We start from the raw sequence: 54,711 nt of genomic DNA, 5'->3' as shown, positions 1-54,711 counted from the left end.
GCCAAGTCCTGCGACAAGGGCACGGTGACGCGCCAGGATGCGGCGGCCTGCTGCCTCTACTCCTCCGAGGTCGCGATGACCCAGGCGCATCAGGCGGTGCAGGCCTTTGGCGGTGCAGGCTATCTGTCCGACAATCCGGTCGGCCGTATCTTCCGCGATGCCAAGCTGATGGAAATCGGTGCCGGCACTTCGGAAATCCGCCGCATGCTGATCGGCCGCGAGCTGATGGGGACCATGTGATCCACGGGGCCGGCAGCAGCGCAGGGTCCCGGGGCAGACCTGCCCGCGTTCCGTGCAGGGAATGGAGCTATGATGGCTGAACCGCAAGATATTCCGGGCCTGCGCCCTGACGGCAGCTGGGATCTGCCGGCACAGCTGAACATGGCCCGCCAGTGCCTGTCCCGCCCGCCGGAACAGACCGCGCTGATCGACATGACGGGCGCGGAGCGGCGCGACATTTCCTATGGCGAATTGTCTGGGATGGTGGATGGCCTGACCCGCTGCCTGCTGACCCGTATCCAGCCGGGCGACCGGGTCGGGGTGCTGCTCAGCCAGTCGCCCTGGTGCGCGGCGGCGCATCTGGCTATCTGGAAGGCGGGCGGCATCTCGGTGCCGCTGTTCAAGCTGTTCAAACGCGATGCGCTGGCGTCCCGCGCAGGCGATGCCGGCGTGCGCTTTGTTTTTACGGACCCCGAAGGCGCGGAACTGCTGGGCGATCTGGCCGATGCGGTGATGGTCGATAGCGCCGGAATGGACGGCGCGCCGGTGCCCTTTGCCGAGACTGCGCCTGATACGCCTGCGGTGCTGATCTATACCTCCGGCACCACCGGCAGCCCCAAGGGCGCGCTGCACGGCCACCGGGTGCTGACCGGCCACTTGCCAGGTGTTGCCATCAGCCATGATTACCTCGGGCAGCAGGGCGACGTGCTGTGGACGCCCGCGGACTGGGCCTGGATTGGCGGATTGTTCGACGTGGCTATGCCGGGCCTTGCGCTGGGCGTGCCGGTGGTTGCGGCGCGGCTGGACAAATTTACGCCGGAAGCTTGCGCCGATCTGATCGCCAAGGCCGGGGTGCGCAACATCTTCTTCCCGCCAACTGCCTTGAGAATGCTGAAGGCAGCCGGGCAGGGGCTCGGCGGACTGCGTTCTGTTGCCAGCGGCGGAGAGCCCCTGGGCGCGGAGATGCTCGCCTGGGGCCGGCGCCGCTTGGGCGTGACCATCAACGAATTCTACGGCCAGACCGAATGCAACATGGTGGCCTCTTCCTGCGCTGCCGGTTTCGAACCGCGTCCGGGCTGCATCGGCAAAGCGGTTCCGGGGCATGAAGTGGCGGTGATCGGCGAAGACGGCAACCCGGCAGCGGGCGAGGGCGACGTTGCCATCCGCCGCGGCTCGGCCTCGATGCTGCTGGAATACTGGAACCGCCCCGAAGAAACCGCCGCCAAGTTCCGCGGCGACTGGCTGCTGACCGGCGACCGCGGCATCTGGGAGGGCGGCTACCTGCGCTTTGTGGGCCGCGAGGATGATGTGATCACCTCTGCCGGCTACCGCATCGGCCCGGCGGAGATCGAGGATTGCCTGCTGACCCACCCGGCGGTGGCCACCGTGGGCGTGGTCGGCAAGCCCGATCCGCTCCGTACTGAAATCGTCAAGGCCTATGTGGTGCTGAAAGACGGGGCCGCGGCCTCGGAGCAGGAGTTGCAGGACTACGTCAAGGACCGCCTCGCGCAGTATTCCTATCCGCGTGAAGTGGCCTTCCTTGAGGCGCTGCCGATGACCGTGACCGGCAAGGTGATCCGCAAGGCGCTGAAGGCGCGGGCGGCGGAGGAGGCTGAACAATGACCCGAGGTGTTGCATACCCGGCGTGCGCGGCGCCAACCGGACCTAAAGATCTCAACCCTATAACGGGAGAGTGGACATGAAACTCACATCCAAGGCGATGCCCTCCTCGGAAGGCTTCAAGCAGAACCGCGAGGCGCATCTGACGGCCCTTGCGCAGATCAGCGAGGCGGCCGAGGCCGCGCGCATGGGCGGCGGCGAGAAATCCCGCGCCCGGCATGAAAGCCGCGGCAAGATGCTGCCGCGCCGCCGGGTGGCAAACCTGCTGGATCCGGGCTCGCCCTTTCTGGAGATCGGCGCCACCGCAGCGCATGCCATGTATGACGGCGCCGCCCCCAGCGCCGGCGTGGTGGCGGGCATCGGCCGGGTCGAGGGCCAAGAAGTCATGGTGGTCTGCAACGACGCCACCGTGAAGGGCGGCACCTACTATCCGATGACGGTCAAGAAACACCTGCGCGCGCAGGAAATTGCCGAGGAGAACCGCCTCCCCTGCATCTACCTGGTGGACTCCGGCGGTGCCAACCTGCCGAACCAGGACGAGGTTTTCCCCGACCGCGACCACTTCGGGCGGATCTTCTACAATCAGGCGCGGATGTCGGCCAAGGGCATTCCCCAGATTGCCGTGGTCATGGGCTCCTGCACCGCGGGCGGCGCCTATGTGCCGGCGATGTCGGACGTCACCATCATCGTCAAGGAGCAGGGTACCATCTTCCTCGCGGGCCCGCCGCTGGTGAAGGCGGCAACGGGCGAGGTCGTCAGCGCCGAGGACCTGGGCGGCGGCGACGTGCACACGCGCCTCTCCGGGGTGGCCGACTACCTGGCCGAAGACGATGCCCACGCGCTGGCGCTGGCCCGGCGCGCGGTGCAATCGCTCAACATCACCAAGCCGCTGACGGTAAACTGGGCCAGCTCCGAGGAGCCCGCCTATGACCCCGAGGAAATCCTCGGTGTGGTGCCCGGCGACCTGCGCACGCCCTACGACATCCGCGAGGTGATCGCGCGGCTGGTCGACGGCTCCCGCTTTGACGAGTTCAAACCGCGCTTCGGCGAAACGCTGGTCACCGGTTTTGCCCACCTCAAGGGCTGCCCGATCGGCATCATTGCCAACAACGGCGTGCTGTTTTCGGAGGCGGCGCAGAAGGGCGCGCATTTTGTCGAGCTGTGCAGCCAGCGCAAGATCCCGCTGGTCTTCCTGCAGAACATCACCGGCTTCATGGTCGGCCGTAAATATGAAAACGAAGGCATCGCCCGCCACGGCGCCAAGATGGTGACGGCGGTTGCCACCACCAACGTGCCCAAGGTGACGATGCTGGTCGGCGGCTCTTTTGGTGCCGGTAATTACGGCATGTCGGGCCGCGCCTACCAGCCGCGGTTCCTGTGGACCTGGCCCAACTCCCGCATCTCGGTAATGGGCGGCGAGCAGGCAGCGGGCGTGCTGGCGACGGTGAAACGCGACGCCATCGAACGCCAGGGCGGCAGCTGGAGCGCTGAGGAGGAAGCTGCCTTCAAACAGCCCACCATCGACATGTTCGAGGAGCAGAGCCACCCGCTTTATGCTTCGGCACGGCTGTGGGATGACGGCATCATTGACCCGCGCAAATCCCGCGACGTGCTGGCGCTGTCGCTCAGCGCCGCCCTGAATGCCCCGGTGGAAGAGACCAAATTCGGCGTTTTCCGGATGTAAGCCGCCGGGCTTTCATCTTTCGCAAAATACTCCGGGGGTCCGGGGGCAGCGCCCCCGGTCCGGCGATCCAGACAAAGGACCAACCCCATGTTTGACAAGATCCTGATTGCCAACCGCGGCGAAATCGCCTGCCGCGTGATGGAAACCGCCCGCGCCATGGGCGTGCGGACAGTGGCGGTATATTCCGACGCCGATGCAGCCTCGAAACATGTGGCCCTGGCAGATGAGGCGGTGCATATCGGCGGCCCGGCCCCCGCGGACAGTTACCTTCGCGGCGACGAAATTATCCGCGTGGCGCAGGAAACCGGCGCCCAGGCGATCCACCCCGGTTACGGCTTCCTGTCCGAAAATCCGAAATTCGTTGATGCGGTCGAGGCTGCCGGCCTCACCTTTATCGGCCCGTCCGCAGATGCGATCCGCAAGATGGGCCTCAAGGATGCGGCCAAGGCGCTGATGGAAGAGGCCGGCGTGCCGGTGGTGCCCGGCTATCACGGCAGCAATCAGGACGCAGACTTCCTGCAGGAAGAAGCGGGCAAGATCGGGTATCCGGTGCTGATCAAGGCCGTGGCCGGCGGCGGCGGCAAGGGGATGCGGCTGGTCGAGAGCCCGGCGGAATTCGCAGATGCCCTGAAAAGCGCGCAAGGCGAGGCCACCACGGCCTTTGGCAACCCGGATGTGCTGATCGAGAAATACATCCAGCAGCCCCGCCATATCGAGGTGCAGGTTTTTGGCGATGGCACCCATGCGGTGCATCTGTTCGAGCGCGACTGTTCGCTTCAGCGCCGTCACCAGAAGGTGATTGAGGAAGCCCCTGCACCGGGCATGACGGCGGAGATGCGCAAAGCAATGGGCCGGGCCGGCGTGCGCGCGGCTGAGGCGATCGGGTACAAGGGCGCAGGCACCGTCGAATTCATCGTCGATGGCTCGGACGGCCTGCGCAGCGACGGCTTCTGGTTCATGGAAATGAACACCCGCCTGCAGGTGGAACATCCGGTGACCGAATTGATCACCGGTGTCGATCTGGTGGAGTGGCAGCTGCGGGTCGCCTCAGGTGAACGTCTGCCTGCCCGGCAGGAAGACCTGACAATCACCGGCCACGCGTTTGAGGCGCGGCTTTATGCGGAAGACGTGCCCAAGGGCTTTCTTCCGGCCACCGGTACGCTTACCCATTTGTCTTTCCCGGCCGAATGCCGCGCCGACAGCGGCGTGCGGGCAGGCGACGCCATCAGCCCCTGGTATGATCCGATGATTGCCAAGGTGATCGTGCATGGCTCCACCCGCAAGGTGGCGCTGTCGCGGCTGGCCCGGGCGCTGGAGGAAACCGAGGTCGGCGGCACCGTCACCAACCTGGCTTTCCTCGGCGCGCTGGCGGCGCATCAGGGCTTTGCAAACGGCGACGTGGACACTGGCCTGATCGCGCGCGATCTGGACGCGCTGACCGCGGCACCGGAGGTGGAGCTGCGCCACAAGGCGGCCGCCGGCATGGTGGCGCTGGACCTGGTGGAGCCTTCTCCGGACACCGGCTTCACCCTCTGGGCGCCGCTGCATCGGGCCGTTACCCTGTCCCGCGCCGGCGAAGAATTCACTGCGGATGTTCAAGTCGACGGGCCGGACAGGCAACTGTGGACCATCGGCGGAGAAACCGTTGCGGCTGAGCGCAGCCAAGGCCAGTGGCGCATTGATGAGCGCCGGATGCCTGCGGTGTCGCAGTCGGGGGGCCTGATCACCGTGCATGATGCCTATGGGCTGGAGTTCACCGCGATTGATCCTCTGGACCGCGATGCGGCGGCCGGCGGCGACAGCAATGTGATCGAGGCGCCGATGCCGGGGCTGGTCAAGGCGGTCTTTGCCAAAGCCGGCCAATCGGTGAAGGAGGGCGACCGGCTTGCTATTCTGGAGGCGATGAAGATGGAGCATTCACTGCTGGCCGCCCGCGACGGAGTGGTGGCAGAAGTGCTGGCCTCGAGCGGTGATCAGGTCGAAGCCGGGGCTGCGCTGGTGCGTCTGGAAGAGGAGGGGGACGGCTGACCGTGCGCGCGCGGCAGCTGTTGGAATTTGAGTACTTGGGACCAGAAAGAAGCAGGAGGCCCGGCAATGGCTGAGCGTGCCGAGATATTTGAGGTTGGTCCGCGGGACGGGCTGCAGAACGAGAAGCGCGAAATCCCGGTGGCGGAGAAGGTGGCGCTGGCCGATTGCCTGAGCCGGGCTGGGTTTTCGCGGATTGAGGTGGCCAGCTTTGTGTCGCCGAAATGGGTGCCGCAGATGGCGGGAAGCGCCGAGGTGCTGGCAGGCATCGCCCGCGCGCCCGGCGTGCGGTATGCAGCTTTGACGCCCAACATGCGCGGTTACCAGGATGCCGTTGCTGCCAAGGCGGACGAGATTGCAGTGTTCGCCTCGGCCTCTGAGGGGTTTTCCAAGGCCAACATCAACGCAACAATCAAGGAAAGCATCACGCGCTTTCTGCCCATTCTGGAGGCCGCAAAGGAAATCGGCCTGCCGGTGCGCGGCTATGTTTCCTGTGTGACCGATTGCCCCTTTGACGGGGTCACCGCACCGCAGAAAGTTGCCGAAGTGGCTGAGCGCCTGTTTGCCTTGGGCTGCTATGAGATCTCGCTGGGGGATACCATCGGGCAGGGCACGCCGGACGCGATTACGGCGATGCTGAAAGCTGTCTCAGCACGGGTGCCTGCAGAGAATTTGGCGGGCCATTATCACGACACCTCCGGCCGGGCGCTCGACAATATCGAGGCATCGCTGGATCAGGGCGTGCGGGTTTTCGATGCCGCTGTTGGCGGATTGGGCGGCTGCCCATATGCGCCGGGCGCCGCGGGCAATGTCGCCACTGAGGCAGTTCACAGGCGTTTGACAGACCTTGGCTATGACACCGGTCTGGACGCGGATGTGCTGGCAGAGGCCGCACTTATGGCCCGGTCAATGCGCAGCCGGCAGTGAAATTCCAGCGGAGAAGCAAGATGTTCGAAACGATCACCCTGAACACCGACGCCCGTGGCGTCTGCACCCTGAGCCTGAACCGTCCTGATAAGCACAATGCGATGTCCGGACAGATGCTGCAGGAGCTGATTCTGGCGGCCCGGCGGCTGAACGAGGACGCGACCGTCCGTGTGGTGGTGCTGACCGGTGCCGGCAAGAGTTTCTGCGCCGGCGGCGATCTGGGCTGGATGCGGGCGCAGATGGATGCGGATGCCGAAACCCGCGGCCGCGAGGCGCGGGTGCTGGCAGAGATGCTGATGGCGCTCAATACCCTGGCCAAACCGGTGATCGGCGCGGTGCAGGGCAATGCCTTTGGCGGCGGTGTCGGAATGGCCTCGGTTTGCGACGTTGCCATCGGCGCGGATCACTTGAAGATGGGGCTGACCGAGACCAGGCTGGGACTGATTCCCGCCACCATCGGCCCTTATGTCATTGCCCGCATGGGCGAAGCCAAAGCGCGGCGCGTGTTCATGTCGGCCCGTCTGTTCGGCGCTGCTGAGGCGGTGGAGCTGGGGCTGCTGGCGAAAGCCGTGCCCGCAGACCAGCTGGCGGAGGCGGTCGAAGCGGAGGTCGCACCCTATCTGAACTGTGCGCCCGGCGCCGTCGCCGCCGCCAAAAAGCTCGCCCGTGATCTGGGGCCGCAACTCGATGACGCTGTGATTGATCATACAATCAAGGCGCTCATTGCGCGCTGGGAAGGCGACGAGGCGCAGGAGGGCATCAGCGCATTTTTTGAAAAGCGCAAACCCGTCTGGCAGGGCTGAAAAACCGGCAAAAATGATGCATCTTTTGGCTGCGGCCGCGGTTTCCTCCGCGGCCGTTTTCCTTATGAAACAACTAAGGAATTACGCGCGTGCCGCGGCGGTGCCGTTTCCTGTCACAAACCCTTGTAGATTAACTTTGCTTTAGTTGACGCTGTGGGGGCGGAGGGGTATGCACAGGGCAAATCAACACGCCAATTGACGTCGCGCGGGAAACCGCCGGGAAAAGGAGCTGCTCTTGGAAGAGATGTTGAGGGAATACCTGCCGATCCTGGTTTTCCTGGCCGTTGCGGCAGGTTTGGGCATTGTCCTTATCCTTGCAGCCGTTGTGCTGGCAGTCCGCAACCCGGACCCGGAAAAGGTCAGCGCCTATGAGTGCGGTTTCAATGCCTTTGATGATGCCCGTATGAAATTCGATGTCCGGTTCTATCTGGTGTCGATTCTCTTCATCATTTTCGACCTGGAAATCGCCTTTTTGTTTCCCTGGGCCGTCGGTTTCAAGGACATCAGCGACACAGGGTTCTGGTCGATGATGGTGTTCCTGGGCGTGCTGACCATCGGCTTTGCCTATGAATGGAAGAAAGGGGCGCTGGAATGGCAGTGATGACCGGAGCCAACACCGCCGGTGTGGACAAGGAAGTTGCCACCCAGGCCCTCAATGCCGAGCTTCAGGACAAGGGGTTTCTGCTCACCTCGGCAGAAGACATCATCAACTGGGCCCGTACCGGTTCGCTGCATTGGATGACATTCGGCCTGGCCTGCTGCGCGGTCGAAATGATGCACACTTCGATGCCGCGCTACGATGCCGAGCGTTTCGGCATCGCGCCGCGCGCCTCGCCGCGCCAGTCGGATGTGATGATCGTGGCGGGCACCCTGACCAACAAAATGGCGCCGGCCCTGCGCAAGGTCTACGACCAGATGCCCGAGCCGCGCTATGTGATCTCGATGGGATCCTGCGCCAATGGCGGCGGCTATTACCACTACAGCTATTCCGTGGTGCGCGGCTGTGACCGGGTCGTGCCGGTGGACGTCTATGTGCCCGGCTGCCCGCCGACGGCCGAGGCGCTGCTGTACGGCTTGATGCAGTTGCAGCGCAAGATCCGCCGCACCGGCACCCTTGTACGCTAAGGCGGGAGAGAGCAGATGACTGAAGCACTGAAGGAACTCGGCGCGCAGATCGAAGCCAAACGCCCCGATTGCGTTGTCGCCTGGGATATTTCCTTTGGCGAACTGAACATCGATGTGACGCCTTCCAATATTGCCGGTCTGGTGGAGTTTCTGAAATCGGACCAGAATTGCAAGTTCTCGACCCTGGTGGACATCACTGCGGTTGACTACCCGGACCGGGCCAAGCGCTTTGATGTCGTCTATCATTTCCTGTCGATGTACCGGAACCAGCGCATCCGCCTGCGCACCGCGGTGCGCGAGGAGGAACTTGTGCCCTCGATCGTGAACGTGCACCCGTCGGCCAACTGGTTCGAGCGGGAAGTCTACGACATGTTCGGCATCCTGTTTTCGGGCCACCCGGACCTGCGCCGGATCCTGACCGACTACGGTTTCCGCGGCTACCCGCTGCGCAAGGATTTCCCGACCACCGGCTATACCGAGGTCCGCTATGACGAGGCGCAGAAGCGCGTGGTCTATGAGCCGGTAAATCTGGTGCAGGAATACCGGCAGTTTGATTTCATGTCGCCGTGGGAAGGTGCTGAATACATCCTGCCGGGCGACGAGAAGGAGGGGGCGCAATGATGGACGGCTCCAAATTTGACGACGGCAGCGTCGACGCGCTGAGCGGCGAGCAGAAGATCCGCAATTTCAACATCAACTTCGGCCCGCAGCACCCTGCGGCGCATGGGGTTTTGCGTTTGGTGCTGGAGCTCGACGGCGAGATCGTCGAGCGTTGCGACCCGCATATCGGCCTGCTGCACCGCGGCACCGAAAAGCTGATGGAAAGCCGCACCTACCTGCAGAATCTGCCGTATTTCGACCGCCTCGACTATGTGGCGCCGATGAACCAGGAACATGCATGGTGCCTGGCGATCGAAAAGCTGACCGGCGTCGAGGTTCCCCGCCGCGGCCAGCTGATCCGGGTCCTCTACTCGGAAATCGGCCGGGTCTTGAATCACCTTCTGAACGTCACCACCCAGGCAATGGACGTCGGTGCGCTGACCCCGCCGCTGTGGGGCTTTGAAGAGCGTGAAAAGCTGATGGTGTTCTATGAGCGGGCCTGCGGCGCCCGCCTGCATGCGGCCTATTTCCGTCCCGGCGGCGTGCATCAGGATCTGCCGGACGACCTGCTCGATGACATCGACCTTTGGGCGCTGGAATTCCCCAAGGTGCTGGACGACATCGACGGCCTCCTGACCGAAAACCGCATCTTCAAGCAGCGCAACTGCGACATCGGTGTGGTGACAGAGGAAGAAATCCAGCAATACGGTTTCTCCGGCGTCATGGTGCGCGGCTCCGGCCTTGCCTGGGATCTGCGCCGGGCGCAGCCCTATGAATGCTATGACGAGTTTGAGTTCCTGGTCCCGGTGGGCAAGAACGGCGACTGCTACGACCGCTATCTGTGCCGGATGGAAGAGATGCGCCAGTCGACCTCGATCATCCGCCAGGCGATTGCCAAGCTGCGCGAGGCCACCGGCGACGTGATCGCCCGCGGCAAGCTGAGCCCGCCCAAACGCGGTGACATGAAGACCTCGATGGAAAGCCTGATCCACCATTTCAAGCTGTACACCGAAGGCTTCCACGTCCCCGCAGGCGAAGTCTACGCCGCCGTCGAGGCGCCCAAGGGCGAGTTCGGCGTCTATCTGGTGGCGGATGGCACCAACAAGCCCTACCGCTCCAAGATCCGCGCGCCGGGCTTTCTGCACCTGCAGGCGATGGACCACGTCGCCAGGGGCCACCAGCTGGCTGACGTCGCCGCCATCATCGGCACTATGGACGTCGTGTTCGGGGAGATCGACCGGTGAGCCTGCCTGCCCTGTTTCATCTTTTCAAAAACACTCCCGCCGGAGGCATCCGCGCGGGCAACACCCACCAAAAGGTGATCTGATGCTGCGCCGTCTCCACCACGAACAACCCGACAGCTTTGCCTTCACCCCGGCCAATTTGGCCTGGGCGGAAGCGCAGATCACAAAATACCCTGAGGGCCGTCAGGCCTCGGCGGTCATTCCGCTGTTGTGGCGCGCGCAGGAGCAGGAAGGCTGGGTCACCAAACCTGCAATCGAAACCATCGCCGACATGCTTGGCATGGCCTATATCCGGGTGCTGGAAGTCACGTCTTTCTACTTTATGTTCCAGATGCAACCGACCGGTTCCGTTGCCAATATTCAGATCTGCGGCACCACCTCCTGCATGATCTGCGGGGCCGAAGACCTGGTTGCGGTCTGCAAGGAAAAAATCGCCGCAAAACCGCATACCCTGTCGGCGGATGGTAAGTTCACCTGGGAAGAGGTCGAATGCCTGGGCGCCTGCACCAACGCCCCGATGGCGCAGATCGGCAAGGACTACTACGAGGATCTGACAGTTGAAAGCTTCTCCAAGCTGCTCGACGATCTGGCCGCGGGCAGGGAGGTGACGCCGGGCCCGCAGAACGGGCGTTACGCCGCTGAGCCGGCATCGGGCCTCACCTCGCTGACTGATTTCGACAGCGGCAGGACCCGGTATAATGCAAGCGTCCAGCTGGCGACGGACATCAAGGACGGCGTCATGCGCATCCAGGGGGATGAGGTGCCGCTGCTGACCCCATGGGTTGGCAAGGACGGCGTTGTTGCAGGCCGTGCCGCGGCGGAGGCGCCGCCCAAGGCACCGGAAGCCCCCAAGCCTGCGGCGAAGCAGGCTGAAGAAGCAGCCAAGGCGGCCCCGAAAAAATCGGCCGTTGCTGAGCCCTCCTCTCCGGAAGGGGCGGCTGCCAAAGCCACGGCTGACAGCCAGGCCGATGAAGCCCAGCCGGAAGTCCTGAAAGAGGCCCGCGGCGGCCTGCCGGACGATCTGAAGCTGCTCAAGGGCGTTGGTCCCAAGCTGGAAGCGCAGCTAAACGAGCTTGGTTTCTTCCACTTCGATCAGATTGCGGACTGGGGTGAAGCTGAAGTGGCCTGGGTGGATTCGCGGCTCACGTTCAAGGGCCGGATCGAACGGGACGGCTGGATCGAACAGGCCAAGCGTCTGCAGGTGGGTGACGAGACAGAGTTCGCCAAACGTGCCAAAGAAGAGCACATCTACGACGGCAAAGACGACTGATCGGGACGCAGCCTGCAGGGCCGCACCCGGGTGATGGGGAACAGATGAGCAAGGAACAGGACCAGGCTATCGCCGCAAAGGGCCGGCATATCGCGCTTGTGATTGCCGGGACTATTTTGCTGTGGATGGCGGTGTCGCTGTTCATCGGCCCCATGCTGGGGCTGCCGGGGCGCTATGCGCTGCTGTTCGACTTCGCTGCGCTGGCGGGCATGATCTATGCCCTGGTCAACATATTTCAACTCTGGCGCATGCGTCGGGCCAATGAAGAAGAAAACCAAAGGTAGGCACACATGCTGAAGGATCAGGACCGGATCTTTACCAACCTTTACGGGATGCACGACCGCTCGCTGGCGGGCGCCAAGGCGCGCGGCCATTGGGACGGCACCGCGGGCATCCTGGAAAAGGGCCGTGACTGGATCGTTCAGACGATGAAAGACTCCGGCCTGCGCGGCCGCGGCGGTGCGGGTTTTCCGACCGGCCTGAAGTGGTCCTTCATGCCCAAGGAAAGCGACGGCCGCCCGGCCTATCTGGTGATCAACGCCGATGAATCCGAGCCCGGCACCTGCAAGGACCGGGAAATCATGCGCCACGATCCGCATACGCTGATCGAGGGTGCGCTGATTGCCAGTTTCGCGATGAATGCGCATACCTGCTATATCTACCTGCGCGGAGAATACATCCGTGAGCGGGAAACGCTGCAGGCGGCGATCGACGAAGCCTATGACCAGGGCCTGCTGGGCCGCAATGCAGCCGGCTCCGGCTGGGACTTCGATGTTTTCCTGCATCACGGGGCAGGGGCCTATATCTGCGGCGAGGAAACGGCCCTGATCGAGAGCCTTGAGGGCAAGAAGGGCATGCCCCGGATGAAGCCGCCGTTCCCGGCGGGCGCGGGGCTTTACGGCTGCCCGACCACGGTGAACAACGTCGAATCCATCGCCGTGGTGCCGACCATCCTGCGCCGCGGCGCCGACTGGTTCGCGGGTTTCGGGCGTCAGAACAACGCCGGCACCAAGCTGTTTGCAATCTCCGGCCACGTCAACAACCCCTGTGTGGTGGAAGAGGCAATGTCGATTGGTTTTGAGGAGCTGATCGAAAAGCATTGCGGCGGCATCCGCGGCGGCTGGGACAACCTTCTGGCAGTCATCCCCGGCGGCTCCTCGGTGCCCTGCGTGCGCGGCGAGAACATGCGCGACGCGATCATGGACTTCGACTACCTGCGCGGCGAGCTGGGGTCGGGCCTTGGCACTGCGGCGGTCATCGTAATGGACAAGCAGACCGATATCATCAAGGCGATCTGGCGGCTGGCGAAGTTCTACAAGCACGAGTCCTGCGGCCAGTGCACCCCCTGCCGCGAAGGCACCGGCTGGATGATGCGGGTGATGGAGCGTCTGGTGAAGGGCGAGGCCGGGCTGGAGGAAATCGACATGCTGTGGGATGTGACCAAGCAGGTCGAGGGCCACACTATCTGTGCCCTTGGCGACGCGGCGGCCTGGCCGATCCAGGGCCTGATCAAGAATTTCCGCGAGGAAATCGAAGACCGCATCAAGGCGCAGCAGACCGGCCGCATGGGCGCGATGGCAGCGGAGTAACCAATGGAAATCTTCGCCGCATATTCCCACGCCCTGGCCGCGCTGGTGATCTTTACCCTGATCATCCTGGCGCTGTCGCCGTTTTCGGCGCTGGCCAAGCAAAAGGCAGGCCTCGCACCCGGTGCGACACCGCGGGAGGATTATGCCGAAAAGGCTTACCGTCTGAACCGGGCCTATCTGAACGGCTGCGAAACCCTGCCGGCCTTCCTGACCGTGACCATCGCTGCGATCCTCGCGGGGGCGGCGCCGTTCTGGGTGAACCTGCTTGCGTCACTGGTGCTGGTCACGCGGGTGATCATGGTTCTCATCCACCTGAACGGCAGCGGCAAGCCGCACGGCGGCCTGCGCACAATTTTCTACGTGACCGGCTGGTCCTGTATGGGCGGCCTGGCAATCTTGACTTTGGCGGCAGTATTTTGAGCATTCTAAAGACATACCGGCTGACCCTGCCGGCGGCCTGTTTGGCCGTTGCGGCGCTGGTCTCGGCCTGCGGGTCCTCGACCACCAACAAGAACCGCGAACTGTATGACGGCGTCCCGTTCAAGGCCAAGGCCAAGCCGGTGGACAAGAAGGTGAACCGCGCAGATTTCTCCATCGAAATCAAGGGCGCGGACCGCTCGGTCACAGGGGCGCGTAAGGCTGCGGCCCACGCCGGGACCACCTATTGCGTTGTGAACTACGGCTCCTCCGAGATCGATTGGGTGGTGGACCCGTCCGACCTGGATGTGCAGCTGACACTGACCGGCGGTCAGGCCGCATTCCGGGGAACCTGCACCCCGTGAGCGGATTTCCGGCATATCAGGGCTGTCCGGCCCGGCTGCTATTGAATAGCAGTGCCGCGCGCCTGCGCAGTGGGGGCTTCAAACTGAAGGAGTTCTCCGCCATGCGCGCCCTGATTGCTGCTGCCCTGTCTGTCTTTGCTGCCCTGCCGGTCTCGGCACTGGCCAAACCGTCGCTGCGCGATGTTGCCGAAATCGAAAACCCGCTGTTTGCAGTGGCCGTGGCCAAGGAAGTCTCCGACCACTGCGACCGCCTTGCGCCGCGGTATTTCAAGGGAATGGGCGAGTTGCGCCGGCTCAAAGCGCGGGCGAATGAGCTGGGGTACTCGGACAGGGAAATCCGCGCCTACATCGGCTCGGACGCCGAAAAGGCCCGCATGCGCGCCAAGGGCGAGCAGTTGCTGGCGCAAAACGGCGTTTCTTACGAACAACCGGAAACCTTCTGCGCCTATGGCCGCGCGGAAATCGAAAAGAACAGCGCGATCGGCGTGTTACTGAGGGCGAAATAGACCATGTCTGACCTCCGCAAGATCAACATTGACGGAACCGAGATCGAGGTGGAAGGGGCGATGACCCTGATCCAGGCCTGTGAAGAGGCCGGTGTCGAGATCCCGCGCTTTTGCTATCACGAGCGCCTGTCGATTGCCGGCAACTGCCGTATGTGCCTTGTCGAGGTTGTCGGCGGCCCGCCCAAGCCCGCGGCCTCCTGCGCCATGCAGGTACGCGATCTGCGCCCCGGTCCCGAAGGCCAGGCGCCGCAAGTGAAAACCAACTCTCCGATGGTCAAGAAGGCCCGCGAAGGCGTGATGGAATTCATGCTGATCAACCACCCGCTGGATTGCCCGATCTGCGACCAGGGCGGCGAATGCGACCTGCAGGACCAGGCGATGGCCTATGGCCTGTCGGGCAGCCGCTTCAAGGAAGCCAAGCGCGCGGTGGACGATCTGGACCTCGGCCCGCTGGTGGACACCACCATGACCCGCTGCATCAGCTGCACCCGCTGCGTGCGCTTCACCACCGAAGTCGCCGGCATCCACCAGATGGGTCAAACGGGGCGCGGCGAGGATGCGGAGATCACCTCCTATCTGAACCAGACGCTGCAATCGAACCTGCAGGGCAATATCATCGACCTCTGCCCGGTCGGGGCTCTGACCTCCAAGCCTTACGCCTTCACCGCCCGTCCGTGGGAGCTGACCAAGACCGAAACCATCGACGTGATGGACGCGCTGGGGTCAAACATCCGGGTGGATACCAAGGGCCGCGAAGTGATGCGCATTTTGCCACGCAACCACGACGGCGTGAACGAGGAATGGATCAGCGACAAGACCCGCTTTGTCTGGGACGGGCTGCGCCGCCAGCGTCTGGACCGGCCCTATGTGCGCGTCGATGGCAAGCTGAAGCCCGCCACCTGGCCCGAGGCGCTGGCCGCCGCGGCCGCGGCGATGAAGGGCAAGAAGGTTGCGGGCCTGATCGGCGATCTGGCCCCGGTCGAGGCTGCCTTTGCGCTGAAGCAGCTGGTCGAAGGACTGGGCGGCAAGGTGGAATGCCGCACCGACAATGCCCGCCTGCCGATCAACGACCGCGCAGGCTATGCCGGCACCGCAACCATCGCGGATCTCGATGAGGCTGAGATGATCCTGCTGATCGGCACCAACCCGCGTGACGAAGCGCCGGTGCTGAACGCCCGCATCCGCAAGGCATGGGCGAATGGCGCCGAGGTGGCCCTGATCGGCCCCGCGGCCGATCTGACATACGAATATTACCACGCCGGCACCGGCCGCGATGCTCTCAGCGACATGATCGGCAAGGGTGTCCCGGAAGAAACCCGCGACAACAAGAAGACCGTCATCATTGTGGGGCAGGGCGCCCTGCGCGAGGCGGACGGCCTGGCAGTCATGGCCGCGGCCCAGAAGATGGCGGAACTTTCCGGTTCCAAGCTGTTGGTGCTGCACACTGCCGCCTCCCGTGTGGGCGCAATGGACGTCGGCGCTGTGACCGAAGGCGGCATCGAAGCGGCCATCGACGGGGCTGAGGTGATCTACAACCTCGGGGCTGATGAGGTGGAGATCGGCGCAGGCGCCTTTGTGATCTACCAGGGGTCCCACGGCGATCGCGGCGCGCACCGCGCCGACGTGATTCTGCCGGGCGCAGCCTATACCGAAGAAAACGGTTTGTTCGTGAACACCGAAGGCCGTCCGCAGTTGGCCATGCGTGCGAGCTTTGCGCCGGGCGAGGCCAAGGAAAACTGGGCAATCCTGCGCGCGCTGAGCGCCGAGGCGGACACCAAGCTGCCTTACGACTCGCTTGCCCAGCTGCGCCAGGCTTTGCTCGCAGAAGTCCCGCATCTGGCGCAAATCGACGAAGTGGCCGGGAAGGAAGGCGAGCCGCTGGAACAGGACAAGCTTGGCAGCGCCGATTTCCTGCCGGCAATCAAGGACTTCTATCTGACCAACCCGATTGCCCGCGCCTCGAAGCTGATGGCGGAATTGTCGGCCGGCGTCAAAGCCCGCGAAACCGGGGCAATGGCCGCCGAATGATCCGCCTTGCCCTCATAACACCGCTGCTGCTGGCCGCCTGCGCAATGGCGCCCGGCAGCGATGGTGCGCGGCCTGCCCCTGTGTATGAAGGGGTGGAAACCAGCCTGCTGGAGGGCAATCTGGTGCAATTTCACGTCTCCATACGCGGAACTGCCGTGCAGGAAGACCTGGATAACTATGCGGAATGTGCCGCCGCGCAATACGCGCTGATCCGGGGATACGGATTTGCGCGCCATGTGCGCACAACAATGAAACAGGCAGGGAGCAGCCGGACCGCCGATGCGGTCTATCTGATTTCGCCCTCTCTGCCGCGCGGGCTGCGCACCATCGACGCCGAAGTCGTGGTTGCCGATTGCGCGGCGAACGGAATACCCACGGTGTGAGGACCTATGGCTGATTTCTTTAACACTCCAGGCGGCATCGCTGTTCTGATCCTGGCGCAAGTGCTTGCAGTTGTTGCCTTTGTGATGATCTCGCTCCTGTTCCTCGTCTACGGGGACCGCAAGATCTGGGCCGCGGTCCAGATGCGCCGGGGGCCCAATGTGGTGGGTGTCTTCGGCCTGCTGCAATCGGTGGCTGACGCGCTGAAATACGTGGTCAAGGAAGTGGTGATCCCGGCCGGTTCCGACCGCGCCGTGTTCATCCTGGCACCGCTGACATCCTTTGTGCTGGCGATGATCGCCTGGGCGGTGATCCCCTTTAACGACGGCTGGGTGCTCAGCGACATCAACGTCGCCATCCTTTACGTCTTCGCGGTCTCCTCGCTTGAGGTCTACGGCGTCATCATGGGCGGCTGGGCGTCGAACTCGAAATACCCGTTCCTCGGCAGCTTGCGCTCGGCGGCGCAGATGATTTCCTACGAAGTGTCGCTGGGCCTGATCATCATCGGCATTATCATCTCTACCGGATCGATGAACTTTGGCGACATCGTACGGGCGCAGGATGGCGACCTGGGGCTGTTGAACTGGTACTGGATCCCGCATTTCCCGATGGTGTTCCTGTTCTTCATCTCGGCGCTGGCAGAAACCAACCGCCCGCCGTTCGATCTGCCGGAAGCGGAATCGGAGCTGGTCGCGGGCTACCAGGTGGAATATTCGGCAACCCCGTTCCTGTTGTTCATGGCCGGTGAATACATTGCCATCTTCCTGATGTGCGCGCTGACGTCGCTGTTGTTCTTCGGCGGCTGGCTGTCCCCGATCCCGGGCCTGCCCGATGGCGTGTTGTGGATGGTCGGCAAGATGGCGTTCTTCTTCTTCCTCTTCGCAATGGTCAAGGCAATCACCCCGCGCTACCGGTATGACCAGCTGATGCGCCTGGGCTGGAAAGTATTCCTGCCGTTCTCGCTGGCCTGGGTGGTCTTCGTGTCCTTTGCTGCAAAATTCGACTGGTTCTGGGGCATCTTCGCCCGCTGGACCGTGGGAGGCTAATGGTGAAGAAAACACTTTTCGCCATTCTGGCGGTCGTTTCGCAAATCGGGCCGGTTTGGGCCGGCGAACTTACATGTAACTCGATGTCCGACAAATTGACCGAGATGGATCCGAGTTTGGTCAAAGCTTGGGGCAAGAGTAAAGGCCTTGCCAGCGGTTCCGATCTGCGGCAGTTCGATGGGCGGCTCATGTTCACCGTGGCGCTGTTTTCCCAAGCGGGATGCCAGCTTTCGGGGACTGATCAGTGCAGAACCGGACTGCCCAAAGAGCGGGAGTATTGGCTTGAGACCTATTACCTCTCTGGTTTGCTTTTGAATTGTTTCGAAGGGGATGCGGCGGGCTTTACTGACGCCAGCCTTGACCTTTGGAAGGAGTTCGAAACGGCTGCACCCTTTGCCAAGCGGACGCAATTGGCAGCGAGGGCGGCTTCCGAGCTGGGCATACAAATCAATTTTGAGGTGCAGCAATGACTCAAATCGACTACACCCGCGCCGCCAAATACTTCCTGCTGCAGGATTTCTGGGTCGGCTTCAAACTGGGGCTGAAGTATTTCTTTGCCCCCAAGGCCACCTTGAACTACCCGCACGAAAAGGGCCCGCTGTCGCCCCGCTTCCGCGGTGAGCACGCGCTGCGCCGCTACCCGAACGGCGAGGAGCGCTGCATTGCTTGTAAACTCTGCGAGGCGGTCTGCCCGGCGCAGGCGATCACCATCGACGCGGAACCGCGCGAGGACGGCAGCCGCCGCACAACGCGTTATGACATCGACATGACCAAATGCATCTACTGCGGCTTCTGCCAGGAAGCCTGCCCGGTGGATGCAATTGTCGAGGGGCCGAACTTCGAGTTTGCCACCGAGACCCGGGAAGAGCTGTTCTATGACAAGGACAAGCTGCTGGCCAACGGCGACCGCTGGGAAGCCGAGATTGCCCGCAACCTGGAAATCGACGCACCGTACCGATGACGGACGCGTGCAAAAATTTTCAGATAACTTTTGCCAAGAATTTCACTGAAATTTCTTGGCCGGAGGAGACGACATGACCAAACAGCCGCCCAATCCGTTTGAAGCCATGATGGAACAGATGCAGACCCAGGCGCAGGAGATGGCCAAGGCGTTCAATCCGGCGCTGGAGAATTTCTCGCCCTCTGAGGCGTTCAAGGAGTTCGAGGCGCTGTGGCCCACCATGCCCAAAGAGGTCATGGAAATGATGTTCGGCAACACCGTCAACAAGGACGGGCTGGATGCCAAGACCCGGCTGCTGCTGACCCTGGCCGGGCTCACGATGCAAGGCGCGCAGGCGGATTCAGCCGTGCGCCAGACCGTGCGCCACGCTCTGGCAGCGGGGGCAAAGAAACAAGAGATCGTGGAAACGATCGGACAGATGTCGGTCTTTGCCGGCATTCCGGCCATGAACCGGGCGCTGGATCTGGCGCAGGGAGTCATGGACGACAACAAGGACGATGAGACATGAGCGTTTTTGCCTTCTACCTCTTCGCCGTCAGCGCCATCACCGGCGGGCTGTTCACCGTGATCAGCCGACAGCCGGTCCATTCGGTGCTGTGGCTGATCCTGGCCTTTATCTCCTCGGCCGGGCTGTTTGTGCTCTTGGGGGCGGAATTTGTCGCCATGCTGCTGATCATTGTCTACGTGGGGGCCGTTGCGGTGCTGTTCCTGTTCGTGGTGATGATGCTGGATGTGGACTTTGCCGCGCTCAAGGCCGAGATGGCGCGGTACCTGCCGCTGGCGCTGCTGATCGGCCTGGTGATCCTGATGCAGTTCGTGATGGCCTTCGGCGTCTGGGAAACCGCGCATAAGGCGCCTGAGCTGCTGGCCAACCCGGTGCCCGCCGACCGCCACAACACCGAGGCCCTGGGCCTCATCATCTATGACCAATATTTTCTTTTGTTCCAGCTGTCAGGCCTGATCCTGCTGGTGGCGATGATCGGTGCCATTGTGCTGACCCTGCGCCACCGCACCGACGTCAAGCGCCAGAACGTGGTCGCCCAGATGATGCGCGACCCGGCCGTTGCGATGGAGCTGAAGGACGTGAAACCGGGGCAGGGGCTTTGAGCATGATCGGACTTGAACATTATCTGACCGTCGCGGCGACGCTGTTCGTCATCGGCATCTTCGGGCTCTTCCTGAACCGCAAGAACGTGATCATCCTGTTGATGAGCATCGAACTGATGCTGCTGGCGGTGAACATCAACCTGGTCGCCTTCTCGTCCTTCCTGGGCGATCTGGTGGGGCAGGTCTTTACCCTGTTCGTGCTGACCGTGGCTGCCGCCGAGGCCGCCATCGGCCTGGCGATCCTGGTCTGCTTCTTCCGCAACCGCGGCAGTATCGCCGTCGAAGACGTCAACGTGATGAAGGGCTGAAGAATCATGGAAACCATCCTCCTCTTTGCCCCGCTGGCGGGGGCCATCATCTGCGGCTTCGGCTGGAAATTCATCGGTGAAAAAGCCGCCACGGTGACCGCCACGGCGCTGTTGTTCCTGGCGGCCCTGCTCAGCTGGATCATCTTCCTGTCGTTCGACGGGGTGACCCAGAACATCGAAATCTTCCGCTGGATCGAAAGCGGCTCGCTGTCGACCTCCTGGGCAATCCGGCTGGACCGGCTGACCGCGATCATGCTGATCGTGATCACCACCGTGTCCAGCCTCGTGCATCTCTATTCCTTCGGCTACATGGACCACGACCCGCAGTGGAAAGAAGGTGAAAGCTACAAGCCGCGCTTCTTTGCGTATCTGTCGTTCTTCACCTTCGCGATGCTGATGCTGGTGACCTCTGACAATCTGGTGCAGATGTTCTTCGGCTGGGAAGGCGTCGGCGTGGCGTCTTATCTGCTGATCGGCTTCTACTACCGCAAGCCAAGCGCAAATGCGGCGGCGATGAAGGCCTTTATCGTCAACCGGGTTGGTGACTTTGGCTTTGCGCTGGGGATTTTCGGCCTGTTCTTCTTGACCGACAGCATCAACCTCGCCGACATCTTTGCCGCGGCGCCCACGCTGGCGGAAACCCAGGTCTCCTTCCTGTGGAGCGAATGGAATGCGGCCAACCTGATTGCCTTCCTGCTGTTTGTCGGTGCGATGGGCAAATCGGCGCAGCTGCTGCTGCACACCTGGCTGCCGGACGCAATGGAAGGCCCGACCCCGGTGTCGGCGCTGATCCATGCCGCAACCATGGTGACCGCAGGTGTGTTCCTGGTCTGCCGGATGTCGCCGCTGATGGAGTTTGCGCCCGAGGCTGCGGCCTTCATCACCGTGATCGGCGCCGCGACGGCATTCTTTGCGGCAACCGTGGGCCTGGTGCAAAACGACATCAAGCGGGTGATCGCCTATTCGACCTGTTCGCAGCTGGGCTACATGTTCGTGGCTGCGGGCGTGGGCATGTATTCGGCAGCGATGTTCCACCTGTTCACCCACGCCTTCTTCAAGGCGATGCTGTTCCTGGGTGCCGGGTCGGTGATCCACGCGATGCACCACGAGCAGGACATGCGCAACTATGGCGCCCTGCGCAAGAAGATCCCCTATACCTTTGCCGCGATGATGATCGGCACCCTGGCCATCACCGGCGTCGGCATTCCGCTGAGCGGCTGGGTGGGCTTTGCCGGTTTCGTCTCCAAGGACGCCATCATCGAAAGCGCCTATGCCGGCGGCTCGATGTTCGGCTTTTGGGCGCTGGTGATCGCGGCCTTCATGACCTCGTTCTATTCCTGGCGCCTGATGTTCATGACGTTCTACGGCGAGGCCCGCGGCGACAAGCACACCCACAGCCATGCACATGAAAGCCCCTGGACCATGCTGGTGCCGCTGGGCGTGCTGGCGGTGGGTTCAGTTACCGCAGGCATGATCTGGTACAGCAGCTTTTTCGGCCACGCTGATCAGGTCGGCAAGTTCTACGGCATCCCGGTGGCGGAAGCCTCCGCCACGGCACATGGCGACGCCGCCGGTCACGGCGCGGAAGCTGCGCTGGCTGACGACGCTGCACACGGTGAAGCCGCTGCACACGGTGATGCGGCAGCCCACGGTGAAACCGGGGCCGAAGATGAGCACCACTACGTGTTTGCCGGCCAGCCGGGCGAGGGCGGGATCTACATCGGCAAGGACAACCATATCCTGGAGGAAGCCCACGCGGCGCCGAAATGGGTGAAACTGTCCCCCTTCATCGCGATGCTGGGCGGCCTGGTGCTGGCGCTGTGGTTCTACATCTGGACCCCGTCGCTGCCGGGCCGTCTGGCCGCGCAGCAGCGCCCGCTGTACCTGTTTCTCCTGAACAAGTGGTATTTTGACGAGATCTACAATGTGATCTTCGTCAAACCCGCCCTGGCCCTGGGCCGTTTCTTGTGGAGACGCGGCGACGGTGGCACCATCGACGGCTTCCTGAACGGTCTGGCGATGGGGGTTGTTCCCTTCTTCACCCGTCTCGCTGGACGCGCACAGTCCGGTTACATCTTCACTTATGCCTTCTGGATGGTGCTGGGCATCGCAGCTCTGGTCACCTGGATGTCGATCGGCGGAGGAACGCACTGATGGACAATCTCCTTTCTATTGTCACCTTCATCCCGGCGCTTGCGGCGGCCATCCTGGCCCTGTTCCTGCGCGGTGAGGATAAGGCGGCGCAGCGCAACGCCAAATATGTTGCGCTGTTTGCCACAACGATCACCTTTCTGGTGAGCCTTGGCATCTATTTCGAGTTCGACGCCGCCAACACCGGCTTTCAGTTTGTGGAAGAGGCCGAGTGGATCTTCGGCTTCAAGTACAAGATGGGGGTCGACGGCATCTCGGTGCTGTTTGTAATGCTGACCACCTTCATCATGCCGCTGACCATTCTGGCCAGCTGGAGCGTCACCGACCGGGTCAAGGAATACATGATCGCTTTCCTGCTCTTGGAGACCCTGATGCTGGGCGTCTTCATGGCGCTGGATCTGGTGCTGTTCTACCTGTTCTTCGAGGCGGGTCTTATCCCGATGTTCCTGATCATCGGGATCTGGGGCGGCAAGGAGCGGATCTACGCCTCCTTCAAGTTCTTCCTCTACACCTTCTTCGGCTCGGTGCTGATGCTGGTGGCGATGGTGTTCATGTATGTGGATGCCGGCACCACCGATATCGAATCCCTGCTGACCCACAGCTTCTCGGCGGCGTCCTTTGACGTGCTGGGCATCCACATTGTGGGCGGCGCCCAGACGCTGATGTTCCTGGCCTTCTTTGCCTCCTTCGCGGTGAAGATGCCGATGTGGCCGGTGCACACCTGGCTGCCGGATGCGCATGTGCAGGCGCCGACTGCCGGTTCTGTGGTGCTGGCGGCGATCCTGCTGAAAATGGGCGGCTATGGATTTCTGCGGTTTTCGCTGCCGATGTTCCCGGTCGGCGCGGATGTGATGACCGATGTGGTCTTGTGGATGTCGGCCATCGCGGTGGTCTACACCTCGCTGGTGGCAATGGTGCAGGAAGACATGAAAAAGCTGATCGCCTATTCCTCGGTTGCGCACATGGGGTTCGTTACCATGGGGATCTTTGCCGCCAACCAGCAGGGCATCGACGGCGCCATCTTCCAGATGCTGAGCCACGGCTTCATCTCCGCCGCGCTCTTTCTTTGCGTCGGGGTGATCTATGACCGTATGCACACCCGCGACATCGACGCCTATGGCGGTCTGGTGATCCGGATGCCGGCCTACGCTCTGGTGTTCATGTTCTTCACCATGGGCAACGTCGGCCTGCCGGGCACCTCTGGCTTTGTCGGTGAATTCCTGACCCTGATGGGCGCCTTCCAGAAAAACACCTGGGTGACCGCAGTGGCGGCAACCGGGGTGATCTTCTCGGCTGGCTATGCGCTGTGGCTCTACCGCCGGGTGGTGTTCGGCGATCTGATCAAGGGCAGCCTGGCCGGCATCCGCGACATGTCCGCCCGCGAACGCTTTGTCTTTGCGCCGCTGGTTGTCATGACCCTGCTGCTGGGGGTCTATCCGTCCCTGGTCACCGACGTCATCGCGCCCTCGACCGAGGCGCTGATTGCAAACTTCAACCAGTCTCTGGCAGCGGCCGACACCTCGGCAGCCACCCAGATTGCTTCGCATTAAGGGAGCATCAGGCAGATGATCCAAGCTGATCTTACTGTAATCCTGCCAGAGATCGTTCTGGCAGTCTACGCGATGGGCGCGCTTTTGGGTGCGGTCTACACCAGCAAGGACAAGCTGGCCTCCCCGATGGTCTGGACCACCGCGGCGCTGCTGGCGGCGGTGGCCTTCTGGATCGCGGCCAGCCCGGCCACCACCCAGACTGCTTTCAACGGCATGTTCGTTAACGACGGCTTTGCCCGCTTTGCCAAGGTGGCGCTGCTGCTGGGCGCGGCTGCCGTGCTGCTGATCGGCCGGGAATACATGGCGCGCCGCGGCATCCTGCGGTTCGAATACCCGGTCCTGGTGGCGCTGGCCGCTGTTGGCATGATGATGATGGTCTCCGCCGGCGACCTGATGTCGCTCTATATGGGGCTGGAGCTTCAGTCTCTGTCGCTCTACGTCGTGGCCGCCATGCGCCGCGACAGCGTCAAGTCGACCGAAGCGGGGCTCAAGTACTTTGTGCTGGGCGCCCTATCCTCGGGCCTGCTGCTGTACGGCGCCTCGCTGGTTTACGGCTTTGCCGGCACCACCCAGTTCGCGGGCATCATCCAAGTCGCCGAGCAGGGCCATATGTCCATTGGCATGCTGTTCGGCCTGGTGTTCATGATCTCGGGGCTCGCCTTCAAGGTCTCCGCGGTGCCTTTCCACATGTGGACCCCGGACGTCTATGAGGGCGCGCCGACCCCGGTCACCGCCTTCTTTGCCACCGCGCCCAAGGTTGCGGCGATGGGCCTGTTTGCCCGGGTGCTGCATGATGCCTTCGGCGGTGCCATCGCCGACTGGCAGCAGATCATCGTGGTGCTGTCGGTGCTGTCGATGTTCCTTGGCGCCATTGCCGCCATCGGCCAGCGCGACATCAAGCGCCTGATGGCCTTTTCGTCGATTGCCCATATGGGCTATGCGATGATCGGCCTGGCAGCGGGCACCGAACAGGGCGTCACTGCGATGCTGGTGTATCTGGCGATCTACGTCACCATGAACATCGGTACGTTCTCTTTCATCCTGATGCTGGAGAAAGACGGCAAGCCTGTGACTGATATCATGGCGCTGAACCAGTTCGCCGCACGCGAGCCGGGCAAGGCGCTGGCGGTGCTGATCCTGATGTTCTCGCTGGCCGGGGTGCCGCCGATGCTGGGCTTCTTTGCCAAGCTGGGCGTCTGGCAGGCGGGTGTCGACGCCGGCCTTATGGGGCTGGTCATTGCCTCTGCTGTGGCTTCGGTGATCGGTGCGTTCTACTACATCCGCATCGTCTTCTACATGTACTTCGGTACCGGCGAGGACGACGTCGAGGCGCAGGGATCACCGATCCTGGGCGTGGCGCTGATGGCCTCTGCTGCGCTGATGCTGGTGGGCGTGGTTTACCAGTTCGGCATCGATGGCGCAGCAGCTGCTGCCGCAGCAACCCTTGTAAATTGATCTGCTTTTCAGGCAGGCTGACAAGGCCCGGTCTTGTGACCGGGCCTTTCGGCATTTAAGGAGCGCGTATGAGCTGGCCAGCAGGATATGGAAAACGGGTGCTTGCCGAGGTCGACAGCACCCTGAACGAGGCCGCCCGCATTGCCGGGGAACTGGCAGGCCCCGAGTGGATCCTGGCGCTGCGGCAAACCCAAGGACGGGGACGCCGCGGCCGCGACTGGAAAGACCCCAAGGGGAATTTCGCCGCCACCCTGGTGATGCGCCCCCAAGGCGCCCCGGATCAGGCAGCGCTGCGCAGCTTCGTGGCGGCGCTGGCGGTCTATGACGCTTGTGTCGCGGTCACCGGACGCAGCGAGGGGCTGTCGCTGAAATGGCCCAATGACGTGCTTCTGAAGGGCGGCAAGCTGGCAGGCATTCTGCTGGAAAGTGCGGGAAACGGGCAGGGGGTCAACCACCTGTATGTCGGCATTGGCGTCAACCTGGTGGAAACCCCGATGAAGGAATGGCTGGAACCCGGTGCCGTCTGGCCGGTGTCGCTGCTGTCGGAAACCGGGGTGCAGGTCACCCCTGAGGAGTTCCTGGAGGCCGTTGCAGAAGCCTTTGCCCGCCATGAGCAGCAGTTCACCACCTATGGATTCGAGCCGATCCGCACCGCCTGGCTGGAGCGGGCGGCGAAACTGGGAGAGGTGATCACCGCCCGCACCGCCAGTTCCGAGACCGAAGGCACCTTTGAAACGGTGGACGGCAGCGGCAACCTTGTCCTAAACACTGCCAAGGGCCGCGTGAGCATTCCCGCGGCCGACATCTATTTTTAGGAAGGGGCAGAAATGCTTCTGGCAGTTGACTGCGGCAATACCAATACCGTCTTCTCGATCTATGACGGCGAGAAGTTCGTTGGCCTGTGGCGCACCGCCACCGACTGGCAGCGCACCGCCGACCAATACTATGTCTGGCTCAACACGCTGATGCGGCTGCAGGGGATCGAGGCGGATATCACCGACATGATCATCTCCTCCACCGTGCCGCGGGTGGTGTTCAATCTGCGTGTGCTCGCCGACCGCTATTTCAACACACGTCCCTTGGTGGTGGGAAAGCCCGGCTGCCTGCTGCCCGTCGCGGTGCGGGTGGACGAAGGCACCGCCGTCGGCCCTGACCGGCTGGTCAATACGGTGTCCGGCTTTGACCTTTATGGCGGCAATCTGATCGTGGTGGATTTCGGCACCGCAACAACATTTGATGTGGTGGCCGAGGATGGCGCCTATGTCGGGGGGGTGATTGCGCCCGGCGTGAACCTGAGCCTGGAGGCACTGCACCAGGCTGCCGCCGCCTTGCCGCATGTGGACATCACCAAACCTGAAAATGTCATCGGCACCAATACCGTCGCCTGCATGCAGTCCGGCGTTTTCTGGGGCTATGTCGGCCTCGTCCGCGAGATCTGCACCCAAATCAAGGCGGAACGCGGCGTGGCGATGAAAGTTATCTCGACAGGCGGGCTGGCGCCTTTGTTCCAGCAATCTGCTGATCTGTTCGACGCATTCGAGGACGACCTCACCATGCATGGCCTGCAGATCATTCATAAATACAACAAGGATAATGGTACTGACGCATGAGCAGTGAAAGATTGATCTACCTGCCCCTCGGCGGGGCGGGTGAAATTGGCATGAATGCCTATGTCTATGGCTACGGGCCAAAGGACAAGGAACGTTTGATCCTGGTCGACCTGGGCGTGACATTCCCCGATATGGACACCACCCCCGGCGTTGATCTGATCATGCCGGACATCACCTGGCTGAAGGAGCGTGTTGACCGGCTGGAGGGGATTTTCGTCACCCACGGGCATGAGGACCACATCGGCGCCATCGCGCATATGTATTCCAGCCTGAACGTGCCGGTCTACGCCCGCGCCTTTACCGCCAATCTGGCGCGGCGCAAGATGGAGGAAGCGGGCCACGATCCGGCGGCGGTGCACATCGTGCAGGCCTGGCCGGAAACCACCAAACTCGGACCGTTCACCATTGGCGTGGCACCGATGAGCCACTCGATCCCGGAAAGCGGCGCGCTGGTGATCGACAGCCCGGCAGGGCGGGTGGTGCATACCGGCGATTTCAAGCTGGACGCGAACCCGCTGGTCGGCGAACCCTTCGACCCGGAGATGTGGACGGAGATCGCAAAGGACGGCATCCAGGCGCTGGTCTGCGATTCCACCAATGTGTTCTCCCCCCATCCGGGCCGCTCGGAATCAGATCTTCCGGATGAGATCACCCGGTTGATCTCCGAGGCCAAGGGGCTGGTGGCCGCGACCACTTTTGCCTCCAACGTGGCGCGGGTGAAAACCCTGGCCGAGGCCGGCGTCCGGGCCGGGCGCTCCATTGTGCTGCTGGGCCGGGCGATGCGCCGGATGATTGAGGCTGCGGCGGAAACCGGCGTGCTGCGGGACTTCCCCAAGGTGATCAGCCCGGAGGACGCAAACAATGTGCCGCGCGACAACCTGATGCTGATCATAACCGGCAGCCAGGGGGAGCGCCGTGCCGCCTCGGCGCAGCTGGCGCGCGGCAAATACCGCGGCCTGGAGCTGAAGGAGGGCGACACCTTCCTGTTCTCCTCCAAGACCATCCCGGGCAACGAACGGGGCGTGATCCGCATTATCAACCAGTTTTCGGAAATGGGCGTGGATGTGGTTGACGACAGCTCCGGCCTTTACCATGTGTCGGGGCATGCCAATGGGCCGGATCTGGAAACCATGCATACCCTGCTGAAGCCCAGGATGCTGGTGCCGATGCACGGCGAGCACCGCCACCTGCGGCAGCACGCCCGTCTGGGCGAGGCAAAGGGCATTGCCAGCGCAGTTGTGGTCAACGGCATGATGATGGACCTGACCGGCGATGCGCCCGAACCGGCCGGCTATGTCGATACCGGCCGCACCTATCTGGACGGATCTGTCAAATACGGTGCCATGGACGGTGTTGTCCGCGACCGTATCCGCATGGCGCTGAACGGCCATGTGGTGGTGACGGTGCTGCTGGACGAGGAAGACGAGCCGCTGGGCGAGCCCTGGTGCGACGTCAAGGGCCTGCCTGAGACCGGCAGTTCCAACGCTGCCCTGGTCGAGGTGATGGAAGAGGATCTGAACCAGTTCCTGATGCGTGCCGGTGCCAAGACGCTGCGCGACGAGGACAAGCTGGAACAGGAACTGCGCCGCATTGCCCGTCAAAGCGCCCATAACGAGATCGGCAAAAAACCCGAAGTGACGGTGGTGGTCAGCCGCATGCGCTGAAGCGCAGCCCAAAGAGCGCGCCGCGGTTTGCCGCGCAGATTGCGCGCCTGGAAAATCCGCGCCGGGCGGGGCTCTCCCGCCTGGCCCGTGCCGCATCATGGATGCAGCAGGCCCCGTTGGGCCAGGCGCCGCGGACCCTGGCGGTTCCGCGGCGCTGCCGCAGAACAGCAGCGGAAGACTCAATAACGCCGCGGCCTTGCGAGGCACGCGGCGTTCTCAATCCGGATGCCGCTCCGGCGGCAGCGGCGGCTGGTTCAGCCGTGCAGCGGGCGGGCGCAGCTGGGGCAGGAAACAACCTTGCGCGGGGCGCTGAACACGGCGCGGAACAGGCGCCGCATCAGGCTGGCAAAAGCCTCGGCACGCAGCTCATGGGCGCGGGCTTCGATGGCTTGGAGTTGTGCAATGGTCAGGGTGTTGGTGTCGGTGGTGTTCATGGCGAAGCCCATCTTCAATCGCGTTACAGTGTTGCGGAAGCAATACGCCTGTCTGCGCGGATTGACGCCAGCCAAGATCGAAGACCCGTTATGCTGCAAGTGCAAAGGTCGCTATGCTGCAGCCGGAGGGCGGGGCGCCCTTCCGCAGCCGCAAAGAAAAAGGCCGCCCCGAAGAGGAGCGGCCTGCAAAGCGTCAAGCGGTGCCGGTCAGCTAGCCCGGCGTTCCGCGAAGCTGAGGGCGATGAAGCTGGGCAGGTGATCGCCCATTCCGACCACTGTCTTGTCGTCGCGTTTACCGTATTTGCCGCGGCCCGACGAGCGTTCGGGCTTCTGAGCGGGCTTTTCGTCCCTGCGGGGGCTGCGGGCCGCCTCCTTGCGGGGCTCGCGGGCTTCCGCTTCCGGCTTGGCAGCGCGGGGGCTGGCTTCCGGCTTGGCTGCGCGGGGGCTGGCTTCTTGCTTGGCTGCGCGGGCCGGCTTTTCGGCCTGGGGTTCCGGCTTCACCGGGTTGTCCAGACGCGGGATCTCTTTCTGGATCAGCTTCTCCACTGCATCCAGCGCCTTGTCATCGCGGGGAATGCAGATGGTGATCGCCTTGCCGGCGCGGCCGGCGCGTCCGGTGCGTCCGATCCTGTGAACGTAATCCTCGGCATGGCCGGGCACGTCGAAGTTGAACACATGGCTGACGCTGGGCACATCCAGGCCCCGCGCGGCCACATCCGAGGCGACCAGGATCCGCAGGGACCCTTCGCGGAAGCCGTCCAATGTCCTGGTCCGCTGGCTTTGATCCAGGTCGCCATGAATCGGCGCCGCGTCATAGCCGTATTTCTTCAGCGATTTGGCAACGATATCCACGTCCGACTTGCGGTTGCAGAAGATGATTGCATTGGTGAGCTTGTCGCCCTCATTGTCGATCAGCGCCCGCAGAACGGTACGCTTTTCGCTGCCCTCGCGGTCACGGCGCGATGCCTTGAACTGCACCACAGCCTGTTCGATCGTTTCCGATGCGGTGGCCTGCCGTGCGACTTCAATGCGCTCGGGGCCGGACAGGAAGGTGTTGGTGATCCGCTCGATTTCCGGCGCCATGGTGGCCGAGAAGAACAGCGTCTGGCGGGTGAACGGTGTCAGCGAGAAGATGCGCTCGATATCGGGGATGAACCCCATGTCCAGCATCCGGTCGGCTTCGTCCACCACCATCACCTGCACGCCAGTCAGCAGCAGTTTGCCGCGTTCGAAATGGTCCAGCAGACGGCCGGGGGTGGCGATCAGCACATCGACGCCCTTGTCGATCAGCGCGTCCTGTTCCTTGAACGAGACCCCGCCGATCAGCAGCGCCTTGGTGAGCTTTACATGCTTGGCATAGGTGTCGAAGTTTTCCGCCACCTGGGCCGCCAGCTCGCGGGTGGGGCACAGCACCAGGCTGCGCGGCATCCGGGCGCGGGCGCGGCCGCGCGCCAGCAGCGTGATCATCGGCAATGTGAAAGACGCCGTCTTGCCGGTGCCGGTCTGAGCGATTCCCAGAACATCGCGCCCTTCCAGCGCAGGCGGAATCGCTCCCGCCTGGATGGGAGTGGGGGTTTCATATCCAGCTTCCTCAACAGCTTTGAGGACCTTGGGATTAAGGTTGAGATCGGTGAATTTTGTCATATGCATCCGTCATTGCGGACACTGACCTGGCCCGCGCGTGTGTGTTGCAGCCGACTCCGCAAAGGTCATGCGGGATGGCAGCTGCCGGCTCGTGAGGCGGCATAGCAAAATCCTGCGCGATCGTCAATTAATGCCGGATTTTGCAGCGTTTTTGTCCGGGTCTTTTGCAACAGAGCGACAATTCAGCCGAATTCTGGAAAGTGTTTCCGCCGTTTCCTGGCTAAATCCAGTTTTCGAATCTTGAGCAGCCCCGCGGCGCGCAGGCGGTCCCTCAGGCCTGCGCTGTCGGCGCAAACTTCGTCGAAAAAGGTCCGCAGGCCGGCTTCGCCCTGATCCGACTCGATAGAACTGAGCAGCTCATGCGTCGTGATTCTCCCGGGCTCTTGCGGCCGGGCGGGGGCAAGTTCGGCCCGGTAGGAGCCTTTTTGCAGCCGGTAGCGGTAGTGGCTGATCCAGCTCTGCCAGTCGGCTGCGTGGAAATGGCACAGCTCCATGCCGTCCAGTTCTGCGGCGCCGGGGTTTTCCGTCTCGCCCAGAAAGGCGTTGTGAATGCGCAGGCTGAGCCCGTCAATGCCGGTCCGGACAAACAGTTTGCCCTGAACGTGGCTGAGAAAACCGCCGCGCAGCACCCGGCCGAACCGGGGGTAAAGCTGATCAGCGGGGCCGCCGCGCTGTGCGGCGGCAACATATCCCTTGAATGCCGTTCCATCACCGCCGGCCAGGGCCTCGATCGGCCTGACCCGGGCGCATTGGGTCGCTGGCGGCTGCGCTGCAAGCCGGCTGGCGGGCAGGCTGTCCGACCACAGGAACTCATCCACGTCGCAATGCAGCAGCCAGCTGACATCCTTGGCCTGACGCCGGTAAGCTCGATTGGCATTTATGGTCTGCCGCACCTGATGCCGCGCCGGGCGGCCCTTTTGCTGCCAATACCCGTCATCGCATTCAACCACGCGGATTTTCGGATGCGCTTTCAGCAGCGGATAGGCGTCCGGGCAGGGGGCATCCAGATAAAGGAACAGCCGGTGCGCTCCGGCGTCCAGATAATGCGCTGCAAAGGAGAGGATCTCCGCGGCCTCGGCCTTGATCGTGCTGACCACGCCCCATTTGACCGCACTATCGCTCATCTGAGGCCGATCTGTCTTTGTAGCGCTGAATGCGCCCGAAAATGCTGCGCGGGTCACTCATCACCATCCGCAGCATGCGCATGCCCAGCGGCTGCAAGACCGTGTCATTCTCCGAATACCGCCACAGCCGCGCCAGCATGTTCATGTCCAGATCGCCATGAGGCAGGGAATAAGGCTCCAGTCCAAAGCCCAGATCATCCGGTCGCGGACCGCCGCGGGAGCGCGGAAAACCGTCGCTGTTCCTGCGCCCGCTCTGGCGGCGCTCGCTGTCGTGCAGCTTGATCAGGTCGAACAGCATCATCAGCCCCTGACCGCCCAGACGCTGATCGATGGTTTCACCGTGGTCGCCAAAGGTGGTCGCAGCCGAAATCAGCCAGCGGACGGGCAGTTCAAGGGCCAGAGAACCGCCGTGCTCCCTCCAGATCCGCAGGAACAACTGCTGCGCCTCCGGCGGCGGCGACCGCCTGCGCAGGATAGCGATACACACAGCATGCAAAGCCCAAAGTTCCGGTTGGCCGAGAAACTCGGTCCGTATCAGCGCCCGCTTGCGCAGGGCATGCCTGCGGTCTTCGGGCATGTCGATCATTTCCGGCGCACCGTCCACGCGCTGCGCCTTCAGAGCGTTCAGATCGATGTCCAGGGGCGGAAGCACTGACAGGGGATCGTCAAACGGCGTCTCGCGCTTTTCGAGCCGCCGCATGAGCGTGTAAAACCCGCCAGGATAGTGTTCGTGTTCCAAATCCAAGGCGGGCTTCAATGCTCTGATTTCTCTAAAGGGCCGTCGGTTACACCATCATTTCCTTGGTCGCGGTCAGTTTCAAGTCCGGATAGTCGCGCACCACCCGGTCGATGTCCCATTGCAACCGCGTCAAATACACCACATCGCCGTCGTGATCACGTGCGATGTGCTGCTTGTTGGCGTCAGTGAACTTGTCCACGGCTGCCCGTTCGCCGCTGACCCAGCGGGCCGAGGTGAACTGGCTGGCCTCAAACCGCACCGGCAGGCCGTATTCCATCTCGATTCGCGAGGCCAGAACCTCGAACTGCAACTGGCCGACAACACCAACGATGAATCCGGAGCCGATCGAGGGCTTGAACACTTTGGCAGCCCCTTCCTCGGCAAACTGCATCAGCGCCTTTTCCAGGTGCTTGGCTTTCATCGGATCGCCCGCCCGCACGCCTTGCAGCAGTTCCGGCGCAAAAGACGGGATGCCGGTCACCCGGATCGCCTCGCCCTCGGTCAGCGTATCACCAATGCGCAGCTGGCCGTGGTTCGGAATGCCGATGATATCGCCGGCCCAGGCCTCTTCCGCCAGTTCGCGGTCAGAGGCCAGGAACAGCACCGGATTGGAAATCGCCATCGGCTTTTTGGTGCGCACATGGGTCAGCTTCATGCCACGCTTGAAATGCCCCGACGCCATCCGCACGAATGCCACCCGGTCGCGGTGCTTGGGGTCCATATTGGCTTGAACCTTAAAGACAAATCCGGCGACCTTCTGTTCCTCCGGCGCCACCTGCCGGGGCTGGGCGGATTGCGGCTGCGGTTCGGGGCCATAGGCGCCGATGCCGTCCATCAGCTCCTTCACACCGAACGAGTTGATCGCCGAGCCGAACCAGATCGGGGTCATATGGCCTTCGAGCACCGATTGCGGATCCAAGGCCGGCAGCAGCTCGCGGGCCATCTCGACCTCTTCCAGCAGCTTCTCCAGCAGATGCGCAGGCACGTGTTCACCCAGCTTGGGATCATCCAAGCCGTTGATTTCAATGCTTTCCGCCACCTTGTTACGGTCGGCGCGGTCCATCAGCTCGAGCCGGTCGCGCAGCATGTCGTAACAGCCGATGAAATCCCGGCCGACGCCGATGGGCCAGGCCGCCGGGGTTACGTCGATCGCCAGGTTCTGCTGGATTTCGTCAATGATTTCAAAAGTGTCGCGGCTTTCCCGGTCCATCTTGTTACAAAAGGTCAGGATCGGCAGGTCGCGCAGGCGGCAGACCTCGAACAGCTTCTGGGTCTGGCTTTCCACGCCCTTGGCGCCGTCGATCACCATCACCGCCGCATCCACCGCGGTCAGCGTGCGGTAGGTGTCCTCGGAGAAGTCCGAGTGGCCGGGCGTGTCCACCAGGTTGAAACGGAAGCCACTGAAATCAAACGACATTGCCGAGGCGGAAACGGAGATCCCGCGGTCCTTTTCCATCTGCATGAAGTCCGAGCGCGTGCGCCGCGCCTCGCCCTTGGCGCGCACCTGTCCGGCCATCTGAATCGCACCGCCATAGAGCAGGAACTTTTCAGTCAGCGTGGTCTTGCCCGCATCCGGGTGCGAGATGATCGCAAAGGTCCGGCGGCGGGCAATTTCGGGCGGCAGTTCGGGGCGGGTGGTGACGGAATCCTGCATGAGCGCGCGTATAGCAGGAATGCCGCAAGAGGCAAGAAAAACAGGGGGCGGCAGGCGTGCACTCCCGTGCATCCCACGTGCACCGGGCGGCTGCCTATTCCGATACGCCCGGCGTCCCGCCGGGCAGCGCCCGACCCTCCCCACGGGAGGGCGCTTCGCACCCACCCAGGCTCGGGCGCTGCCCTCTGTTGAGGTGTTGCGCCTGACCCGTACGCCCCGCTTGCCGGGACTTGACCGGAGTAGGGCAGGGTGAGGGCGCCGCCATCAAGGGAAAGCCACGGGATGCCCAGCAAGCGATATTACGACAATGAAATGCAGCTGGAGCTGGACGAGCTGCAGCAGAAACTGCGCCGCGACTGGCTGGACTAGAGCCTGCCGCGCGAATGGGACGGCATGGAAAGCTGGGAGCGGCTGGACAAGCCCAAGACCCGGGTCACGGTGCGGCTGGACACGGATATGGTGAAATGGTTCCGCAAGCTGGGCCCGAACTATGGCCGCCGCATCAACTCGGTGCTGCGGATCTACTGGCTGGCGCTGCTGGCGGGGCATATCCAGGCCCATGACAAGGACAACACGATCCTGCGCATTGCCGTGCGGGCGCGGGAGATGCAGCGGGAGCTGCGCGAGCGCCGGGTGGGGGAGTGAGGGCGGCTATGCGCAGGAAGCGGAGTTTGCAAAGTCTATATGGCTGGTCCCAGAAGCCCTTGACGCGTGTCGCGACACTTAGCAGGCTCCGATTGCAGAGGTTTCCTCAGACTTTTCAGGAAGAGTTCTAAAATGAGTTATGTTCAAAATTCCGAGTTTGAGTTGGAGTTGATGGATTGGTTGATTGCTAAGATTACTGGCAGCCCAGACAACGCAACTGCCTCGTTTGAGGCCTTGCTGAAACTAGAGCTTTGGAAGGGGGCGGGTCCAAAATTTTTAGCCCAAAACAAGCCTGATTTCGACATTTCTTTTAGATTCCAGTCTCATTGGTTGACGTACGGGCACAGGATTAGAGAGCAAATCATCTCCGACTTTGAGACTTCTAAACTGCTCAAACACATGATGCCAAAGTACAAAGGCAGTGGCAAAATTCTTTACCGAGGTGAGAAAAAGTGGAACTGGGATAATGGTCAGATAGGCTTTTGCTGGACAGACAAAAAGAGCATTGCCGAGAAATTTGCCGCAGGACTACATAACGGTGAAGATGGTGCTGTGATAATTAAAGGGAATTTTCCAGCGAACGCGATAATCGCAGGACCAGAGACCGAACAAACACATCCAATTAGGGACGAAGAGAGAGAACATACTATAGACCCATTCTGCGATGTTCTAGTTGAAGCAATCCACTGCCACGGGCCCTACGACGAAACCGGAAATTTTAAACCTGATTGGCCGCTTCCAAGTATAACAAAGCGTAAATGCCAATCCGATCCTGCGCCTACTCCTACGGAAACGCTCCCTCCACAGACCATTAGACTGGCACCCATCTCACCCGACTGATGCCAAGTGGAAGAGTTGTCCCTTGAGTTTTGACTTTTCGATGTCCGTTTTGGGCTGGGAGGCTCACTGGCGCCATAGAGTTGACGCATTACCGCAGCGACGCCCGCTTCAGCAGCCCCACCGCATCGGGCCGGTCCAGCAGCGAGCGGCTCACATCCAGCCCGTGGGCGCCGCTCTTGTGCTGCGCGGGCAGGCTGCCTTGGGGGCTGCCGGGGCGGGCGGTCCAGAAATCCTCGGGCAGCACCGGCCGGGTGACCGGGTCGAGGAAGGTGCTCTCGGCGGCGATGCCTTCGGCATAGATGATGTGGTGATGGTCGAACAGGATCTGGAAGTAATCGGCAAAGCCGCCGTCCAGCACCACCACCGAATGGCCGTTCACCAGATCGCGGGCGCGGACCAGGATTTCGGGGGCGCCGGCGCCGATCTCGTCGCTGCGCTGATAGACCATCAGCCGGTGCGCCGGGCTGACGATCAGGTCGTTGGCGTTGTTCAAGGCGCCCTTGCGGATCAGGATCGGGGCGAGGTCGCCCACCGCCCGCAGGGTGGACTGGCCGACCCAGCGCACCTCTTGAATGCCGTCGTCCCGGGTCAGGACACGGTCGCCTGCGCGCATGTCCTCGATCAGCCGTTGCGCGCCGGTGGCCAGGGTGATGCGGGTGCCGCGGGTGAACGAGACGCAGGCGGACTGTGCCAGCTTGCGCCGGGCCGATTTGCGCCCGGCCTTGACCAGCGTATAGGGCATATGCGCCTGCAAGGGGGCCAGCGGCACCAGATAGATACCGTCAATCAGCCCGTCACCGTCCACTTCGACCATCACCAGGATCTCGGTATTGGGGCCGCTGTCGGGCATCAGCGTCAGCAGGCAGTCCAGATGCAGCGCCGCCCCCGGGGCGCCCAGGGCGGTGTCGGCGGCAATGCGGAAACTGCCATCGTGATAGGCGGCGATGCCCAGCCGCTGCGGCGGCACCGGGCTGTTCAGCAGGTAGATGTCATCCAGCACCAGGTCCTCGAGCAGACCCAGGGGGTCGCCCATGTTGGCACCGTATTCGACGCGGAAACGCTCGGCCGGGTAGGCCTGGACGGAGGAGAGGCTGGCAGTCAAATTCTGTCCCATATGCGGCCGGTATTCGCTTTTATATGCGGGCCCGCAGGCCGGTCCGTCAAATAGATTTGCTGGGGGAATGTGGCGAAAAGGCGGTGGGAAGAGGCGGATTTCCAGGCAGTTTCACGCTGCCGGCTGTGTGCGGCGGGGCCGGCTGCGGGGCTGGCCATCCGGACGCAGCCGGTGCAAGCTCCGCGAAACGGACAAGAATCCCGAGGGAGAACAACGATGGATCTGGGTATTTCGGGCAAGCGCGCGCTGGTTTGCGCCAGCAGCAAGGGGCTGGGACTGGGCTGCGCCGAGGCGCTGGCAGAGGCCGGCGTGAACCTGGTGATGAACGCCCGCGGAGCCGAGGCGCTCGAAGCCTCGGCGCAGGCGATCCGCGACCGGTACGGCGTGGATGTGGTGACGGTGGCGGCCGATGTGACCACGCCGGAGGGCCAGAAACAGGTGCTGGATGCAGCCCGGGGCGTGGATATCCTGGTCACCAATGCGGGCGGGCCGCCGCCGGGCATGTGGACCGACTGGGACCGCGAGGATTTCATTCAGGCGCTGGACGCCAACATGCTGACGCCGATTGCGCTGATCAAGGCGCTGGTGCCCGGCATGATCGAGCGCGGCTGGGGCCGGGTGGTCAATATCACCTCGGTTTCGGTCAAATCGCCGATCCCGGTGCTGGGGCTGTCGAATGCGGCGCGGGCGGGTCTCACCGGCTATGTCGCGGGCACCGCCCGGCAGGTGGCGGGCCAGGGCGTTATCATCAACAACCTGCAGCCGGGCATCCATGCCACCGACCGCGCCGTATCGCTGGACGGCGGTGCCGCCAAGGCGCAGGGGATCACGCCCGAGGAAGCCAAGGCGCAGCGCTGCGCCACCATCCCGGCGGGCCGTTACGGCACCCGGGCTGAGTTCGGCGCCACCTGCGCCTTCATGTGCTCGCAGCACGCGGGCTTCATGGTCGGGCAGAATATCCTGCTGGACGGCGGCGCCACCAATACCACGATGTAAGGGGCTGACATGGCTTCGGGATTTTCCCTGAAAGACCAGCTGTTCAACCGCGACAAGGTCCGCTATCTGGCGGGCCTTTTTTCGGCGGCTGAGCCTGGGTTTGATGCCAGTGCTTTTGAAAGCCGGGTGATGGCGGAACTGCCGGCGCTGGAGCTGAAGCAGCGGATGACGCTGATCGCCGATGTGCTGGCGGGCCATCTGCCCAAGGCGCTGCCGGAGGCCGCGCCGGTGCTGCTGAGGGCGCTGCCGCCGCGGCTGGATCCGCGCAAAACGGATGATGATTTTGGCGATTTCATCTTTGCCCCGCTGGGGGAGTATGTTGCCGCACAGGGGCTGAAGGCGCACCCGGATCTGTCGCTTGACCTGCTCGAAGAGCTGACACAGAGGTTCTCGATGGAATGGGCGATCCGCCCCTTTCTGAACCGCTGGCCGGCTGAGGTTATGTCGCGGATGCAGGGCTGGGCCGGGCATTCGAGCTATCACGTGCGGCGGCTGGTGAGCGAGGGCACGCGGCCGCGGCTGCCTTGGGGCGCGGCGGTCGGCCTGCCGCTGGCGGAGCCGCTGCCGCTGCTGGACCGATTGCACAGCGATCCCGCCCGCTATGTCACCCGCTCGGTTGCCAACCATCTGAACGATATCGCCAAGAAGGACCCGGATCTGGTGATGGACCGGCTGCAGAGCTGGCGCGAAGCCGCGGTGCAGGACCGCAAGGAGCTGGACTGGATGACCGCCCATGCCCTGCGCGGGCTGGTCAAGGCAGGCCATCCGCGGGCGATGGCGATGCTGGGGTACGACCCGGAGCTGGCGTTGAAAGCGCTGATTGCTGCCCCGGAGACGGTGCGCATCGGCGAGGCGCTCGATTTCTCCTGCCGGCTGGAAGGCGCAGCAGGCGCGCCGGTTCTGGTGGATTATATCCTGCATTTCCAGCGCCCGGGCGGCAAGGCCTCGGCCAAGGTGTTCAAGCTGAAGCAGGCCAGGATCACCGGCGGCATTCTGGAGCTGGGCAAGAAGCACAAGCTGAAAGGCGACGCCACCACCTTCAAGCTGGTGCCGGGGCCGCACCGGATTGAGCTGATGGTGAACGGCAAGGTGCGGGCCGGGGCGGCGTTTGAGCTGCTGCCACAGGCCTGGCATCCTGGCCGCTGACACGCCTTCACGATCCTGTGGGGGATCTGGCAGCGCCCTGGGGGCGCTGCTAGTCCCGGAGGCACCACATCTCGGGATCTATCCATGCAAGCCATAGCCCTTACCGCTCTCTTTGCCGCCGTCATTGCGCTCAGCCTGTGGTTCGCGCCACGCAGGGCAACGGTCGGAGGCTTCTTCGGGGGACGCTCCGTCGAGGGTCAGGTGCCGGGGTTGTGGACGCTGGTGCTGTCGCAAGTGACGACATGGATCTTTGCGCGGTCGCTGATGAATGCGGCGATCCTCGGGTTTTACTACGGCATTGCGGGCACGCTGGCCTACGCGGCCTACTACGGCTCCTTTCTTACCGGCGGCTATATCGTCGGGCGGATGCGCGCACAGGGCGCGGCTTCGGTGCAGGACTGGCTGTCGGTGCGGTTCGGTGCGGCGGGGACCACTGCCTATAACCTGGTGATTGCGCTGCGGCTTTTGTCCGAGGTCTTTGCCAACCTGCTGGTCGTGGGCCTGATCTTCAGCGCCGCCCTGCCGCAGGTGGAGGGCGCGGAGACCATTGCCATCGTGGCTGTCGGCCTGCTGGCGCTGGGCTATTCCGCCTGGGGCGGGCTGTCGGCGGCGCTGCGCACTGATGTGATCCAGATGCTGTTCTTCCTGGCCGTGTTCGGCGCGGCGCTGGCGGCGCTGCTGTTGCGGCCGGGGTTTGACGTCGCCGCGGTGCTGACCGCGCCGGGCGCTGCGGGCGCGCACAACGGCTGGGTCCTGCTGGCGGTCGCCGCGTTGCAGGTGTTTTCCTACCCGGTCCATGATCCGGTGATGATGGACCGCGGCTTCCTCGCCGATCCCGCCACCACTCGCAAAAGCTTCCTGCATGCCTTCTGGATTTCGGCGCTCTGCATCCTCGGCTTCGGCTTCTTCGGCATCCAGGCCGCGCTGGAGGGCGCGGCCTATGAAGGCCAGCTGCTGGGAACTTGGGCGGCGATGCTGCCCGGTTGGGTGTTCGTGCTGCTGATCGTGTCGCTGCTGGTCTCGGCGCTGTCGACGCTGGACTCGGCGCTCAGCAGTGCCGCGCGACTGATGGTCGAAGAACTGTGCATTATGCCGCGCACGCTGGCCGGAGGACGGCTGGCGATGCTGGTCTTTGCAGCAGCGGGCGGTGCGCTGACGCTTTGGGGCAACCAGACATTGTTTGATGCGGTTGCCGTCTCTGGCACCGCGTCGATGTTCCTTACCCCGGTGCTGGCGGCGGCGCTGTCCGGGCGGCAGGTCGCACTCTGGGCCTATCTGGCCAGCTATGCCGCAGCGATGGCCGGGGCGACGGTCTATATGCTGCGTGACCTGCCCGCCTTGGCCGCGCTGCTTTATGACGGGCACAAATACGAGCAGCTGCTGCAAATCTGCCTGGTGGTGCTGCTGGCGGGGTTTGCCGCAGTGGCCTGCGGCAGCCGCAGGGTTGAAGCAGGGCAGGCGGGCTGATAGAGCTGCGGCAAATTCCGACGAAAAGCGTCGGGGACCGCAAGAGGCGACAGGTGCAATTGCAGACCCAAACTCCCGCCCCCCGTCTAGAAATCCGCAATATCAAGCGCTTCTTCGAAGGCCGTGCGGTGGTGGATGACGTCTCGCTGCAGATCCAGGCGGGGCAGGTGACCTGCCTGCTGGGGCCGTCGGGCTGCGGCAAATCCACCACGCTGCGGATGATCGCCGGGGTGGAGATGCAGGACAGCGGCGAGATCCATGTCGACGGCAAGCTGATCTGCGACACCGTGTTCCGGGTGCCGCCGGAGCGGCGCGGGATCGGGCTGATGTTCCAGGACTTTGCCCTGTTCCCGCACTTGAGCGTCGCCGATAACGTTGGCTTCGGCCTGAAGGGCAGCAAGGACGAGAAACGCGCCCGGGTCGAGGAACTGCTGAACCGGGTTGCGCTGAAGCGGTTCATCGACGGCTACCCGCACCAGCTGTCGGGCGGCGAACAGCAGCGGGTGGCGCTGGCCCGCGCGATTGCGCCCAGGCCGCGGATCATGCTGATGGATGAGCCGTTCTCGGGGCTGGACAACCGTCTGCGCGACGGCATCCGGGACGAGACGCTGAGCCTGCTGAAAGAAGAAGACACCGCGGTGCTGCTGGTCACCCATGAGCCGGAGGAGGCGATGCGCATGGCCGATGAGATCGCGCTGATGCGGGGCGGGCAGATCGTGCAGCAGGGCGCGCCCTACAACGTCTACACCCACCCGGTGGACAAGGCGGCGATGTCGTTCTTCAGCGATGTGAACGTTCTGAAGGCCGAGGTGAACGGGGCGCTGGCGCGCACCGCCTTTGGCGAATTCCTGGCGCCTGGCGTGCCGGACGGCACCGCGGTGGAGATCGTGTTCCGCCCGCAGCATCTGCGCATCGACTTCGACCGCGGCGGCCAGGGGCCGCTGCCGACCCCCAGCGACGGCGTTCCGGCGCGCGCGGTGGTGGAGCGGGCGCGGTTCCTGGGCAGCGAGAGCCTGGTCGAGTTCCGGATGGATTTCGACGGCTCGATCCTCAAGGCGACTGTGCCAAACGTCTTTCTGCCCGAAAAGGGCCGGGTGATGTGGCTGACGGTGCGCCGCAACCGCTGTTTCGTCTTTCCTGCCTAGGCGTTAGCGGGCATTCTGCACCTGAGGGAACAGGAGGTGCAGATGCCGGGCAGCTATCAGATCAGACCGTTGGACCGCTCGGAAATCCGCACCGCCCTGGACTGGGCTGCGCGCGAAGGCTGGAATCCGGGCCATCAGGACGCGGCCTGCTTTGGGTCTGTTGATCCGGAAGGGTTCCGGGGCGGGTTCCTCGACGGGCAGATGATCGCCTGCATTTCGGTGGTGAACTACGGGGCGACGTTCTCTTTCCTCGGCTTTTACATCGTTGCGCCGGCCTATCGCGGGCAAGGCTATGGCTACGCCCTGTGGCAAAAAGCGCTGGCGCACGCCGGCGATCGCACCGTGGGGCTCGACGGGGTGGTTGACCAGCAGGACAACTACCGCCGTTCCGGGTTTGAACTGGTCTGCCGCAATATCCGTTTTGGCGGGGTGCCTGCGGAAGAGCATTTGGCTGGCGGAGGATTTGACCTGTTGCCGCTGACAGAGCCGCCGCCGGACCTGCAGGCACTGGACGCCCGCATCTTCCCGGCGCCGCGCCCCGTGTTCTGGCAGCACTGGCTGGCGGCGGCGGGGCATGTCTCCTTTGCTGCTTGCCGGGACGGCGCGCTGGCGGGCTTCGGCACCCTGCGGCCCTGCGGCAGCGGCTGCAAGATCGGGCCGCTGGCTGCGGTGTCGCGCCCGGCAGCAGAAGCAGTGCTGGCGCGGCTGCTGCAAGAGCTGCCGGACGGGCAGGAGATCTTTCTGGATGTGCCGGAACCCCATGCGCAAGCGGTTGATCTGGCGCGGTCGCTGGGGCTGGCGCCGGTGTTCGAAACCGCCCGGATGTACCGCGGCGCGGCGCCGCAACTGGAGACGGATCTGATCTACGGAGTCACCAGTTTCGAACTTGGGTAGGGGCGCTGCCCCCGGCCCTGCGGGCCTCCCCCGGAGTATTTTGCGAAAGAAGAAGAGCGGGGCTCAGCTGCCGGATGGGTCGTAATCCTGCAGCCGCTTGCCGGCTTCATCCACGAACAGTTCGGGCAGGGCGGAGGCGTCTTCTATCAGGTCGATACGGAACACCCGGAAATCCCCCCGGGTCTCGCACCAGGCTGTCAGTGTCCAGACCCGGCCCCAGTATTCCATGTGCAGGGGGCGGATCCGGCGTTCGGTCAGGGTGCCGTCGATGCGGCGGTAGGCCAGCTGCAGTTTCTGCCGCGCTTTGATCGCGGCGCGCAGGGTTGGCATATGGGCCAGGGCGCGGGCTGCGTCCGAAAACGGGTAGACCGCGAATTTCCAGGCGTCGGCTTCGGCTATGGTCTGTTCCGGCAGCACCGCGTCAATCTTGGCCGCCAGGGATTGCGCGGCGGATTTCAGATCCGGGTCGGCGGCTTCGGCGACGATGGCCATGCCAAGGTTCAGCGCCTCCAGTTCCTCTGGCGTCAGGGTGAGCGGCGGCAGGCTGATCCGCTCGCGCACCATGTAGCCGACGCCGCGTTCGCCCTCGACCGGCACGCCGGAGGCCGCAAGCGTGTCCATATCGCGGTAGATGGTGCGGGTCGAGACCTCCAGCCGCGCGGCAATGTCCCGGGCGCGGTGCAGCTTGCCGTCGCGCAGGATCTGGATGATTTCGAAAAGACGGTCAGTGCGGCGCATGGGATCAACCCTTGGCGCGGGACAGGGGCCGAGGTCAAGGGCCGCGCCCGGCGCAGGGGCCGGGCGCACCCGGGTTCAAATCAGGGCGCCATGCCCCAGAACACCTCTTCATGCCGCATATGGGCGGAGCCAGGAGCAATGGCCGCAATCACCTCGGGTGTGAAATCCTGCTGCATGAATTCCTGGGCAACCTGCTGTGCCGTGGCCATGTCCTGCCACAGCACATAGTCGGTCCAGCTGCCATCCGCGCCCTGGCTCAGCTGCCGGCGCACAAAGCCCGCCTGGGCGCGCACAAAGCCTTCGGTGCGTTGCATCAGAGCGACAAAATCCGCGGGACTCATCCCTTTTTCAAGTTTGAAGGTCACGATTTCGGCGACATGTTTGCGCATCACGTTTCTCCTTAATTGCGTGTGATGGGCTGGATTTACCGCGTTGCAACTGACATAAACCTGTCAGTTGGATGCGGGGCGCCTGCAAAAACAGCAAAATCTGCGCTTCACGGGCCATTGTGCTGCGGGTGTTGCTTTCGCTCAAAGCGCTGTCCGCGCTAAACCCGTAGCGAACAATTCCACCGGCAGCGCTGATCCGTGCCGGAACCAGAAGGAGACATTCTCATGCTCAACAATATCGGCCTTCCCGGCATTCTGCTTATTGCTGTTGTGGTCCTGGTCCTGTTTGGCCGCGGCAAGATTTCCTCGCTGATGGGCGAAGTCGGCAAAGGCATCACCTCGTTCAAGAAGGGCATCAGCGAAGGCACCAAGGAGCTGGAAGACGACGCGGCGGCCGACGCCAAGGACGTCACGCCCGAAGCCGAAGCCACGGCTGAAAAAGACAAGGTCTAAGCGCGGATGTTCGATCTTGGGTGGACCGAACTGCTGGTCATCGGCGTGGTCGCGCTGATCGTCGTCGGCCCCAAGGACCTGCCGGTGCTGTTCCGCAATGTGGGACGGTTCGTGGGCAAGGCCAGGGGGATGGCGCGCGAATTCAGCCGGGCCATGCATGATGCGGCGGATGAGGCCGGAGTCAAGGATATGGCCAAGGGCCTGAAGGCCGCCAGCAACCCGATGGGCACTGCCATGGACGGGGTGAAACAGGCCGCGCAGGACATGGCCAAGTCGATCGACCCGGCCAAATTCGATCCTGACAGCGAAACCGGCAAGCTGGCCGCGGAGCGGGCTGAGGATGCCAAGAAGATCCAGGCCTCCACCGCACGGGCCGCTGCCGAGCGCAAGGCGCGAGAGGCCGAGGAGGCGCTGGCCAAGGCAGAAGAAGCTGAGGCTGCGCTGAAGCCTGCTGCGCCGAAACCCGAAGAAGAGGCCAAATCATGAGCAACCCGGATGAGATCGACGACTCGGCGGCGCCGCTGATCGAACATCTGGCCGAGCTGCGCAGCCGGCTGATCCATTCGGTCGTGGCGTTTATCGTCGGCATGGTGATCTGTTTCACGGTGGCGACGCCGGTGTTCAACTTCCTCACCGCGCCGCTGTGCGCAGTGCTGGCCGAGAGCGGCCAGGACTGCGCGCTGATCTTCATCAGCCCGCAGGAGGGCTTCTTTGTCGCGATCAAGATTTCTTTCCTGGGCGGCTTCATGCTGGCGTTTCCCTATATCGGGTTCCAGATGTGGCGCTTCGTGGCGCCGGGGCTGTACAAGAATGAGAAGGGTGCATTTCTGCCCTTCATGGTCGCCTCGCCCTTCATGTTCATTCTGGGCGCCAGCTTTGCCTTTTATGTGGTGACACCGCTGGCCTATGACTTTTTCCTGGGCTTCCAGCAGTTCGGGTCCGGCGGCGAGGCTGTCACCGGCGAGGAAGTGAACCAGGGGCTCAGCGTGGTGTTTCAGGGGTCGGCCCAGGAATACCTCAACCTGACCATCAAGTTCATTGTCGCCTTCGGCCTGTGCTTTCAGCTGCCGGTGCTGCTGACGCTGATGGGCAAGGCCGGGCTGGTCAGCGCCGAGGGCCTGGGTGCCGTCCGCAAATACGCGGTGGTGGCGATCCTGGTGCTGGCCGCGCTGGTGACACCGCCGGATGTGATCACCCAAGTGATCCTGTTTGTGGTGGTTTACGGCCTTTACGAGATCTCGATTTTCCTGGTCGGCCGCGTCGAGAAAAAGCGCGAGGCGCAGCTGCGCGCCGATGGCTACTATGACGACGAGGATGAGATGGACACCCATCCCGACGATCCGATGATGGCTGAATTCGATGCGGATGACGGCAAGGACAAGTAGGCTGGTGATGGCATGAAACAGGAGGGCGCGCCGGCAACGGCGCGCCTTTTTCGTTTTCTGATCCCGCCCCGGCCTGCAAACACGCTTCCGTGAAGATCCCCGCAACCAAGTATCTTTGTCCCAGGCCTTGCAGCATGCTGTCGCCAGAATTTGAGTGTTGGGAGGTTTCCATGAAAAAAGTTCTGGCTGTTTTTTCCTGCGCAGCGGTGTGCGCGTTTGCATCCGCGTCCTTGGCCGAGGATCCGCCGATGGGGTTCTTCGTGACCTCGGCCGGCCTCGGCGATGGCGGCAACCTTGGCGGGCTCGAAGGGGCCGATGCCCATTGCACCCAGCTGGCCGAAGCAGCGGGTTCTGCCGGGCGGACCTGGCGCGCCTACCTCAGCACCCAGGAAGAGGGCAAGCGCGGCATCTCGGCCCGCGCGCGCATCGGCACCGGTCCCTGGTACAATGCCAATGGCGAGCTGATCGCGGTGGGTCTGGACCAGTTGCATATCCTGCCGAATATCTACGCCCGCACCGCCGTTGATGAGAACGGAAACCGGATCAAGGGCCGCGGCGACGATCCGAACGAGCATGATATCCTGACCGGCACCCAAGAAGACGGCACCGCTTATTTCCCCTGGCAGGAGGGCGATAAGACCTGTTCGAACTGGACCTCCAACGGCGAGGGCTCGGCCACGGTCGGCCACCATGACCGGCACGGCGGCGGCAACATCTCCTGGAATGCAGCCCATGATTCGCGCGGCTGCAGCGCGGAGGACCTGCGCGCCACTGGCGGCAACGGTTATTTCTACTGTTTCGCAGCGGATTGATCCTGCTGACTGGACCAGGCCGGCGGCGCAGGGGCAGCGCCCGCCGCCCCCCCTTGCCGTGCCGCCGTGAACATGCTTTGAAATCCGTCAACTGACGGACGGAGGCACCCCATGGACCAGATCGCATTGACCCGAATTGCCGAGGCGCTGGAGCGGATGTCTCCCGCGCCGCTGGAAACCCCGGATTTCAACGCGGCCAGCGCTTTTGTCTGGCATGTTGGGCCAGAACGGCTGGAGCCGGTGAAAGCGGTCAACAGGGTCGATCTGGACCTGCTGGTCGGCATCAACCGCTCGCGCGATACGCTCCTGGACAACACCCGCCGGTTTGCCCGGGGCTTCGCCGCCAACAACGCGCTTTTGTGGGGCGCCCGGGGGATGGGGAAATCCAGCCTTGTCAAAGCCGTGCATGGCGCGCTGGCGGCGGATCACCCGGAACTGAAGCTGGTGGAGCTCCAGCGCGAGGATCTGCCCTCGGTCGCGCGGCTGCTGAACCACCTGCGCGGCTCCGAGCACCGGTTCATCCTGTTCTGCGATGATCTGTCGTTCAGCCATGACGACCAGCATTACAAAAGCCTCAAGGCGGTGCTGGACGGCGGTATCGAGGGGCGGCCCGAGAATGTGGTGTTCTACGCCACCTCGAACCGGCGCCATCTGATGCCGCGCGACATGATCGAGAATGAGCGCTCCAGCGCCATCAACCCGTCGGAAGCGGTGGAGGAGAAGGTTTCGCTGTCGGACCGGTTCGGCCTGTGGCTGGGGTTCCACCCCTGCGATCAGGATGAATACCTGGCGATGATCGCGGGCTATTGCGCCGCCTATGGCGTCAAACCGGATGCCGAGGCGCTGCGGGCTGAGGCGATCGAATGGCAGGCCACCCGCGGCGCCCGCTCGGGCCGGGTGGCCTGGCAGTTCTTTACCGATTTGGCCGGGCGCCACGGGGTCAGCTTGCGCTGAGCGGGTTTGGCCCGGCGCAGATATCTATCCGGCTGGTTGCGGCTGCGCCGTGTTTGGTATCCCGCGCAGCAGAATGTCCAAGGCGCAGGTCGCCCGCCGCAGGCGGGCTTCGCTGCCGCCCTCATCCGCGATCCATGCGGAGGTTTCCGACAGGCTGCCGAAGATCAATAGCGCCAGGGCTTCGGGGTCTGTTTCATCGATGATGCCGTTGCGGATCATGCTGTCAATCAGCCGTGCCATGGTGGCGATGCATTGGCTTTGGTTGTTGCCGATGTCGCCAAGCACGGCCTTTGCGTCCCGCAGCACGATACGCTGGTACTCTGGCTCCAGGGCCATTTGCAGATGTGCGTGGCAACGGGCGCGAAAACCCTCCCAGGGGGAGGTGGCCGATTCGGAAATGTCTTGCAGGCGGGCCTCCATTTCCTGATCGATTTGCAGAACGACAGCTGCCAGAAGCCCCTTCTTGTCCCCGAAATGATGATACAGCGCACCACGGGTCAGCCCTGCCTGGCGCGTCAAATCATCCATCGAGACCTGGGCATAGCCCTGTTCGGCAAAGACGCGGCGGGCTGTTGCCAACAGGGATACACGGGTTTCCTCAGCTTCTGCGCGGGTGCGGCGGACCATTTTTTTCTCCTTACATACGCGACGTATGAATATTTACATACGGGTCGTATCACTGTACGCCCGCTTTGATACGAGCTGTTTGTTAATGCCCGTGCCAAATCAACATGACAAGACACTGAGGGGAAAACCCGCATGAACAATCCGTATGCAGAACTTTTCAAAACACCTGGGGCAGCAGCATTTGTATGCGCTGGCCTGTTAGGGCGCACTGCCTTGCCGATGACCGGGATCGGGATCATCACAATGTTGTCACAGCGCCATGGCAGCTACACGCTTGCAGGCGGAGTCGCGGCGGCCTTTGTGATGACATATGCGCTGTTGTCGCCGCAGACCTCGCGGCTGGTCGATCGTTACGGGCAAAGCCGTGTTCTGCCGCTGGCAACGGTAATCAGCGTGATTGGCTTTGGTCTTCTGGCCTGCGCCTCGTTGTGGCAGGCCGCCCATTGGACGCTGTTTGCGGGCGCAGTTATGGCGGGTGGCATGCCAAGCGTTTCTGCAATGGTACGGGCGCGGTGGGCGACGCTTTGCAGCGGGCAGGCGCGGTTGCAAACAGCCTATTCGCTGGAAACGGTGCTGGATGAGGTGACATTCATAGCCGGACCGCCGCTGGCGGTGGGGCTAAGCATCATGGTTTTTGCCGAAGCCGGCATAATGGCTGCGGCAGCATTGCAGGCTGTTGGCGTTGCTGCGTTATTGCGACAGCGGCAGACCGAACCGCCAGTTGTTGCCCGGGGTGACAGCCGGCAAGCAGCCGTTATCGGCCTGATGGACATGCGTCTGCTGACGCTGTTGCTGGTGGCGATGGGGCTGATTGTCGGAACCGTGGATATTGCCAGCGTGGCCTTTGCCGAACATCTGGGCCGACCGGCACTGGCGAGCTTGGTTCTGGCCTCTTATGCGGCCGGGTCCTGCCTTGCCGGGCTTGTCTATGGCGCGCTTGTCCTGTCAGTGCCGCTCAGCCGGCTGCTTCTTTGGGGCGGGGCGGCGACCGCTGTGGCCACGGTGCCGCTGGTGTTCGTGGGCAATATTTCCGGCCTTGCGGTGGCTGTCTTTGTGGCGGGGCTGTCGTTTGCGCCGACCATGATCGTCGCCATGTCATTGGTTGAGAAGATCGTACCGGAGCAGCAATTGACCGAAGGGCTGACCTGGCTTCTTTCGGGGCTGAATGCCGGTGTTGCGCTGGGGGCGGCGGTTTCGGGCCGGATTGTCGATGCTTACGGCGCAGAGAGCGCCTTTGGCACCAGCCTTTGTGCCGGCCTGGCGGTTGTGCTGTGCGCGGCCTGGGTACATGCGCGCTTTGCCCTGTCGCCGCAGAAGTGCTGAAGGACAGCCTGTCCGTCATATGCAGCAGTGCGGGTGGCGAGCTGCGCCGCCTATGGTGCTGATAGCAAAAGCCCGGCAGATAGGCCGGGCTTTTCGTTCTTGCACCAAGCAAGCTGCCGTCAGTTCAGGTAGCTCAGCGGATCGATGCTTTCAAACCCGTCGCGCACTTCGAAATGGACATAGGCGTCGTCGCCGCCGCGCAGCGAGGCAATGCGCTGGCCGCGCACCACGCTTTCGCCCTTTTTCACGGTGATATTGCCAACGTTCTGATAGACGGTCAGCAGCTTCTGGCTGTGGCGGATCACCACAATCGGCACGTTGTTGGAATCCTTGGTGATCGCCGCCACGGTGCCGGCCTCGGCGGCATTGACCGGCGCACCGGCGGCGGCGGCGATGTCGATGCCGTCATTGCGCCCCTTGGCGTAGGTTTTGACGATCTTGCCCTGCACCGGATAGGCCATCGCAGCGCTGCTGGCGCGGGTGGGTTCGGGCAGGTCCGGCTTGGGCAGGGTTTCCGCCGCCGGGGCAACGGCGGCAGGCTCGACCTTTTCTTCCGGCAGCGGCTGGCTGGCGCTTGGCGGCACCGGCGTCACAGTGCCGGCTCCCGGTTCGGTGACTGCCACGGCGGCAGCAGCCGGGGCCGGGCGCGGCGCGGCTTTCTCTTTCAACGGGATCAGCAGGAACTGGCCTTCGCGCACCGCAAAATCGCTGCCCAGGCCGTTCCATTCCGCCAGCGATTTCACCGGCACCTGGTAAAGCCGCGAGATGGTATAGGCGGTCTCGCCGCGCTTCACCTTGTGGCGCACCGGCTCGGGGCCTGCCTGCACCTTGGGCGGCTGCGGCTTGGCCACCGGCTGGATTGCAGTGGGGGTCACAGAGCCGGGATTGGGCGAGGTCAGCGGCGCGGTGTCGATGGCCTGGCCTGCCAGCGTTGCAATATCGACGGCCCCCGCGGCGGCGCTGCCAGGCAGGCTGTCCGGGGCGCGGTGCGGCAGCGCCAGCACCTCGCCCTGGCGCATCTTGTCGCCGGTTTCCATGCCGTTGAACCGGGCAACTTCCGCGGGCGGCAGGCCGATGCGCGCTGCCACATCCGAAACCGTGTCGCCGCGCTGCGCCACCGCCACCTGGTAGGAGGGATAGGTGATCAGCCCGCGGCTGTCAGGCGCGGGCCGGTTCGAGGTGGCGGATTTTGCAGCGCCGGCGGTGTTAAAGGCGCCCAGCTGGCCGCGCAGGTCATAGTCCAGCGGGCCCTGGCAGGCGGCCAGCACCCCGGTCAGCATCCCGGCCAGCGGCAATACGGCCAGCAGCCTTGCACGGGGCAGGCCGCGGGATTCGGTCCGGTTGGGGGGGGTCCGGGTCATTTTGCTCTCCTCAAAACACGCTTCCCCTTTTTCGCGGGGATTCTCTCGCGTCAATCATTATAGCTCATGCCGTCCAGGGGGCGGCTGAAATCCGCCGGTAGTTTACGTGTCCTTGGCCAATCCCTCAAGCAGCGGCACAAAGCGCACCGGGCGCAGCTCGTCATACTCCAGCCCGTCTTCGGTTTTGCGCACCCGGATCAGGGTCTGCACATGGTCGGACTGCCCCACCGGCAGCACCATGATGCCGCCGGTCTTGAGCTGCGCAAGCAGGGGGCTTGGCGGATCTTCGGCGGCGGCGGTCACGATGATCCGGTCAAACGGCGCCTGTTCGTTCAGCCCGTGGCTGCCGTCGCCGACCAGCGAGGTCACATTGGCCAGCTGCAGCTGCTCGAACACCGCCCGCGCCTCGCGCACCAGCCTTGCGTGGCGGTCGATGGTATAGACCCGGCGCGCCAGTTTCGACAGGACTGCCGCCTGGTAGCCGGAGCCGGTGCCGACCTCCAGCACCGTGTCGCGCGGGCTGATTTCCAGCGCCTGGGTCATCATCCCGACAACGGAGGGCTGCGAGATGGTCTGGCCGCAGGCAATCGGCAGCGGCACGTCCTCATAGGCGCGGTCGGTGAAGATGCCGCGCACGAACATGCCGCGGTCGATGGCCTCGATCGCCTCCAGCACCTTCTGGTCGGTCACTCCGCGCGAGCGCACCGAGTACAGGAACTGCATCTTGGTTTCCGGATCGGGTCCGCTCATGCGCCGGCTCTTTCAATCGCCTTCAGCGCATCCAGTGCATCGCGCGCGGTCAGGTCGGCGCGCATCGGGGTGACAGAGATATAGCCGTCCAGGTTCACCGCGGCATCTGATCCTGCAACGGTCTCCACCTGCTGATTGCCGCCGCGGATCCACAGGTAGCGCCGCCCGGTCGGCGACAGCTGTTCCTCGGCCGAAAAATGGCTGCCGCGGCGGAACCCCTGGGGGGCGACGCGGGTGCCCTTGACGTCCGCTGCTGGGACCGGCGGGAAGTTGATATTGTAAAACAACCGGTAGTCCTGCTGGTCCTGCGGCTGGGCGGCCAGGATCTTGTTGACCAGCGCCGCGCCATGCACGGCGGCGGCTTCGAACGGGTTTGCGGTCTCGCGGTTGGCAGGGCCGTAATACTGCGACAGCGCCATCGCCGGGATCCCCTGCAGCGCGGCCTCCATGGCGCCGCCAAGGGTGCCGGAATAAAGCGCGTTTTCGGCCGAGTTGTTGCCGCGGTTGACGCCCGACAGCACCAGATCCGGCTTGGCGCCCTGCATCACCACATGAAGGCCTGCCAGCACGCAGTCTGCGGGCGAGCCTTCGGCGGCAAAGCGGCGCTTGCCCAGCTGGCTTAGCATGGTGGGACGGGTGTAGCTGATGCAATGGCCGACGCCGGATTGTTCAAACGCCGGGGCCACGGTCCAGACCTCGCCGCCGGGGCCTGCGACCTCATGGGCGATGGCCTCAAGGATGGTGAGCCCTTCGGCGCTGATGCCGTCGTCATTGGTGATCAGTATGCGCATGGGGTGTCTGCCTGCCGTGTTCAACCGGGTTTCCGATTGAATAGGACCTGCACCGTTAGGGGGCAAGGATTTCGCGGATGGAAGCAGGATCAGCCGCAAAGCGGGGCAGGGAGGCAACAGGCCGGGCGGCCGGATGCGCTCCCGCCCCCCGGGCCTGCATCACAGATGCCGTCCCAGGCGTTGGGCCGGGCGCCGCGCGCGGCGCGGCGCGGGACGGCGGCAGGCGTCAGTCCGCGAGGATCTGCGGCAGCAGGCGGGCGGCTTCGTCCTGGATCGAGGCGAGGGCGCTGCGGTCCTCGCCCGGGTGGAAGCGGGCGCGCAGGGCGGTGGCCATCGGCTGCGGTTCCAGGATCCGCACCTGCGGGCCGGTGCGCTCGGCCTCGGCCTGCCAGCTGCGGGCCAGCGCCATCTGCGCCGCCTTGGTGGCGCCATAGGTGCCATAGAACTTCTCGCCTGCCTTGGCGTCGTCAAAGAACACCGCGCGGCCCGGCTGGCCCAGCAACGGCGCCACATAGGGGATCAGCACCGAGGTCGCAGTGGCGTTGATGGCCACGGCCTTGGTCCAGTCCTTGGGGGCAACCGATGGCGCCGGGCACAGCGCGGTGGCGTGGATTGCCGTATGCAGCCACAGGTCCAGCTTGCCCCAGCGGTCGTGGATGCCGCGGCAGAGCGTCGCCATCGCCTCCGGAACGGTGATGTCCATCGGCGCCAGGGTGGCAGAGCCGCCCGCCGCCTGGATGCGGTCATCCAGCTCTTCCAGCGCGCCGGTGGTGCGGGCGACGGCGACAATGTGATGGGTGGGCGCAAGCGCCTCGGCCAGGGCGTTGCCAAGGCCGCGCGATGCGCCGGTGATGAGAGCGATTTTGTCTGTCATGGCCGCCTTCATGGGCCGCGGGCGCGGGCAGGTCAAGAGGCGCTGAAACCAGCCCTGGAACGCGCAGGGGTTTTCATAGAAACGCCGGCAGCTTTTCCCGCATCAACCCGCCCGCGCGCGGGTCCGGATGGTTCAGCTGCCCGGCATCATCAGGCGCTTGCTTTCACCTCTGGAATTCAGGATCAGACCCTTGGCGTCAATGGCCACCACCTGGCCCGATGACAGGCGGCTGCCGCGCGACACTTTGCGGGTGCGGCCCGACGGCAGCCGGATCAGCGCGGTCATGCTGTCCTCGGGACCGTAGAGGCCCAGCAGGCTCAGGTTGCCGCGGTTCATTGCATTGGTCTGGGTCGCAAGCCCTGCCACCTTGGCAGGGGTGCCGGTCTCAGTCTTTGTGTTCGACATACCGTCCGTTCCTCATTAATCCGGACGTATCTGGGCTGCCGCAGGCTGCGTATCAAGCCGCATCCGATGCGGCGGCACCTGTATCGGCGGGAAGCCGCGGACGGCCGCAACGGGACCGCGAGACCGGCTGCCCCGGCACCCGCTCAGGCGTCATAAACCAGCGACGGCAGGTCGTGGCCATAGGCATAGAGCAACTCCAGAAGCTCCTCCAGCTCGGCGCCGTCCTTTTGCAGCGGATAGAGCGGGTGGTTCTGCTCGGTGACCTTCAGCTCAGGATACTCACCGCCGGGGCGCATCTCCAGCATGCAGCCTGCAGGCACCGCCATATCCGGCGGGATCGCATTGGCCAGCCAGGCCGGGCGGTCGCCCAGCTTTTCCGTCTCGCGCATCTCGAAGAGGTCGAGATAGGCGTCGAAATCATCGCGGCTGAGGCTGGCCCAGGTGCCCAGGATGAACTCCTCGCCACGGCTGTTTGCCAACGGCACCGCCAGCACCGCGCGGATAAAGCGCAGCTCGCCGAGGCGGCAGAAATCATCCGTCAGGATGTCCCCGCGGGTGGCCAGGACGGCAGAGTTGTCCTCCACCTCCATGTCCTCGGAGCAGATATCGGGCCGGTCGCAGCTGAGGCTCAGCAATTGCGCAAATGTGGCGCCGCAGCAGCGGCACTGGCGCGGGGAGATCAGCATGCGGGCAAGATGCGCGTCCAAAAGGCGGCCTTTCATCTGAAAGCATAGGAAAAGGCGCGGGCCGTCACGGCCAGCGCCTCCCCATGCACTGTTGGCGGCTCTCATACGCGGATGCAGCCGGAATATCAAACCCCCATGGATCGCGGGGGCGCCAGCCTCAGCCGGTGGCCAGTTTCGAAGCGTTCCAGGAGGCGCCGGGGGCCGGCATGTCCTGGATCTTGGCGCTGACCCGGCTGCTGCCTTCGAGCGCGTCCAGATATTCGGCGGTGACGCCGGTGACATAGTTGCCGTCAAAGCAGGAGCAGTCAAAGCCCTGGATGTCCGGGTTGCCTTCCTGCGCCGCCCAGATCAGGTCTTCGAGCTTCTGATAGAACAGCGCGTCAGCCCCCAGCTCCTCGCGGATTTCCTCGACAGACAGGCCGTTTGCGATCAGCTCATGCTTGGTCGGCATGTCGATGCCATAGACGTTCGGGTATTTCACCGGCGGCGAGGCAGAGGCGATATAGACCTTCTTGGCGCCCGCATCGCGGCACATCTGCACGATCTTTTTAATCGTGTTGCCGCGCACGATGGAATCGTCGATCAGCAGCACGTTGCGGTCCTTGAACTCCAGCGGGATCGCGTTCAGCTTGCGGCGCACCGATTTCTGCCGCTCGGCCTGGCCCG

General features: G+C 63.5%; 59 protein-coding genes (2 of these 59 running past the window's edge). 43 read left to right on the top strand and 16 right to left on the bottom strand.

Annotation, left to right across the window (positions count from 1 at the left end):
• From AC0KW6_RS04340 to AC0KW6_RS04195, 30 genes are all read left to right on the top strand, one after another.
• Positions 1–240 carry the 3' end of an isovaleryl-CoA dehydrogenase gene (locus AC0KW6_RS04340; RefSeq protein WP_474034182.1) on the top strand. Its footprint begins 921 nt before the window's first position, so the window shows 240 of its 1,161 coding nt (coding positions 922–1,161); the start codon falls outside the window, past its left edge; it ends in the stop codon at positions 238–240.
• A 72-nt stretch (positions 241–312) separates the two neighbouring features.
• Entirely contained in the window at positions 313–1,842 is a 1,530-nt protein-coding gene (locus AC0KW6_RS04335) for an AMP-binding protein (protein WP_474034181.1), read from the top strand.
• Positions 1,843–1,918: 76 nt separating this feature from the next.
• Positions 1,919–3,523 carry a carboxyl transferase domain-containing protein gene (locus AC0KW6_RS04330; RefSeq protein ID WP_474034180.1) on the top strand — a complete coding sequence of 535 codons (1,605 nt, stop codon included), beginning with the start codon at positions 1,919–1,921 and terminating at the stop codon, positions 3,521–3,523.
• An 87-nt stretch (positions 3,524–3,610) separates the two neighbouring features.
• Positions 3,611–5,551: an acetyl/propionyl/methylcrotonyl-CoA carboxylase subunit alpha gene (locus tag AC0KW6_RS04325; RefSeq protein WP_474034179.1), complete on the top strand. Its 1,941-nt coding sequence runs from the start codon at positions 3,611–3,613 to the stop codon at positions 5,549–5,551.
• Between the two features lie 66 nt (positions 5,552–5,617).
• Complete coding sequence (locus AC0KW6_RS04320; protein WP_323782478.1) at positions 5,618–6,475, top strand: hydroxymethylglutaryl-CoA lyase; 858 nt, start codon at positions 5,618–5,620, stop codon at positions 6,473–6,475.
• Positions 6,476–6,495: 20 nt separating this feature from the next.
• Positions 6,496–7,278: a crotonase/enoyl-CoA hydratase family protein gene (locus AC0KW6_RS04315; protein WP_474034178.1), complete on the top strand. Its 783-nt coding sequence runs from the start codon at positions 6,496–6,498 to the stop codon at positions 7,276–7,278.
• Positions 7,279–7,513: 235 nt separating this feature from the next.
• Positions 7,514–7,879 (top strand): NADH-quinone oxidoreductase subunit A, encoded by a 366-nt coding sequence (locus AC0KW6_RS04310; RefSeq protein WP_024090668.1) that lies wholly within the window; start codon positions 7,514–7,516, stop codon positions 7,877–7,879.
• Entirely contained in the window at positions 7,870–8,403 is a 534-nt protein-coding gene (locus AC0KW6_RS04305) for a NuoB/complex I 20 kDa subunit family protein (protein WP_323782489.1), read from the top strand. Before AC0KW6_RS04310 ends, AC0KW6_RS04305 begins: the two co-directional genes overlap by 10 nt.
• Positions 8,404–8,418: 15 nt before the next feature.
• Entirely contained in the window at positions 8,419–9,024 is a 606-nt protein-coding gene (locus AC0KW6_RS04300) for an NADH-quinone oxidoreductase subunit C (protein ID WP_323782492.1), read from the top strand.
• Positions 9,024–10,247, top strand: coding sequence for an NADH-quinone oxidoreductase subunit D (locus AC0KW6_RS04295; RefSeq protein WP_474034218.1), 1,224 nt, complete (start codon positions 9,024–9,026; stop codon positions 10,245–10,247). Before AC0KW6_RS04300 ends, AC0KW6_RS04295 begins: the two co-directional genes overlap by 1 nt.
• 82 nt (positions 10,248–10,329) lie before the next feature.
• Positions 10,330–11,517, top strand: a complete 1,188-nt coding sequence (locus AC0KW6_RS04290) for an NADH-quinone oxidoreductase subunit E (RefSeq protein ID WP_323778716.1) — start codon at positions 10,330–10,332, stop codon at positions 11,515–11,517.
• Between the two features lie 44 nt (positions 11,518–11,561).
• Positions 11,562–11,801, top strand: coding sequence for a DUF5337 domain-containing protein (locus tag AC0KW6_RS04285; RefSeq protein WP_024090663.1), 240 nt, complete (start codon positions 11,562–11,564; stop codon positions 11,799–11,801).
• A 6-nt stretch (positions 11,802–11,807) separates the two neighbouring features.
• Positions 11,808–13,106, top strand: a complete 1,299-nt coding sequence (gene nuoF / locus AC0KW6_RS04280) for an NADH-quinone oxidoreductase subunit NuoF (protein ID WP_323778719.1) — start codon at positions 11,808–11,810, stop codon at positions 13,104–13,106.
• Positions 13,107–13,109: 3 nt separating this feature from the next.
• Positions 13,110–13,526: an MAPEG family protein gene (locus AC0KW6_RS04275; protein ID WP_474034177.1), complete on the top strand. Its 417-nt coding sequence runs from the start codon at positions 13,110–13,112 to the stop codon at positions 13,524–13,526.
• Positions 13,523–13,888: a hypothetical protein gene (locus AC0KW6_RS04270; protein ID WP_474034176.1), complete on the top strand. Its 366-nt coding sequence runs from the start codon at positions 13,523–13,525 to the stop codon at positions 13,886–13,888. Before AC0KW6_RS04275 ends, AC0KW6_RS04270 begins: the two co-directional genes overlap by 4 nt.
• Before the next feature lie 101 nt (positions 13,889–13,989).
• On the top strand, positions 13,990–14,394 hold the full coding sequence (locus AC0KW6_RS04265) for a DUF5333 domain-containing protein (RefSeq protein WP_323778725.1): 405 nt from the start codon (positions 13,990–13,992) through the stop codon (positions 14,392–14,394).
• A 3-nt stretch (positions 14,395–14,397) separates the two neighbouring features.
• Complete coding sequence (gene nuoG / locus AC0KW6_RS04260; protein WP_474034175.1) at positions 14,398–16,422, top strand: NADH-quinone oxidoreductase subunit NuoG; 2,025 nt, start codon at positions 14,398–14,400, stop codon at positions 16,420–16,422.
• A complete protein-coding gene (locus tag AC0KW6_RS04255) occupies positions 16,419–16,805 on the top strand; it encodes a hypothetical protein (protein ID WP_323778730.1) in 387 nt (128 codons plus the stop codon). The genes nuoG and AC0KW6_RS04255 overlap by 4 nt, the downstream gene beginning before the upstream one ends.
• A 6-nt stretch (positions 16,806–16,811) precedes the next feature.
• Entirely contained in the window at positions 16,812–17,849 is a 1,038-nt protein-coding gene (gene nuoH / locus AC0KW6_RS04250; RefSeq protein WP_474034173.1) for an NADH-quinone oxidoreductase subunit NuoH, read from the top strand.
• A 2-nt stretch (positions 17,850–17,851) separates the two neighbouring features.
• Complete coding sequence (locus AC0KW6_RS04245) at positions 17,852–18,319, top strand: hypothetical protein (RefSeq protein ID WP_474034172.1); 468 nt, start codon at positions 17,852–17,854, stop codon at positions 18,317–18,319.
• Positions 18,316–18,810 (top strand): NADH-quinone oxidoreductase subunit NuoI, encoded by a 495-nt coding sequence (gene nuoI, locus AC0KW6_RS04240; protein ID WP_024090654.1) that lies wholly within the window; start codon positions 18,316–18,318, stop codon positions 18,808–18,810. Before AC0KW6_RS04245 ends, nuoI begins: the two co-directional genes overlap by 4 nt.
• 73 nt (positions 18,811–18,883) lie before the next feature.
• Positions 18,884–19,318, top strand: coding sequence for a carboxymuconolactone decarboxylase family protein (locus AC0KW6_RS04235; protein ID WP_323778732.1), 435 nt, complete (start codon positions 18,884–18,886; stop codon positions 19,316–19,318).
• Positions 19,315–19,917: an NADH-quinone oxidoreductase subunit J gene (locus tag AC0KW6_RS04230; protein ID WP_024090651.1), complete on the top strand. Its 603-nt coding sequence runs from the start codon at positions 19,315–19,317 to the stop codon at positions 19,915–19,917. The genes AC0KW6_RS04235 and AC0KW6_RS04230 overlap by 4 nt, the downstream gene beginning before the upstream one ends.
• A gap of 2 nt (positions 19,918–19,919) precedes the next feature.
• The gene (gene nuoK / locus AC0KW6_RS04225) at positions 19,920–20,225 is read left to right on the top strand and encodes an NADH-quinone oxidoreductase subunit NuoK (protein WP_024090650.1); all 306 of its coding nucleotides are present in this window, start codon (positions 19,920–19,922) and stop codon (positions 20,223–20,225) included.
• 6 nt (positions 20,226–20,231) lie between these two features.
• Positions 20,232–22,379, top strand: a complete 2,148-nt coding sequence (gene nuoL / locus AC0KW6_RS04220; protein ID WP_474034171.1) for an NADH-quinone oxidoreductase subunit L — start codon at positions 20,232–20,234, stop codon at positions 22,377–22,379.
• A complete protein-coding gene (locus tag AC0KW6_RS04215) occupies positions 22,379–23,926 on the top strand; it encodes an NADH-quinone oxidoreductase subunit M (protein WP_323778736.1) in 1,548 nt (515 codons plus the stop codon). The genes nuoL and AC0KW6_RS04215 overlap by 1 nt, the downstream gene beginning before the upstream one ends.
• A gap of 15 nt (positions 23,927–23,941) precedes the next feature.
• The gene (gene nuoN, locus AC0KW6_RS04210) at positions 23,942–25,381 is read left to right on the top strand and encodes an NADH-quinone oxidoreductase subunit NuoN (protein ID WP_474034170.1); all 1,440 of its coding nucleotides are present in this window, start codon (positions 23,942–23,944) and stop codon (positions 25,379–25,381) included.
• A gap of 68 nt (positions 25,382–25,449) precedes the next feature.
• Positions 25,450–26,196, top strand: coding sequence for a biotin--[acetyl-CoA-carboxylase] ligase (locus AC0KW6_RS04205; protein ID WP_323778740.1), 747 nt, complete (start codon positions 25,450–25,452; stop codon positions 26,194–26,196).
• A 12-nt stretch (positions 26,197–26,208) separates the two neighbouring features.
• The gene (locus AC0KW6_RS04200; RefSeq protein ID WP_323778742.1) at positions 26,209–26,991 is read left to right on the top strand and encodes a type III pantothenate kinase; all 783 of its coding nucleotides are present in this window, start codon (positions 26,209–26,211) and stop codon (positions 26,989–26,991) included.
• Positions 26,988–28,655, top strand: coding sequence for a ribonuclease J (locus AC0KW6_RS04195; RefSeq protein ID WP_474034169.1), 1,668 nt, complete (start codon positions 26,988–26,990; stop codon positions 28,653–28,655). Before AC0KW6_RS04200 ends, AC0KW6_RS04195 begins: the two co-directional genes overlap by 4 nt.
• 254 nt (positions 28,656–28,909) lie before the next feature.
• Here the strand turns inward: AC0KW6_RS04195 and AC0KW6_RS04190 are convergent, their stop codons facing one another.
• The 5 genes from AC0KW6_RS04190 to AC0KW6_RS04170 all read right to left on the bottom strand — a co-directional run bounded on the left by AC0KW6_RS04190 (position 28,910) and on the right by AC0KW6_RS04170 (position 34,250).
• Positions 28,910–29,089: an RSP_7527 family protein gene (locus tag AC0KW6_RS04190; protein ID WP_323778746.1), complete on the bottom strand. Its 180-nt coding sequence runs from the start codon at positions 29,087–29,089 to the stop codon at positions 28,910–28,912.
• A gap of 207 nt (positions 29,090–29,296) precedes the next feature.
• Positions 29,297–30,733, bottom strand: a complete 1,437-nt coding sequence (locus tag AC0KW6_RS04185) for a DEAD/DEAH box helicase (protein ID WP_474034168.1) — start codon at positions 30,731–30,733, stop codon at positions 29,297–29,299.
• A 182-nt stretch (positions 30,734–30,915) separates the two neighbouring features.
• Positions 30,916–31,857, bottom strand: coding sequence for a glycosyltransferase family 2 protein (locus tag AC0KW6_RS04180; RefSeq protein ID WP_323783898.1), 942 nt, complete (start codon positions 31,855–31,857; stop codon positions 30,916–30,918).
• Positions 31,847–32,602, bottom strand: a complete 756-nt coding sequence (locus AC0KW6_RS04175) for a hypothetical protein (RefSeq protein ID WP_323783896.1) — start codon at positions 32,600–32,602, stop codon at positions 31,847–31,849. Before AC0KW6_RS04175 ends, AC0KW6_RS04180 begins: the two co-directional genes overlap by 11 nt.
• A gap of 40 nt (positions 32,603–32,642) precedes the next feature.
• A complete protein-coding gene (locus tag AC0KW6_RS04170; RefSeq protein ID WP_323783894.1) occupies positions 32,643–34,250 on the bottom strand; it encodes a peptide chain release factor 3 in 1,608 nt (535 codons plus the stop codon).
• A 393-nt stretch (positions 34,251–34,643) separates the two neighbouring features.
• Between AC0KW6_RS04170 and AC0KW6_RS04165 the strand changes: the two genes are divergently transcribed.
• Both AC0KW6_RS04165 and AC0KW6_RS04160 read left to right on the top strand, forming a co-directional pair.
• Complete coding sequence (locus tag AC0KW6_RS04165) at positions 34,644–34,895, top strand: BrnA antitoxin family protein (protein WP_323779033.1); 252 nt, start codon at positions 34,644–34,646, stop codon at positions 34,893–34,895.
• Positions 34,896–35,027: 132 nt separating this feature from the next.
• Positions 35,028–35,735, top strand: coding sequence for a hypothetical protein (locus tag AC0KW6_RS04160; RefSeq protein WP_474034167.1), 708 nt, complete (start codon positions 35,028–35,030; stop codon positions 35,733–35,735).
• A gap of 88 nt (positions 35,736–35,823) precedes the next feature.
• On the opposite strand, the gene AC0KW6_RS04155 is transcribed toward AC0KW6_RS04160, so the two are convergent.
• Entirely contained in the window at positions 35,824–36,849 is a 1,026-nt protein-coding gene (locus tag AC0KW6_RS04155; protein WP_323779029.1) for a Hint domain-containing protein, read from the bottom strand.
• Between the two features lie 216 nt (positions 36,850–37,065).
• On the opposite strand from AC0KW6_RS04155, the gene AC0KW6_RS04150 reads away from it, so the two are divergent.
• The 5 genes from AC0KW6_RS04150 to AC0KW6_RS04130 all read left to right on the top strand — a co-directional run bounded on the left by AC0KW6_RS04150 (position 37,066) and on the right by AC0KW6_RS04130 (position 42,497).
• Positions 37,066–37,845, top strand: a complete 780-nt coding sequence (locus tag AC0KW6_RS04150) for an SDR family oxidoreductase (protein WP_323779027.1) — start codon at positions 37,066–37,068, stop codon at positions 37,843–37,845.
• A 9-nt stretch (positions 37,846–37,854) separates the two neighbouring features.
• Positions 37,855–38,991, top strand: a complete 1,137-nt coding sequence (locus AC0KW6_RS04145) for a hypothetical protein (RefSeq protein ID WP_323779025.1) — start codon at positions 37,855–37,857, stop codon at positions 38,989–38,991.
• Positions 38,992–39,075: 84 nt separating this feature from the next.
• Positions 39,076–40,458 (top strand): SLC5/6 family protein, encoded by a 1,383-nt coding sequence (locus AC0KW6_RS04140; RefSeq protein ID WP_474034165.1) that lies wholly within the window; start codon positions 39,076–39,078, stop codon positions 40,456–40,458.
• Between the two features lie 53 nt (positions 40,459–40,511).
• Positions 40,512–41,603 carry an ABC transporter ATP-binding protein gene (locus tag AC0KW6_RS04135; protein ID WP_323779022.1) on the top strand — a complete coding sequence of 364 codons (1,092 nt, stop codon included), beginning with the start codon at positions 40,512–40,514 and terminating at the stop codon, positions 41,601–41,603.
• A gap of 42 nt (positions 41,604–41,645) precedes the next feature.
• Positions 41,646–42,497, top strand: coding sequence for a GNAT family N-acetyltransferase (locus AC0KW6_RS04130; protein ID WP_474034163.1), 852 nt, complete (start codon positions 41,646–41,648; stop codon positions 42,495–42,497).
• A gap of 63 nt (positions 42,498–42,560) precedes the next feature.
• On the opposite strand, the gene AC0KW6_RS04125 is transcribed toward AC0KW6_RS04130, so the two are convergent.
• Together AC0KW6_RS04125 and AC0KW6_RS04120 are read right to left on the bottom strand one after the other, a co-directional pair.
• Entirely contained in the window at positions 42,561–43,235 is a 675-nt protein-coding gene (locus AC0KW6_RS04125; protein WP_474034162.1) for a helix-turn-helix transcriptional regulator, read from the bottom strand.
• Between the two features lie 80 nt (positions 43,236–43,315).
• The gene (locus AC0KW6_RS04120) at positions 43,316–43,624 is read right to left on the bottom strand and encodes a hypothetical protein (RefSeq protein ID WP_474034161.1); all 309 of its coding nucleotides are present in this window, start codon (positions 43,622–43,624) and stop codon (positions 43,316–43,318) included.
• Between the two features lie 225 nt (positions 43,625–43,849).
• Here AC0KW6_RS04120 and AC0KW6_RS04115 point away from each other — a divergent pair, with 225 nt between their 5' ends.
• The 5 genes from AC0KW6_RS04115 to AC0KW6_RS04095 all read left to right on the top strand — a co-directional run bounded on the left by AC0KW6_RS04115 (position 43,850) and on the right by AC0KW6_RS04095 (position 47,228).
• Complete coding sequence (locus AC0KW6_RS04115; protein ID WP_323779014.1) at positions 43,850–44,077, top strand: twin-arginine translocase TatA/TatE family subunit; 228 nt, start codon at positions 43,850–43,852, stop codon at positions 44,075–44,077.
• A gap of 6 nt (positions 44,078–44,083) precedes the next feature.
• On the top strand, positions 44,084–44,563 hold the full coding sequence (tatB, locus tag AC0KW6_RS04110) for a Sec-independent protein translocase protein TatB (protein WP_474034160.1): 480 nt from the start codon (positions 44,084–44,086) through the stop codon (positions 44,561–44,563).
• A complete protein-coding gene (gene tatC, locus AC0KW6_RS04105) occupies positions 44,560–45,462 on the top strand; it encodes a twin-arginine translocase subunit TatC (RefSeq protein WP_323779010.1) in 903 nt (300 codons plus the stop codon). The genes tatB and tatC overlap by 4 nt, the downstream gene beginning before the upstream one ends.
• Before the next feature lie 170 nt (positions 45,463–45,632).
• Positions 45,633–46,274, top strand: a complete 642-nt coding sequence (locus tag AC0KW6_RS04100) for a hypothetical protein (RefSeq protein WP_323779009.1) — start codon at positions 45,633–45,635, stop codon at positions 46,272–46,274.
• A gap of 111 nt (positions 46,275–46,385) precedes the next feature.
• Positions 46,386–47,228, top strand: coding sequence for an ATP-binding protein (locus AC0KW6_RS04095; RefSeq protein ID WP_323779007.1), 843 nt, complete (start codon positions 46,386–46,388; stop codon positions 47,226–47,228).
• A gap of 24 nt (positions 47,229–47,252) precedes the next feature.
• Here AC0KW6_RS04095 and AC0KW6_RS04090 read toward each other — a convergent pair whose 3' ends face one another.
• On the bottom strand, positions 47,253–47,855 hold the full coding sequence (locus tag AC0KW6_RS04090; RefSeq protein WP_474034159.1) for a TetR/AcrR family transcriptional regulator: 603 nt from the start codon (positions 47,853–47,855) through the stop codon (positions 47,253–47,255).
• Positions 47,856–47,987: 132 nt separating this feature from the next.
• On the opposite strand from AC0KW6_RS04090, the gene AC0KW6_RS04085 reads away from it, so the two are divergent.
• Positions 47,988–49,178 (top strand): MFS transporter, encoded by a 1,191-nt coding sequence (locus tag AC0KW6_RS04085; protein WP_474034158.1) that lies wholly within the window; start codon positions 47,988–47,990, stop codon positions 49,176–49,178.
• 119 nt (positions 49,179–49,297) lie between these two features.
• Here AC0KW6_RS04085 and AC0KW6_RS04080 read toward each other — a convergent pair whose 3' ends face one another.
• From AC0KW6_RS04080 to purF, 7 genes are all read right to left on the bottom strand, one after another.
• Positions 49,298–50,539: a peptidoglycan DD-metalloendopeptidase family protein gene (locus AC0KW6_RS04080; RefSeq protein WP_323779001.1), complete on the bottom strand. Its 1,242-nt coding sequence runs from the start codon at positions 50,537–50,539 to the stop codon at positions 49,298–49,300.
• A gap of 102 nt (positions 50,540–50,641) precedes the next feature.
• Positions 50,642–51,289 (bottom strand): protein-L-isoaspartate(D-aspartate) O-methyltransferase, encoded by a 648-nt coding sequence (locus AC0KW6_RS04075; RefSeq protein WP_323778999.1) that lies wholly within the window; start codon positions 51,287–51,289, stop codon positions 50,642–50,644.
• Positions 51,286–52,080, bottom strand: a complete 795-nt coding sequence (gene surE / locus AC0KW6_RS04070) for a 5'/3'-nucleotidase SurE (protein ID WP_474034157.1) — start codon at positions 52,078–52,080, stop codon at positions 51,286–51,288. Before surE ends, AC0KW6_RS04075 begins: the two co-directional genes overlap by 4 nt.
• Positions 52,081–52,306: 226 nt before the next feature.
• Entirely contained in the window at positions 52,307–52,954 is a 648-nt protein-coding gene (locus AC0KW6_RS04065) for an SDR family NAD(P)-dependent oxidoreductase (RefSeq protein ID WP_474034156.1), read from the bottom strand.
• 132 nt (positions 52,955–53,086) lie between these two features.
• Entirely contained in the window at positions 53,087–53,359 is a 273-nt protein-coding gene (locus AC0KW6_RS04060) for a hypothetical protein (RefSeq protein ID WP_323783459.1), read from the bottom strand.
• 143 nt (positions 53,360–53,502) lie between these two features.
• A complete protein-coding gene (locus AC0KW6_RS04055) occupies positions 53,503–54,045 on the bottom strand; it encodes a DUF2199 domain-containing protein (protein ID WP_323783471.1) in 543 nt (180 codons plus the stop codon).
• A gap of 157 nt (positions 54,046–54,202) precedes the next feature.
• On the bottom strand, positions 54,203–54,711 hold the 3' portion of the coding sequence (gene purF, locus AC0KW6_RS04050; protein ID WP_474034155.1) for an amidophosphoribosyltransferase. The gene runs 1,012 nt beyond the window's last position; only the last 509 of its 1,521 coding nucleotides appear in the window; its start codon lies off the right edge, out of view; the stop codon is at positions 54,203–54,205.

It is taken from the genome of Leisingera sp. SA215, assembly GCF_055902035.1.
The sequence above is the reverse complement of the archived record's forward strand: the minus strand, read 5'-3'. Positions and strand labels throughout refer to the sequence as shown.

Excerpts from the sequence above, each read along its gene's own strand:
- AC0KW6_RS04075 (WP_323778999.1), bottom strand. The coding sequence starts at position 51,289 with ATGAGCGGACCCGATCCGGAAACCAAGATGCAGTTCCTGTACTCGGTG.
- AC0KW6_RS04120 (WP_474034161.1), bottom strand. The coding sequence starts at position 43,624 with ATGCGCAAACATGTCGCCGAAATCGTGACCTTCAAACTTGAAAAAGGG.
- AC0KW6_RS04090 (WP_474034159.1), bottom strand. The coding sequence starts at position 47,855 with ATGGTCCGCCGCACCCGCGCAGAAGCTGAGGAAACCCGTGTATCCCTG.
- AC0KW6_RS04065 (WP_474034156.1), bottom strand. The coding sequence starts at position 52,954 with ATGACAGACAAAATCGCTCTCATCACCGGCGCATCGCGCGGCCTTGGC.
- AC0KW6_RS04275 (WP_474034177.1), top strand. The coding sequence starts at position 13,110 with ATGGAAATCTTCGCCGCATATTCCCACGCCCTGGCCGCGCTGGTGATC.
- AC0KW6_RS04060 (WP_323783459.1), bottom strand. The coding sequence starts at position 53,359 with ATGTCGAACACAAAGACTGAGACCGGCACCCCTGCCAAGGTGGCAGGG.
- AC0KW6_RS04145 (WP_323779025.1), top strand. The coding sequence starts at position 37,855 with ATGGCTTCGGGATTTTCCCTGAAAGACCAGCTGTTCAACCGCGACAAG.
- AC0KW6_RS04295 (WP_474034218.1), top strand. The coding sequence starts at position 9,024 with ATGGACGGCTCCAAATTTGACGACGGCAGCGTCGACGCGCTGAGCGGC.
- AC0KW6_RS04100 (WP_323779009.1), top strand. The coding sequence starts at position 45,633 with ATGAAAAAAGTTCTGGCTGTTTTTTCCTGCGCAGCGGTGTGCGCGTTT.
- AC0KW6_RS04320 (WP_323782478.1), top strand. The coding sequence starts at position 5,618 with ATGGCTGAGCGTGCCGAGATATTTGAGGTTGGTCCGCGGGACGGGCTG.
- AC0KW6_RS04305 (WP_323782489.1), top strand. The coding sequence starts at position 7,870 with ATGGCAGTGATGACCGGAGCCAACACCGCCGGTGTGGACAAGGAAGTT.
- AC0KW6_RS04095 (WP_323779007.1), top strand. The coding sequence starts at position 46,386 with ATGGACCAGATCGCATTGACCCGAATTGCCGAGGCGCTGGAGCGGATG.
- AC0KW6_RS04080 (WP_323779001.1), bottom strand. The coding sequence starts at position 50,539 with ATGACCCGGACCCCCCCCAACCGGACCGAATCCCGCGGCCTGCCCCGT.
- AC0KW6_RS04300 (WP_323782492.1), top strand. The coding sequence starts at position 8,419 with ATGACTGAAGCACTGAAGGAACTCGGCGCGCAGATCGAAGCCAAACGC.
- AC0KW6_RS04200 (WP_323778742.1), top strand. The coding sequence starts at position 26,209 with ATGCTTCTGGCAGTTGACTGCGGCAATACCAATACCGTCTTCTCGATC.
- AC0KW6_RS04285 (WP_024090663.1), top strand. The coding sequence starts at position 11,562 with ATGAGCAAGGAACAGGACCAGGCTATCGCCGCAAAGGGCCGGCATATC.
- AC0KW6_RS04265 (WP_323778725.1), top strand. The coding sequence starts at position 13,990 with ATGCGCGCCCTGATTGCTGCTGCCCTGTCTGTCTTTGCTGCCCTGCCG.
- AC0KW6_RS04255 (WP_323778730.1), top strand. The coding sequence starts at position 16,419 with ATGATCCGCCTTGCCCTCATAACACCGCTGCTGCTGGCCGCCTGCGCA.
- AC0KW6_RS04195 (WP_474034169.1), top strand. The coding sequence starts at position 26,988 with ATGAGCAGTGAAAGATTGATCTACCTGCCCCTCGGCGGGGCGGGTGAA.
- AC0KW6_RS04165 (WP_323779033.1), top strand. The coding sequence starts at position 34,644 with ATGGAAAGCTGGGAGCGGCTGGACAAGCCCAAGACCCGGGTCACGGTG.
- nuoL (WP_474034171.1), top strand. The coding sequence starts at position 20,232 with ATGGAAACCATCCTCCTCTTTGCCCCGCTGGCGGGGGCCATCATCTGC.
- AC0KW6_RS04140 (WP_474034165.1), top strand. The coding sequence starts at position 39,076 with ATGCAAGCCATAGCCCTTACCGCTCTCTTTGCCGCCGTCATTGCGCTC.
- surE (WP_474034157.1), bottom strand. The coding sequence starts at position 52,080 with ATGCGCATACTGATCACCAATGACGACGGCATCAGCGCCGAAGGGCTC.
- nuoN (WP_474034170.1), top strand. The coding sequence starts at position 23,942 with ATGATCCAAGCTGATCTTACTGTAATCCTGCCAGAGATCGTTCTGGCA.
- AC0KW6_RS04325 (WP_474034179.1), top strand. The coding sequence starts at position 3,611 with ATGTTTGACAAGATCCTGATTGCCAACCGCGGCGAAATCGCCTGCCGC.
- AC0KW6_RS04085 (WP_474034158.1), top strand. The coding sequence starts at position 47,988 with ATGAACAATCCGTATGCAGAACTTTTCAAAACACCTGGGGCAGCAGCA.
- nuoG (WP_474034175.1), top strand. The coding sequence starts at position 14,398 with ATGTCTGACCTCCGCAAGATCAACATTGACGGAACCGAGATCGAGGTG.
- AC0KW6_RS04055 (WP_323783471.1), bottom strand. The coding sequence starts at position 54,045 with ATGCTGATCTCCCCGCGCCAGTGCCGCTGCTGCGGCGCCACATTTGCG.
- AC0KW6_RS04190 (WP_323778746.1), bottom strand. The coding sequence starts at position 29,089 with ATGAACACCACCGACACCAACACCCTGACCATTGCACAACTCCAAGCC.
- AC0KW6_RS04290 (WP_323778716.1), top strand. The coding sequence starts at position 10,330 with ATGCTGCGCCGTCTCCACCACGAACAACCCGACAGCTTTGCCTTCACC.
- AC0KW6_RS04315 (WP_474034178.1), top strand. The coding sequence starts at position 6,496 with ATGTTCGAAACGATCACCCTGAACACCGACGCCCGTGGCGTCTGCACC.
- nuoK (WP_024090650.1), top strand. The coding sequence starts at position 19,920 with ATGATCGGACTTGAACATTATCTGACCGTCGCGGCGACGCTGTTCGTC.
- AC0KW6_RS04180 (WP_323783898.1), bottom strand. The coding sequence starts at position 31,857 with ATGAGCGATAGTGCGGTCAAATGGGGCGTGGTCAGCACGATCAAGGCC.
- AC0KW6_RS04215 (WP_323778736.1), top strand. The coding sequence starts at position 22,379 with ATGGACAATCTCCTTTCTATTGTCACCTTCATCCCGGCGCTTGCGGCG.
- AC0KW6_RS04115 (WP_323779014.1), top strand. The coding sequence starts at position 43,850 with ATGCTCAACAATATCGGCCTTCCCGGCATTCTGCTTATTGCTGTTGTG.
- AC0KW6_RS04160 (WP_474034167.1), top strand. The coding sequence starts at position 35,028 with ATGAGTTATGTTCAAAATTCCGAGTTTGAGTTGGAGTTGATGGATTGG.
- AC0KW6_RS04230 (WP_024090651.1), top strand. The coding sequence starts at position 19,315 with ATGAGCGTTTTTGCCTTCTACCTCTTCGCCGTCAGCGCCATCACCGGC.
- tatC (WP_323779010.1), top strand. The coding sequence starts at position 44,560 with ATGAGCAACCCGGATGAGATCGACGACTCGGCGGCGCCGCTGATCGAA.
- AC0KW6_RS04235 (WP_323778732.1), top strand. The coding sequence starts at position 18,884 with ATGACCAAACAGCCGCCCAATCCGTTTGAAGCCATGATGGAACAGATG.
- AC0KW6_RS04335 (WP_474034181.1), top strand. The coding sequence starts at position 313 with ATGGCTGAACCGCAAGATATTCCGGGCCTGCGCCCTGACGGCAGCTGG.
- nuoI (WP_024090654.1), top strand. The coding sequence starts at position 18,316 with ATGACTCAAATCGACTACACCCGCGCCGCCAAATACTTCCTGCTGCAG.
- AC0KW6_RS04155 (WP_323779029.1), bottom strand. The coding sequence starts at position 36,849 with ATGGGACAGAATTTGACTGCCAGCCTCTCCTCCGTCCAGGCCTACCCG.
- nuoH (WP_474034173.1), top strand. The coding sequence starts at position 16,812 with ATGGCTGATTTCTTTAACACTCCAGGCGGCATCGCTGTTCTGATCCTG.
- AC0KW6_RS04330 (WP_474034180.1), top strand. The coding sequence starts at position 1,919 with ATGAAACTCACATCCAAGGCGATGCCCTCCTCGGAAGGCTTCAAGCAG.
- AC0KW6_RS04170 (WP_323783894.1), bottom strand. The coding sequence starts at position 34,250 with ATGCAGGATTCCGTCACCACCCGCCCCGAACTGCCGCCCGAAATTGCC.
- nuoF (WP_323778719.1), top strand. The coding sequence starts at position 11,808 with ATGCTGAAGGATCAGGACCGGATCTTTACCAACCTTTACGGGATGCAC.
- AC0KW6_RS04150 (WP_323779027.1), top strand. The coding sequence starts at position 37,066 with ATGGATCTGGGTATTTCGGGCAAGCGCGCGCTGGTTTGCGCCAGCAGC.
- AC0KW6_RS04130 (WP_474034163.1), top strand. The coding sequence starts at position 41,646 with ATGCCGGGCAGCTATCAGATCAGACCGTTGGACCGCTCGGAAATCCGC.
- tatB (WP_474034160.1), top strand. The coding sequence starts at position 44,084 with ATGTTCGATCTTGGGTGGACCGAACTGCTGGTCATCGGCGTGGTCGCG.
- AC0KW6_RS04125 (WP_474034162.1), bottom strand. The coding sequence starts at position 43,235 with ATGCGCCGCACTGACCGTCTTTTCGAAATCATCCAGATCCTGCGCGAC.
- AC0KW6_RS04185 (WP_474034168.1), bottom strand. The coding sequence starts at position 30,733 with ATGACAAAATTCACCGATCTCAACCTTAATCCCAAGGTCCTCAAAGCT.
- AC0KW6_RS04205 (WP_323778740.1), top strand. The coding sequence starts at position 25,450 with ATGAGCTGGCCAGCAGGATATGGAAAACGGGTGCTTGCCGAGGTCGAC.